A 57,671-nucleotide genomic window follows, 5' to 3' on the forward strand; every position below is an offset into this window, starting at 1 on the left:
TGAACAGGCTCATGAAGACGGACTGCGCCGGGGACAGACCGGCTGCCACGGCGGCGGTGCCGAACGCCAGGCCGGCGGCGCCCACGGCGACGCCGATCCCCACGCTGTCGCGCACCGCGGGTGTACGGAGGACGGAGAAGGATTTCACCCGCCCCACGCTAGGAAGGCCGACCGCGCGGTGTCTTGAACGTTCTTGCCGGGCCGCCGCCCACCGCTGACCGCCCGCCGGTCGCCGCGGCCCGCTCCCGTCGGTGGCCGGAAGGCGCCGGCCCGGCCGTCAGGACAGGAGAAGGGTGGCGGGGATACCGGCACCGGCCCCGTGCGAAGGGACCGTCCGGAGACGGCCCTCCCCGACTCCGCGGACGTCCCGCCACCGCCCCGCCAGCGGCTCAGGTGGAGAGCAGGGCGCGCTGGTAGGCCACCGGAGGAACCCCCAGGTGGCGCTTGAAGTGGCGGGTCAGGTGCGGCTGGTCAGCGAACCCCACCTCCACCGCGACCTCGCCCGCCCGCCGCCCGGAGGCCAGCAGCGCACGGGCCCGGTCCACCCGCAGCTGGTTGAGGTAGGCGTGCGGCGGCAGGCCGTGGACGGCGCGGAAGGCCCGCGACAGCGCGAACGGGCCGATGCCCAGTCCGGCCGCCAGCTCCTCCAGCGTCGGCGGGTCCACCAGGCGCCCGGCCAGGATCCGCCGGGCCCGCTCCACCTCGGGGCGGGCCGCGTGCCCGGCCGGTCCGGCCGCCCGTTCGCGGCCGTGGGAGCGCAGCAGCATGCCCAGGCCCTGCCGGGCCAGGGAGGAGGCGGTCAGGCGGTCGCCGTTCTCGGCGGCCACGTGCGCGGTGGCCAGCACCCGGGCGGCCTCGGGCGCGTGGATGCCGGACTCGGTGAACGCCGGGGTCCCGCGCATGCCCAGTTCGCGGGCGATGCCGGACACCACCTCGGGCAGCGGGTAGAACACGCGGTAGCTCCAGCCCTCGGGGACCCCGGCGTGGCCGGTGTGCACCTCCCCGGGGCCGACCACCGCCAGTCCGCCCGGCCCCACACGGGCACGTCCCCGCCCGTGCGTGTACTCCTCGATGCCGTCGGTGATCACCCCGATCGTGTAGGTGGGGTGGGTGTGGCGGGTGAAGGCGGTGGTGACGAAGCGAGCGGTGAGCAGTTCGGTCTCGGGCAGCCCGGAGAAGCGCCAGTAGCGCGCCCGCTCCGCGCGCGGGTCCTCGATCCGGGGGTGAACGTCTCCGGGCATGCCCATCGCTCCAGGTTAGGCAGTGCGCCGCGCGGGGCCGCCACGGACCTGCGCGGGCGCGGTCGGAAACGCCGCCACGGGTCTCGGGGAGGCGCGGGGGACGCCGCCACGGGTTTCGGAGGGAGGTGCCCGGGTGCCGCCACGGGCTTCGGTGAAGGTGCCGGGGCCGCCGCGTCACGGGCGTGCTCGGGCGCGGTCGGGAACGCCGCCACCCGCCTTCGTGGAAGCCGCCGCGGCCGAGGTCCTCGTGCCAGGCACCGGAAACGCCGCCCGGGGATTGGACGCGTACACCGGAGGCAGGACGGGCACCGGTTTCGGCGCAGGTGCGTGGAACGGCGCGGGAACCGGGAACAGCGCGGGTACCGACCGCGCCGGTCGGACGTCTCCCGGTGGCCGGGGGCGGCAACCACGATGCGTGTTTCGCCCCGTCATGGGACTAATCTGCCTGCATGACTACGACCGAGATCCGCCTGGCGCGGGACGAGCGCGACCGCGCCGCAGTGTTCGTCATCCGGGGAGCCGTGTTCGTCGCCGAGCAGCAGGTGCCCGTGGAGGAGGAGTGGGACGTGCGCGACGCCACCGCCGACCACCTCCTCGCCCTGGACGGCGGCATCCCCGTGGGCACGGTCCGCCTCGTGGACCTGGGCGGAGGCGTGGGCCTCCTCGGCCGCCTGGCCGTCCTGCCCAAGGGACGCGGCACCGGGACCGGCGCCGCGCTCGTGCGCGCGGTGGAGGAGCGGGCCCGCGAGCGCGGGCTGACCAAGGTGGAGCTGCACGCACAGACCCACGCGCTGGGCTTCTACGCGCGTCTGGGCTACGCGGCCTACGGCGAGGAGTTCCTGGACGCGGGGATTCCGCACCTGCACATGGTGCGTGAGCTGGTCTGACGCCGCCGAGCGTGCCGCCCGTCTCCGCGCCGTGTGACAGGGAGCGCACGGCCCGGCCCCGCCTCGCCGGAATACGACCGAGTAGGATTCGGTTTGACGGTGGTGCCCCCAGCCGCCCGTGCACACCCCGATCCGACGAGGAACACATGACGGTCAACACGCAGCCGGTAACCGAGCGCCCCGACCCCCGCGCCTTCGGCCTCCCGGTGGTCGAGCAGGCCCAGATCCCCGCCGAGCTGCGCTCCCTCGTGGCCCGCGTCCACGACCTCGTCGACGCCGTCGCCAACACCGAGGCCGACACCGACACCCTGGCCGAGGCCGCGGCCACCGTCGAGGGCGTCACCGGCAGGCTCAACGTCGCCCGCCGACAGATCGGCACCATGGTCCAGCGCGACCTCCAGAGCGGAGACGTCGAGTACGGCACCATCACCAACATCGTCTCGGGCGACACCAACCCCGCCGCCCCGCCGCTCCTGCTGGAGCGCACCCCCGAGGGCCTGCGCGGCGAGGTCACCCTCAACACCGTCTACCAGGGTCCGCCCGGACTCGTGCACGGCGGCTGGATCGCGGCCCTGCTCGACCAGGCCGTCGGCAGCGTCTCCGCGGTCGAGACCACACCGGGGCTCACCGCCAAGCTGGAGGTGAACTACCGCCAGCCCACGCCGCTGTTCACCCCGTTGGAGGTCACCGCGGAGGTGGACCGGGTGGAGGGCCGCAAGGTCTTCGTCTCCGGACGGATCCGCGCCCACGGCGAGGTCACCGCCGAGGCCACCGCCCTCATGGTCCAGGTCAGGATTCCCGAGACCGAGACCCAGCAGGGCTGAGCCGTCAGCCGGTCCACCCGGCCGGAGCACCGCGGGGCGGCCCGCGCCGACAGGCGGGGCCGCCCCGCGCGCGTGCGCGGCCGGTCGCCGTACAGCGCTGCGTCGACCACTGCGGCGGAGCCTCCCCACGCGCGTGCGCGACCGAAGGGGACACGGCCCGCCCGCCCCGGACGCGGGGTGACGCGGCTCCCGCAGGGGAACCGTCGCACCCCCACCGGCGGGTTCGGTAGTATCTCCCCCATGACCCGCCGCTATCACGTGTTTAGCCAGCCGACGACCTCGTCGGCCGCTCTCACGTAGGCGGAACCAGGGGTCGTCGGCAACGGAGCACCAGGGCAGCAGCCCGGTGCTCCTCCTCGTTTTCAGGCGGCCGACGCCCCAGGACACGCTCTCCACGCACCGCGCGCATCCGGCGGGGACGTACGGCCGCACCGCGACCGCGTCCGGCCCGCTGCCGGGACCGCCCCACCCGAGGGAGAACCACCGTGTCCGAGCACCGCACCACCCCGCCCACCGCCCAGGAGCAGATCCGCCAGCTGCGCGGACACATCGACCAGATGGACGCCGAACTGGCCGCCCTCCTCGAACGCCGCGCCCTCGTCGCCGCCCAGGTGCAGCGGCTCAAGCCGGTCGGCTACTTCGCCGGGCGCGACATGCGGCGCGAACGCGAACTGGTCGAGCGCATGGCCGAGCACGCCCCGCGCCTGGGCCCCGACCGGCTCGCCGCCATCATGGACAGCGTCATCAGCGCCGGGCTGGCCGCCGCACAGGAGGAGGCCGTCCGCACCGGGTGACCGCGTCCCGGCCACTGAGGGCACGGCTAGTGGCGGACCACGTCCACCCACACCATCCGGTGGTCGGAGCTGGGGAAGGGGTAGTCGCCGGTCAGCCGGAACAGCGGGTCGTCCACGGTCGGCCAGAACACCCCGGAGGACCGGGCCGGAACGGTCCGCGAGGGCAGCACGTAGTCCACGCGCAGGTTGCCCGGGCCGGGCTCGTCCGCGAAGTCGGCGCTGTCCAGCACCGGGTCGCCCCCGTGCCCGTCGTTGGCCCCGCCCTGGCGTTGGGCCGCGCCCCTGCCGCCCTGGCTGGACGGGCGCACGTCGGTGATCCCCGGGTGCTCCAGCAGCTGGGTGATGGCGTCGGGGTGGCCGTCGCCGTCGTTGGGGTCGGCGTTGAGGTCCCCGGCGATGACGAACGGGGCGCCCACGGGCAGGCCGCCGCGCCGCCCCCGGTCGTCGTAGATGTAGGAGCCCGCGCGCGGGGTCACGTAGTCGGCCCAGAAGCGGATCTCGTCGTGGTTGCGGGCCGCGTTGCGCCTCTCCGGGCCGTCGAAGGCCGGCGGGGTCGGGTGGCTGGCCAGCAGGTGGACCGGGCGGCCCCGGCCCGTGTCGATCGGCAGGTCCCAGTGGCTCTTGGAGGACAGCCGCAGCACCTCCAGGGCCTCGGGGGAGTAGTAGGACTCGCCCGTCTCGGGGTCGGTGGGCAGGAGCGCGCCGGGCATGTCCGCCCACCGGAAGGTCTGGAACGTGCGTACGTCCTCGGTGACGATCGGGTACATCGAGTACACGACCATCCCGTACTGGCCGGGGAACAGCCCGTACCCGAAGGCGTCCTCGGCGTAGGCGGGGCTGCCGGGCTCGGTCACCGCCTCGCCGTCGCCGTTGAGGTCCGCGCCCGAGGCCACGCCGGTGTTGACGGGCGCGGAGTAGACGTAGGGGTACTCGATGGCATCGGCGCCGTTCTGGCCCACGGACAGGTAGTTGTCCTGGAACCGGCGGGGTCCGTTCCCCTCCTCGTCGTAGTCGAACTCGTTGACCAGGAGGACGTCGGGGCGCACGTGCTGGATGATCTCGGCCACGTTGCGCGCCTGCTCGCTGCCGGGGGCGGCCAACTCCTCGGCGAGCACCCCCTGCCCGGGGCGTTCCAGCGCGGTGTTGAAGGTGGCGAAGCGCACCTCGTGCGGTCCCGGCGGTTGGGGGACCGACGGTGACACCTCGGCGGAGGCGGGGGCCGCCACCAGGGCGGACGCGGCCAGGACGAGGGTGGCGGTGGAGGCCACCGGTCTGACCAGCGGACGTGAACGCGGCTTCATGGAGGCATCCTCTCAGCGGGGGAGCGGGGTGGGAAAGGCCGGATCGAGCACGACCGGATCCGGGCCGGGGAGTCCCGGCGGCCCGGTCTGGCCGGTGCGGCCCCGGCCGCGGGAGGCTAGCAGTCCGCGGTGAAGCGGGGGTGGACCCGTGTTGTCCACAGAGGGCGGAGCCCCGAGGGCGTGGGCCTTCGCCTTCCCGCTCTCCTGGTCGCCCGGCCCGAGGGGGTCCCGCCCCCCCGGCCGGGACGTCGCGGGCGAGGGCCCGCGGAACCCTCCGTCACGCCGGAGGCGTCACTCCGTTTGAAACGTTTTGCTCCCCACCGCTCCGGGCTCATCTCCCTCGGACGCAGGGCGGTCGGATATCCCATGTCATCTGGGACTCAGGACCTCCGATCGGGCATAAATCGGTTTAGGAAGGGCCGTTGTCGCACCACTACTCCCCGTGTTACATTCGCGTTGTTTTCGGGAGCGCTCCCATCACATCGACGCATTCGGGCCGCCGCGACAGGCCGGCACCGGACGCGGTGAGGAGTGCCCTTCCCATGCCCCCCAACCCCCCTGCCGCCCGTCATCGGACACGGCGCGGCGCCTGCCTCGCGACCGCACTCGCCACGGGCGCCGCGCTCGCCGCCGTGGCGACCGGCCCCGCCTCCGCCGCCGCTGGCTGCGAGGTCGCCTACACCGTCCAGAACCAGTGGAACGACGGGTTCACCGCCGCCGTGTCCGTCACCAACCTCGGTGATCCCGTCGACGGCTGGACCCTGGAGTGGGACTTCATCGCGGGCGAGCGCGTCACCAGCGGCTGGAACGGCGAGTTCTCCGGCTCGGGGAACCGTGTCAGCGTGGCCGACACCGGGTGGAACGCCGCCATCGCCACCGGAGCCTCGGTCAGCTTCGGCTTCAACGGCTCCCACGGCGGCACCCCGGAAGTCCCCGACTCCTTCACGCTCAACGGCACCGTCTGCACCGGCGGCACCGAGGAACCGCCCGGTGAGGAGCCGCCCGACCCCGAGGACCCGCCCACCACCGGAGAGGGGCGCCAGGTCGAGGAGCTGGACCGCGGTCTGGTGAGCGTGCAGGGCTCGCAGGGCAACCTGGTGAGCTGGCGGCTGCTGGCCACCGACCCCGAGGACGTCGCCTTCAACGTCTACCGGGGCTCCACACGCCTGAACTCACAGCCCCTCACCGGAGCCACCTCCTACCTGGACGGCGGAGCCTCCGCCGACGCCCGCTACACGGTCCGCCCCGTGATCGACGGCCAGGAGGCGGAGGCCTCGGGGGCCTCACTGGCGCTGCGCGCCGGCTACCTGGACGTGCCCCTGGACGTCCCGTCCGGCGGCAGCGGCTACACCTACGACGCCAACGACGCCAGCGTGGGCGACCTCGACGGCGACGGCGAGTACGAGATCGTCCTGAAGTGGGAGCCCACCAACGCCAGGGACAACTCCCAGTCGGGCCGCACCGGCCCCGTACTGCTCGACGCCTACGAACTCAGCGGTGAGCGGCTCTGGCGCATCGACCTGGGACGCAACATCCGCGCCGGTGCGCACTACACCCAGTTCCAGGTCTACGACTTCGACGGAGACGGGCGGGCCGAGGTGGCCGTGAAGACGGCGGACGGCACCGTGGACGGCACCGGCGGGGTCATCGGCGGCGCCGGGGCCGACCACCGCAACGGCGACGGCTACGTCCTGAGCGGGCCGGAGTTCCTCACCATGTTCGACGGCCGCAGCGGGGCCGAACTGGACTCGGTGGACTACGTTCCCGGGCGCGGTGACGTCTGCGACTGGGGCGACTGCTACGGCAACCGGGTGGACCGGTTCCTGGCGGGCGTCGCCTACCTGGACGGCCAGCGGCCCAGCCTGGTCATGGCGCGCGGCTACTACACGCGCTCGGTGATCGCGGCCTGGGACTGGCGCGACGGGCGCTTCACCCGGCGCTGGACCTTCGACAGCGACGAGGCCGGGTCGCGGTGGGCCGGTCAGGGCAACCACCAGTTGAGCATCGCCGACGCCGACGGTGACGGCCGCGACGAGGTCATGTACGGGTCGATGGCCGTGGACGACGACGGAAGCGGGATGTGGGCCACCGGCCACGGCCACGGGGACGCCATGCACGTGGGCGACCTGCTGCCCGACCGCTCCGGCCTGGAGGTCTTCACCATCACCGAGCGCACGGGAGGCGCGGCGGGCGCCTACGTGGCCGACGCCGACACCGGCGGGGTGGTCTGGCGCAGGCCGACCGCCAGCGGTGAGGAGGGGCCGGGCCGGGGCGTGGCCGCGGACGTGTGGCCGGGCAACCCCGGCGCGGAGTTCTGGGTCACGGGCGGCGGTATCAGCGGCATGTACGACGCCGGGGGGAACCGCCTGGGCGTTCGCGCCCCCTCGTCGGCGAACTTCGTGGCCTGGTGGGACGGCGACCCGCTGCGGGAACTGCTGGACGGCACCCGTATCGACGAGTACGGGACCGGTGGCGACACCCGGCTGCTGACCGGCTCCGGGGTCGCCTCCAACAACGGCACCAAGTCCACACCGGCGCTGAGCGGGGACATCCTCGGTGACTGGCGTGAGGAGGTCGTCTGGCGCACCGCGGACAACCGGGCGCTGCGGATCTACTCCACGCCGCTGCCCACCGATCTGCGGATGCCGACGCTGATGCACGACACCCAGTACCGGGTGACCGTCGCCTGGCAGAACACCGCCTACAACCAGCCGCCGCACCCGAGCTTCTTCATCGGGGACGGCATGGAGCCCGCTCCCCGGCCGGAGGTGTACACGCCCTGATTCCCGGGCGGTGCGGGGCCTGGGCGGTCGTGCGGGTGTGCCCGTGCGACCGCTCCGCGCCCGGCGGAGTCCCCTCGGACAAGGGGCCGTCAGAGAAGGGGTCTGTCCGGCAAGGGGGCCGTCAGGGAACCAGCCGTCGGAGAACGGGCCCTCCTCCCGGTCGTGTCCTTCTCCGGGAGGAGGGCCCGTGGTTCTCCGTGCGGTCGCCGTGGGTCTCACAGGTATCTGCGGGGGAGGCCGCACGCCTGGAGCCGTGAAGGGCACAGCCCTCTGAACCCCTGACCCCTTCGAAGCGTCCCTGAAGCACCCCCGGGACGCGCCGAGCCTCCTCCCCGGACACCCGGGAAGGGGGCTCGCGCAGGCCCACAGGGCCACCCGGCTCTACAGGGTCGGCAGGTACCTGTGCAGCTCGTACGGCGTCACCTGGCGGCGGTAGTCGTGCCACTCCGCCTTCTTGTTGCGCAGGAAGAAGTCGAAGACGTGCTCGCCCAGCGTCTCGGCGACCAGTTCACTGTTCTCCATGATCCGCAGCGCCTCGTCCAGGCTCTGCGGCAGCGGCCGGATGCCCAGCGCCCGGCGCTCGGAGTCGGTCAGCGCCCAGACGTCGTCCTCCGCGCCGGGAGGAAGCTCGTAGCCCTCCTCGATGCCCTTCAGACCCGCGGCCAGGATCACCGCGTAGGCCAGGTACGGGTTGCAGGCCGTGTCCAGCGAGCGGATCTCGATCCGGCTGGAGTTGGACTTGCCCGGCTTGTACATGGGCACTCTCACCAGCGCCGAGCGGTTGTTGTGGCCCCAGCAGATGTAGGCCGGCGCCTCGCCGCCCATGCCCGCCGAAGCGGCCGGGTCGTCCCACAGGCGCTTGTAGGAGTTCACCCACTGGTTCGTGACGGCCGTGATCTCGTCGGCGTGCCGCAGCAGGCCCGCTATGAACCCGCGCCCGACCTTGGACAGCTGGAAGTCCGCCCCCGGCTCGTAGAAGGCGTTGCGGTCGCCCTCGAACAGCGACAGGTGCGTGTGCATGCCCGAGCCCGGGTACTGCGTGAACGGCTTGGGCATGAAGGTGGCGTACACGCCCTGCTCCATCGCCACCTCCTTCATCACGAGCCGGAAGGTCATGATGTTGTCGGCGGTGGTCAGCGCGTCGGCGTAGCGCAGGTCGATCTCCTGCTGCCCCGGCCCGCCCTCGTGGTGGCTGAACTCCACGGAGATGCCCATGGCCTCCAGCATGTTGATGGCGTTGCGCCGGAAGTCGTGCGCGCTGTTGTGCGGCGTGTGGTCGAAGTAGCCGCCGGAGTCGTTGGGCTCGGGCAGCTCACCCAGCTCGGGCATCTTCTTGAGCAGGTAGAACTCGATCTCGGGGTGCGTGTAGAACGTGAACCCCAGGTCGGAGGCCTTGCCCAGGGTGCGCTTGAGCACGTGGCGCGGGTCGGCCGACGACGGCGACCCGTCGGGCATGAGGATGTCGCAGTACATGCGCGCCGTGCCGTGCGGCTCGTTGCGCCAGGGCAGCACCTGGAAGGTGGAGGGGTCGGGCTGGGCCAGCATGTCGGCCTCGTAGACGCGCGCGAACCCCTCGATGGCCGAGCCGTCGAAACCGATGCCCTCGGAGAAGGCCGCCTCCAGTTCGGCGGGGGCGACCGCCACGGACTTGAGGTACCCGAGCACGTCGGTGAACCACAGCCTCACGAACCGGATGTCGCGCTCCTCCAACGTGCGGAGCACGAATTCCTGCTGTCGATTCACGATCAACCTTCCTCGATGCGGTCGGTGTCCGGGCCCTCCCGGCGTACGGCGGGGCCGGTTCGGACACGGCCTCCCAGGTCCAGTGTGCCGTGCGGATATTTCCGGGGTATTTCCGCACCCGCCGAGCAGCCTGCCCGGTCCGTCACCCGCACACGCATTATGGCCCGTGAGCGGGCGTTTCCGGTCATCCTCCCGCCGTCGGCGGCGGGCCCCGCCCGGGGCCCGCGGCCGTCCCCGGCGTGAGCGCCCCCGCGCCCCTGCCAGCCGTCTCCGGTGTGTGCGCCTTCGTACCCCGGACAGCCGTGCTCCGTGCCCGGGCACGCCGGTCCTACCGCTCCGGAAACATCCTGCGGCTAGGCTCGGGCCCGTGGCACAGCTCAGAATCGCACTGGCCCAGGTCAACCCCACCACGGGCGACCTGGACGGCAACCTGTCCCTCGTCGTCGACTCCGCGCGCAGGGCCGCCGAGGAGGGCGCCCACCTGGTCGTCCTCCCGGAGATGGTCGTCACCGGCTACCCGGTCGAGGACCTGGCGCTGCGCAACTCCTTCGTGTCGGCCTCGATCAAGGCCACCCGAGCCCTGGCCGCCGACCTGGCCCGGGAGGGTCTGGGAGAACTCCCCGTCGTGGTGGGGTACCTCTCCCGCCGCGAGGGTCCGGGCGCCCGCTACGGCCAGCCCGCCGGGGCACCGCAGAACTCCGTCGCCGTCCTGCACCGCGGCGTCGTCGTCCTCTCCTCGGCCAAGCACCACCTGCCCAACTACGGCGTGTTCGACGAGTTCCGCAACTTCGTCCCCGGCGACACCCTCTCCGTGGTCCGGGTCCGCGGCGTGGACGTCGCCCTGGCCGTCTGCGAGGACCTGTGGCAGGAGGGCGGCCCCGTCACGGCGGCCCGCGCCGCAGGGGTCGGCCTCCTGGTCTCCCTCAACGGCTCGCCCTACGAGCGCCACAAGGACGACGTGCGCCTGGAACTGTGCCAGCGCCGCGCCCGCGAGGTCGGCGCCGCCCTGGCCTACGTCAACATGGTCGGCGGCCAGGACGAGCTGGTCTTCGAGGGCGACTCCCTGATCGTGGACTCCGAGGGGGAGCTGGTGGCCCGCGCGCCCCAGTTCGCCGAGACCCTCCTGGTGGCCGACCTCGACCTGCCCGAGGCCGGACCGGCCCCGGACGGCCCGGGCGCGCGGGTGGACGGCCTGCGCGTCATGCGCCACACCGTCTCGGCCGACCCGGTCGCTCCTTACCCGCCGCGTGCGGCCACCGTCACCCCGCGGCCCGACCCGCTCTCCGACACGGGCGAGGTCTACCGCGCCCTGGTCACCGGTCTGCGCGACTACACCGTCAAGAACGGCTTCGGCTCGGTCCTGGTCGGCGTCTCGGGCGGCATCGACTCCGCGCTGGTGGCCACCATCGCGGTGGACGCCCTGGGCGCGGACCGGGTGCACGGCGTGCTCATGCCCAGCGCGCACTCCAGCGACCACTCGGTCGGCGACGCCGAGGAGCTGGCGCGCCGCCAGGGCTTCGCCACCCGCACCATCGCCATCGCCCCGGCCGTGGAGGCCTTCACCCGGTCCACTGGGGAGGCGGGCGTGCCGCTCACCGGCCTGGCCGCCGAGAACCTCCAGGCCCGCGTGCGCGGCACGCTCCTGATGGCGCTGTCCAACGAGGAGGGCCACCTGGTCCTGGCCACCGGCAACAAGAGCGAGGCGGCCACCGGCTACTCCACGCTCTACGGCGACTCCGTGGGCGGGTTCGCTCCCATCAAGGACTGCTGGAAGACCCTGGTCTGGGAGCTGGCCCGCTGGCGCAACGAGGAGGCCGTCCGGCTGGGGCAGACCCCGCCCATCCCGGAGAACTCCATCTCCAAGCCGCCCAGCGCCGAACTGCGCCCCGACCAGCTGGACACCGACTCCCTGCCCGACTACACACAGCTCGACGCCGTCCTGGACGCCTACGTCGGCACGGACAAGGGGGAGGCCGAACTGGTCTTCGCCGGATACGACCCCGAGCTGGTGCGCCGGGTCATCCGCATGGTGGACCGCGCCGAGTACAAGCGCCGCCAGTCCGCGCCGGGCACCAAGATCAGCGCGCGCAACCTCAGCCGGGACCGCCGCGTGCCCATCACCAACCGCTGGACGGTCTGAACCGCGTTTCGCCCGCCCCTCCGGTGCGCCCGCACCGGTCCCGGAGCACGACCCGCGGCGCGGAGCCGGTGAAGGCGGTGTGCCCGCGCCCTCGCCGCTCCCTGTTCCGGGTCCGGTGTGCGTGGGGCCGGGTTCGGGCGCGGAACCCGCTCCTAGGCCAGGCCCAGCTCCCGCAGCCGCACCCCGGCCGCGGCCCGGTTGGGCACGTCGAGCTTGGCCAGGATGTTGGACACGTGCACGCTCGCGGTCTTGGCCGTGATGAACAGCCGCTCGGCGATCTGGGCGTTGGTGCTGCCCACCACCAGCAGCCGCGCCACCTCCGTCTCGCGCGCCGTCAGCCCGGCGGGGACGGCGGGCGGGGCCGCGTCCTCCTCCAGACCGGAGCCCATCCTGCGCGCCAGGTCCGCGGCGGCGCCGGCCAGCGGCGCCGCTCCGCACTCCCGTGCCGTGGCGTGCGCCTGGCGCACCCACGTCACGGCCCGCTCCCGCCGCCCGACCGCCACGGCCGCCTCGGCGGCCCGCAGCCGGGCCCGGGCCAGGTGCAGCCGCATCGGCGTGGCCTCCCAGGCCGCCACCGACTCGCGCCACCGCTCCAGCAGCGCGTCCGGTCCCGCGCCGTCCGCCTCGGAGAGGTGCGCCCCGACGGACACCCGGTAGGCGTGCTGCGCCGTCCCGTGGGCGGGCATCGGCGCCACCAGCGCGGCCACCAGGTCCCGCACCCGGCGCGCCCGCTCCGCCGTCCCCTCCGGGCGGCCCGGCGCCGCGCCCCTCCGGGCGGCCTCGGCCATCGCCTCCGCCATCGGCCACGTGTACCCGTGCGCGGACTCCAGGACCAGCCGCTCCAGCGTCCGCTCGGCCAGGACGAGCGCGTCGTCCACGTCCCCCGCGACCAGGTCCGCCTCCAGCAGCGCCAGCAGGGACAGCTGCACGATGTTCATCCGGTGCGAGGCCAGCGCGTCCGCCCGCCCCGACACCCTCATGGCCCGGCGCGCCGCCTCCGGGTCCCCCTGCGCCGCCGCCGTGCGGGCCAGCACCGCGTCGACGTAGAAGCGGTGCTTGCTGGAGGGGTGGGAGCGCAGGACCGTTTCGAGGATCCCGCGGGCCTTGGCCAGGTCCCCCAGCTCGAAGTGGATCTCCGCGCGGTTCTGGTGGTTGAACGTCTTGTGGACGGCCGCCCACCCCATCGCCTCGTGCCGGGCCAGGGACTCCTCCAGGACGGCCAGGCCCTCCTCGTGGTGCCCCAGCTCACGTAGGAAGTGGCCCAGGTTGCCCGCCCCGCGCGCCTCCAGGGCGGGGTCGCGGATCTCGGCGGCGTAGCGGATGGCGGCCTCGATGAGGGGGCGTCCCCCCTCCAGGTCGCCCGCGTCCATGTGCAGGCCGCCCAGGGTGATGCGGGCGTCGGCGGCCGCGCACATGCCGCTCTGCTCGGCGGGGTCGGCGAGGGCGATGGCCTCCTCCGCCAGCGCGCGCGCCGACCTGCCGGACCTCTCCAGTTCCCGCAGCCGCTCCTGTTCCGGCGTGTGGCGCCGGTCGGCGCGGTGCACCATGCTCTCCCGGGCCAGGATGGACAGCAGCAGGCCGTACCCCGGCATGTGCGGCGGGTGCAGCTCCAAGGCCTTGACCAGGTCGGTGATCCCGCTGCCGCAGGAGTCCGCGGCGCGCGCCAACCCGCGGCGGCGCAGCAGCCCCGCCCGCACGGTCAGCGTGTGGTCGTCGACCCCGTCCTCGGGGAGGGCGGCCAGGGCCTCGTCGGCCAGTTCGAGGGCGCGCCTGGCGCGGCCCGCCTCCACGGCGGCCCCCGCCGCGAGGCTGGCCACCTCGGCCCAGGTCCGGCCCTGGACCCGCTCCCGTGCGTCGGGGACGCGGTCCCACAGGGCCAGGACCCGCTCCAGCATGTCCAGTTCCTCGCCGTAGGCCAGGGTGTCGCCCGCGCGCACCGCGGCCCACCAGGCGGCCTGGAGGGCGCTGGGCAGCTCCTGTGCGGCGTTGTAGTGGTGGGCCTGTTCGGCGGCCCTGCGGTCGAAGGGAACGGAGTCGGGGTACTCGTCGATGAGCTGGGCGAAGCGCATGTGCAGCCGCGCGTGGGCGCCGGGCAGCAGGTCGCTGTGCACGGCGTCGCGCAGCAGGGCGTGCCGGAAGCGGTACCCGGTCCGGTCGGCGCGCAGGGTGTTGGCGTCGACCAGGGTGTGCAGCGCGGTCTCCAGTTCGCGTTCGGGCAGCCCGGCCGCGTGGTAGAGCATCTCGTGCTCGATGCTGCCCGAGACCGCGCCGACCGAGGCCACGCGCAACACCGACAGGGCGGTGTCGTCGAAGCGGTGCAGCGGTTCCAGCAGCAGGTCGCGGAACTGGTCGGGCACGTCGTGGCCGCCGACGGAGGGGTCGCCGACCGCGGAGGCCAGCGACTCCACGAACAGCGGGACGCCCTCGGTGCGCCGGTACAGCTGGTCCAGTTCGTGGCCGGTGAGGTCGGCGCCCCGTATCGCGGCGGCCTGGACACCGGCCTCCTCGCGGCTGAACGGCGCCAGCTCCAGCGGCTCGACCCCGGGTGCGCGCCGCAGTTCGGGCAGCAGGCGGCGGAGCGGATGGGTGCGGTGCAGGTCGTCGCTGCGGTAGGTGGCCACGAGCTGCACGCCAGGCAGGTCGAGGTTGCGGACGAGGAAGACGAGCAGGTCGCGGGTGGCGCCGTCGGCCCAGTGCAGGTCCTCCAGCACCACGGTGACGCCGCCGTCCTCGGCGGCCTGGGTGAACAGGCGCAGGACCTGTTCGAAGAGGATGCCCCGGTTCTCCGGGCGCAGCACGGGCACCTCGCCCAGCTCGGGCAGGAGCCGGGCGAACTCGCCGGTGCCGCCGGGCGCCGCGGCCTCGAACGCCGCGCGTCCGCGCTCGCGCAGGAGTTGGCGCAGAACGGCGGTGAAGGGGGCGTAGGACAGTCCGTCCACGCCGAGCTGGAGGCAGCCGCCGACGAAGACCGTTCCCTGGGGCAGGGCCGAGACGAACTCGCCGACCAGGCGGCTCTTGCCCACGCCCGCGTCGCCGCTGACCAGTACCGTTCCGGACGCCTCGGTGTGGGAGCGTCTGGCGTGGTCCCGGAGGAGGCGGAGTTCGCGCTCGCGGCCCACGAAAACGGTACGACTCTCGGCAAGAACGGGCATAGCGCCCATTATGCCCGTCATGTGCGGCCTTTCCAGGGGGTTTTCGCCCGCCGCCCGCCTGCCCGCCGCCGCATGACGCGTGGACGAGTCGGGCCCGGTTCCGCCTCCCGGGCCGCGCCCCGACAGCGGCACCGGTCCGGTTCCGATCGCTGGCTCCCGCTGGGGCACGGGAACCGGCCCGGGGATCACGTCCTCGGCTCCGGCCGGTCCGGCTCCGAGCCCGCGGGTGCGCTCGCCGAGCGGCCGGAGCCGGTCCTGGCGGCCGAGGGGGGCGGACCGGTCCGGGGGAGGAGGGGCGTGCCCGGCACCATGCGGTTCCTCTCCCCTTCCTCCCCCCTTCCTTCCCGCGCCCTTCCGCGCACGGCCTCACGCGGCGCGGCCGTAGGAGCGCCGCTGGCGCTGGCGCTCGCGGCGTTCCTCCCTGCGCCGCGCGCGCTCCTCGGTGCGTGCCCGCAGGGCCGCACGCACGTTCTCGGCCTCGCGGACGCGCCGCTCGGTCATCTCCCGGGCGTTGGCGTTGAGCAGTTCGCTGTGGAACACGGTGTTTCCCTCTTCACTCGCACGGCGGAACCGGTGTCCCGCCGTCTGGTCTCCACGTTCTCCCTAAGACCCCGGGGCGCACATGGGGAGGAATCCCAGTCCTGGGAGGTCTGAGCACCCGCGCGCCCTAAGACCCGGCCCCCAGGGCGTGTCACATCGTGCTTCCGAGTGCTCACCCGTAGTTGTCTAGGCGGCAACGACGCACGTGGGAGGCGCGACATGACGCGGAAGTACAGGGCAAAGACGGCGGGCGCGCTCACAGCGGGCGCGCTCACGGCGGGCCTGGCGGCCGCGGGCGCGCTGGGCGCCCCCGCGCCCGCCGCCGCGGGGCCGGTGGAGGGGGAGGGGCCGGTGGGCCTGTTCCTGGAGGCGGGCGAGGCGCCGCTGCCGGGAGAGGAGTTCACGCTGCGCACCACCGTCACCGACGGACCCGTGGAGGGCGCCCTGCTGGCCCAGCACGTCCCCGGGGAGCTGGAGATCGTCGGGGTCGGGGAGGAGGGGGTGGTCCGGGACGGGATCGTGAACTGGCGGGTGACGGTGCCCGAGGGGGAGGAGGCGGTGTACACGGTGCGCGTCCGCGCGCCGGAGGCGACGGGGGAGCGCCTGACCAGCACCGCCTGCCTGCTGCTGGAACGCGACGCTGACCCGGCCGCGTGCGCCAGCGACTCGGTCCTGGTCGCGGAACAGACCGCCATGTCGCGGGTCTCGGAGTACACCGATCCCGCGAACCTGCTGCGGGCCGCGGGTGTCGCCCTGGCGGTGGGGCTGGCCTGGATGCTGTGGCGGCGCAGGAGGGCGCTGTCGCGCGGGTGAGCCCTCGCCTGGAGCCGTTGGAGGCCGGGGCGTGCGAGGGGAGGGCGCTGTCGCGCGGGTGAGAGGGTGTGCGGGTGGGGGCCGCCCAGACGGGGCGCCGGTTTTGTTACGTCAGCGTGTCATGAACCCGGCGAGGGAAAACTACAGGCCGTAGTAGTGTTTCCGGCATGGACATTCTCTACTCCGCGCTCGTCTTCCTGCACATGATCGGCCTGGCCGGGATCATCGCGGGCTTCCTCATGCAGGTCATCACCGACAACCCCAAGTCGACCAAGGTCCTGCTGCACAGCTCCCTGCTCCAGCTCGTCACCGGCCTGCTGCTGGTCGGGGTGGCCGAGATGGCCGACCTCGGGGAGCTGAACCACGTCAAGATCGCGGTCAAGCTGCTGGTCGCGCTGGCGGTCGTGGTCGTGGGCGTGCTCAACCTGCGCAAGCCCGCCAGGAACCTCGCGGTCATCGCGGGCGTGCTCGCCATCGTCAACATCGGCGTGGCCGTCTTCTGGTAGGCCCTCCCCGAGCGCGGTCCCCGCAGACCGCGCAGGCGCCACCGCCGGTGGCGGCGCGAACCGTGCCGCCACCGGTTTTTTCTGTGTGCGTTTCCGTAATCTTGCGAAATTTTTCCCAGGAACTTCGTGGACTTGCGCGGGCGTCGTCCCAGGTCACGGGGGCGTGTCCCCCGGGGTCGACCTGATGGGGGAAGGCGGCCCGAAACGCATCCCGGCAGGTGGCGGCGGAAACCGTCGCGCTGGGTGAGCGGTGTGACGTTCAGATCAAGACCCGTTCACAAGAGCGTTCCGGTCTGTTAGCTTCGTCACGCTCACGCAAACTCTTGCAAACACTGCAAGAGAACAGCGGACGGGGCAGTGCCGCCCCGCCGCGCTACCTCCCCCCAAGGAGCGCACATGAAGCCCATCCGACCCGGCGCCGCCGCCGGGGCGGTCCTGATGGGGATCGGCCTGCTGGCCGCCCCCGCGCAGGCCGCCCCCGTCCCGGCGGCCCCGACCCCGACGACACCGGTCCCGGCAGCCCCCGCCCCCGCCGAGGACGTCCGGGCCGCCGACAACGGCGAGACCATCGTCCAGCTCTTCCAGTGGAACTGGGACTCCGTCGCCACCGAGTGCGAGGAGTTCCTCGGCCCCCACGGCTTCGGCGGGGTGCAGGTCTCCCCGCCCCAGGAGCACGTGGTCATCCCCTTCGCCGAGGGCGGCGACTACCCCTGGTGGCAGGACTACCAGCCGACCTCCTACCGCATCGACAACACCCGGCGCGGCACCGCCGAGGAGTTCCAGGCGATGGTCTCCACCTGTGCCGACAACGGCGTGAGGATCTACGCCGACGCGATCATCAACCACATGACCGGCGACGGCTCGGGCACCGGCAGCGCGGGCACGGAGTGGGCCAAGTACGAGTACCCCGACCTGTTCGGCGACGGCACCGCCTCCCGCACGGGGGAGGACTTCAGCTCCTGCCGGAGGGAGATCAGCAACTGGAACGACAAGTGGGAGGTGCAGAACTGCGAGCTGGTCGGCCTGTCCGACCTCGACACGGGTGACCCCGAGGTGCGCGCGCAGATCCGCCGCTACCTCAACGGCCTGGTGGACATGGGCGTGGGGGGCTTCCGCGTGGACGCCTCCAAGCACGTCCCCGAGGCCCACGTCGACGCGATCTTCTCCGACCTGAACGAGGTCCCGGTCTTCGGCGGTCAGCCCGACGTCTTCCACGAGGTCTACGGGGACCAGACCATCCCCTACACCGCCTACACGCCCTACGGCCGCGTGACCGCCTTCGACTACCAGCGCGACATCTCCAACAAGTTCGCCGGAGGCGACATCTCCGGCCTGGCCCAGCTGCCGGACTACGGCGGGCTCACCGACGAGCAGGCCACCGTCTTCGTCGACAACCACGACACCCAGCGCTACCACCCGACCCTGACCTTCAAGGACGGCGACCGCTACCACCTGGCCGTGGCGTTCATGCTGGCCCACCCCTACGGGCGCCCCGTGGTGATGTCCAGCTACGACTTCGGCTCCAACGTCACCCAGGGCCCGCCCAGCGTCGGCGAGGCGGCGGGCAACCCGGCGGGCTGGATCACCGCCGACACCGACTGCGCCAGCGCCGAGTGGGTCTGCGAGCACCGCCACCCGACCGTCGCCGGGATGGCCGCCTTCCGCAACGCCACCGGCGACACCCCCGTCGTCCAGCGCGCCACCGACGGCTCCTCCCGGCTCGCCTTCGACCGGGGCGACCGCGGCTTCGCCGCCTTCAACGCGACCGGCGGCACCTGGAACCTGACCGCCGACACCGGCCTGCCCGACGGCAGCTACGACAACGCCGCCGGGAGCGGGACCCTCACCGTCGCCGACGGCCGGATCAGCGCCCGGGTCCCCGCGAACGGGGCCGTCGCCCTGCACGTGGGCGGCACCTGCGACGACCCGGCCGAGTGCGGGGGCGGCGGCCCCGGTGAGCCGGGCGAGCCGGGCGAGGTCAACGTCTCCGCCACCGTGGAGACCTGGTACGGCCAGGAGGTGTACGTGGTCGGCTCCACCCCCGGGCTGGGGTCCTGGAACCCCCCGAGCGGGGTGAAGCTGTCCACCGACGCGTCCACCTACCCCGTGTGGTCGGGCACCGCCCCCATCGGCGCCGACACCGAGTGGAAGCTGGTCAAGATCGACGGCGCGGGCAACGTCGAGTGGGAGTCCGGCGCCAACCGCGTCGGCCCCGCCGCCAGCGTCACCTGGCGCGACTGACCCGTGCGCGGCACCCCGGCCGGGGCGCCGCGCACGGCCCTTCCGGGACGGGCTCCCGGGAGCCGCGAGCCACCTCCACGGGCCGGCCACTCCCCGGCCCCGGCGCCCCCGCGTCCGACTCCTCCGGCGCGGGGGCGCCGCTCGGGAGGGGCCCGCCTCCACCCGGGGGTTGTCCACAGGCGCGGGCAGCCTCTGGCGCGGCCCGGGGCGTTCGCGGTTTCCTGGAAAGCGGGGGGTCCCCAGGGACCGCCGGTCTCGGCGTGCCCGCGTTCCGACCGCGCCGGTCCCCGACCGCACCGCGTCCCACAGGTCGGGAACCATCCTCAGTCGTCGTAGAAGACGCGCTCCATCACCGCACGCGCCCGACGCGTGGCGCGCAGGTAGGTCTCCGTCAACTGCTCGGCCGGGCCCTCCCGCACGGACTCCGCGCCCTCCCCGGCGCCGTCCTCCCCGTCCTCGCCGTCGCCGCCGGGGCAGCCCATCGCCCCCGCCAGAGCCGCCCGCACCCGCAGGTCCGAGGGCAGCGAGTCCCCGCCCCGGCCGCGCACCAGCATCACCATGCCCCGCACCCGCGACGCCAGCCGCCAGGCATGGCTGAGCACCTCACCGTCCTCCGCGTCCAGGAGACCGTGCGCCACGGCCGCCTCCAGCGTCTCCAGGGTGCCGGTGGTCCGCAGGTCGGGGTACTCGTGCGCGTGGCGCAGCTGGATCAGCTGGGCCACCCACTCCACGTCCGACAGCCCGCCCCGGCCCAGCTTGGTGTGCAGCGTCGGGTCGGCGCCGCGCGGCAGCCGCTCCGCCTCCATCCGCGCCTTGAGCTTGCGGATCTCCAGCACCGCCGAGGAGTCGATCCCGCCCTCCGGGTACCGGATCGGGTCGATCAGCCCCGTGAACGCCTCCCGCAGCTGCGGATCGCCCGCGACCGGCTTGGCCCGCAGCAGCGCCTGGCTCTCCCACACCTGCGACCAGCGCCCGTAGTAGGCCGCGTAGGACTCCAGCGTGCGCACCACCGGGCCGCTGCGGCCCTCCGGGCGCAGGTCGGTGTCCACCTTCAGCGGCGGCTCGGCCGCGGGCATCTCCAGCAGCCGCGCCAGCTCACGCACGACGGCCAGCGCCTGCTTGGTCGCCGCACCCGTGTCCACGCCCGGCAGGGGGTCGTGCACGTACATCACGTCCGCGTCGCTGGCGTAGGTCAGCTCACCGCCGCCGAACCGGCCCATCGCCACCACGCACACCCGCGTGAGCGGCTCGTCCCCCGACGCCGCCACCACCCGGTTCTGCGCCAGCCGCAGCGCAGCCTCTATGGTCACCGCGGCGATGTCGGTCAGCGCCGCGCCCACGTCCTGGACCGAGGCGACCTCCAGCAGGTCGGCCGCGGCCGTGCGCAGCAGCTCGCGGCGGCGCAGCGCGCGCACCGCCGACACCGACTCCTCGGCCGTGTCGTACCGGCGCCGCGCCGCCTCCGCCTCCCCGGCCAGCACCTTCGGGTCGCGGCGCACCAGGTCGCCGTCGTCGTCGAACATCGCCACCGCCTCCGGGGCGCGCAGCAGCAGCTCCGTCACGTACCGGCTCGTCCCCAGCAGCCACGCCATCCGCTCGGCCACCCGCACGTCGTCGCGCAGCAGGCGCAGGTACCACGGCGTGGTGCCCAGGGCCTCGCTCACCTGCCGGAAGCCCAGCAGGCCCGCGTCGGGGTCGGGGGCGTCGGAGAACCAGCCCAGCATCACCGGCAGCAGCGTCCGCTGGATCGCCGCCCTGCGCGAGACCCCCGAGGTCAGCGACTCCAGGTGGCGCAGCGCGCCGCCCGGATCGACGAACCCCAGCGCCTCCAGGCGGGCCCTGGCCTGCTCCGGCGACAGCCGCGCCTCCTCGCCCGGCAGCCTGGCCACCGCGTTGAGCAGCGGCCGGTAGAACAGCTTCTCGTGCAGGCGCCGCACCTCCGACGACACCCGGCGGCGCGCTTCGGTCAGCTCCCGCACCGGGTTCGCGGTCATCCCCAGCGCCCGCCCCAGACGGCGCAGCTGGTCGGGGCCCTCCTCGGCGGCCGGATCGGGCATCAGGTGCGTGCGCCGCAGCCGCTCCAGCTGCAACAGGTGTTCCAGCCGCCGCAGGAACCGGTAGGCCTCCGCCAGCCCCGCCGCGTCGCCGCGCCCCACGTACCCGTGCTCCGACAGCGCGGCCAGCGCCTCCAGGGTGTTGCCCGACCGCAGCCGCTCGTCGGTGCGCCCGTGCACCAGCTGGAGCAGCTGCACGGAGAACTCGATGTCGCGCAGCCCGCCCGGGCCCAGCTTGAGCTCGCGCTCCGCCTCGCCCGCCGGGATGTGCGCCACCACCCGGCGGCGCATCGCCTGCACGTCCTCCACGAAGTCCTTGCGGCCCGCCGCCTCCCACACCATCGGGGAGATGAGGTCCATGTAGGCCCGGCCCAGCTCCGCGTCCCCGGCGATCGGGCGGGCCTTGAGCAGGGCCTGGAACTCCCAGGTCTTGGCCCAGCGCTCGTAGTAGGCGCGGTGCCCCGACAGCGGGCGCACCAGCGGGCCGTTCCTGCCCTCGGGGCGCAGCGCCGGATCCACCTCCCACAGGGCGCCCTCGGCGTCGGTCTCGGCGGGGATGCGCATCATCGCGGTGGCCAGCCGGGTCGCCGCGCGCATCGCCGCCTGCTCGTCCACCGGCTCCCCGGAACCCGGGCCCGCGCCCGCGTCCTCGTCCGCATCCCCGGCCACGGCCGGCTCGGCCACGAACACCACGTCCACGTCGCTGACGTAGTTGAGCTCGCGGCCGCCGCACTTGCCCATGCCGATGACCGCCAGGCGGCACAGCGCGGCGTCCTCGGGGTGCTCGGCGCGGGCCACCGCCAGCGACGCGTCCAGCAGCGACGCGGCCAGGTCGGCGAGTTCCCCGGCGACCTCGTCCACCGTGCACAGCCCGGTCAGGTCGCGCCCGGCCAGGCGCAGCACCCGCCTGCGGTAGGCCACGCGCAGGACGTGCCGCAGGTCCTCCGACGAGCCGTCGCCGACCACGGCCGGATCGGCGGTCGGCGCGGGGCTGTGGGGATCGGCGCCCACGATGTGCAACAGGCCGCGGCGCACCTCCTCCGGCCCGGGGGAGCGGGCGGCGTCGGCGCCCCGCAGCTCCCGCCAGTCGCCCGGGTGGCGCACCAGGTGGTCGGCCAGGGCGGTGCTCGTGCCCAGCACCCGGCACAGCCGGGCCCGCAGCTCCCGGTCCTCGCGCAGCGCGTCCAGGAGGTCGGCGGGGTCGGGGTCGGACTCCAGGACGCGGATCAGCCCGAGGAGCGCCTGGTCGGGGTCGGGGGCGGCCGCGAGCGAGCCGATGATCTCGGTGTCGGCCCGGGCGTCGAGCCCGGCCTCCTCCACCAGGCGCAGGGCCCGGGTGCTGTCGCTGAAACCGCGCCTGGCGAGCGCGCCTGCCGTCATGTTCGTCGTTCCGTCCCTCACCACGTGTCAACGGTAACGGTCCGGCCGGTGAGCGGGCCCGGTGCCCCGAACCGGTTCGGGGCACCGGCGCCCGGGGCGAACCGTCCCGCGCACCCGGAGCCGGGTCGGGGCCGGTACCCGAACGGATACCGGCCCCGATGGGGGGAGTGCGCGGCGCGCCCTCCCGGAGCTGCCGTCTACGCCTTAGATGTCGTAGTAGAGCTCGAACTCGCGCGGGTGCGGGCGCAGGCGCAGGGAGTCGATCTCCTCGGTGCGCTTGAAGTCCACGTAGGTCTCGATGAGGTCCTTGGTGAACACGCCGCCCTCGAGCAGGAACTCGTGGTCGGCCTCCAGGGCCTCCAGGGCCTCGTCCAGCGACGCCGGGACGGTCTTGATGGCCTGGGCCTCCGCCGGGGGCAGCTCGTAGAGGTCCTTGTCCACGGGCTCCGGCGGCTCGATCTTGTTCTTGATGCCGTCGATGCCGGCCATCAGCATGGCGGAGAAGGCCAGGTACGGGTTGGCCGACGGGTCCGGCACGCGGAACTCGATGCGCTTGGCCTTGGGGTTGGAGCCGGTCAGCGGCAGGCGGATGCAGGCCGAGCGGTTGCGCTGGCTGTAGACGAGGTTGATCGGGGCCTCGTAGCCGGGCACCAGGCGGTGGAAGGAGTTCACCGTCGGGTTGGTGAAGGCCAGCAGCGCCGAGGCGTGCTTGAGCAGGCCGCCGATGTAGTAGCGGGCCGTGTCCGAGAGCTGGCCGTAGCCGGACTCGTCGAAGAACAGCGGCTCGCCGTCCTTCCACAGGCTCTGGTGGCAGTGCATGCCCGAGCCGTTGTCGCCGAAGAGCGGCTTGGGCATGAAGGTGGCAGTCTTGCCCGCCGCGTTGGCGACGTTCTTGACGATGTACTTGTACAGCTGCACCTTGTCGGCCTGCTGGAGCAGGGTGCCGAACTTGATGCCGATCTCGGCCTGGCCCGCGGTGCCGACCTCGTGGTGCTGGAGCTCGACCTCGATGCCCGACTTGATCAGCTGCTGCACCATGTCCGAGCGCAGGTCGCTGTAGTGGTCGACCGGCTCGACGGGGAAGTAGCCGCCCTTGTAGCGGGGACGGTAGCCGCGGTTGCCGCCCTCGATGGCCGAACCGGTGTTCCAGGCGCCCTCGATCGAGTCGATCTCGTAGTAGCCGGTGTTGGACCGGGTCTCGAACTTGACGTCGTCGAAGATGTAGAACTCGGCCTCGGGGCCGAAGAAGGCGGTGTCGGCCACGCCGGAGCCGCGCAGGTAGGCCTCGGCCTTGCGGGCGACGTTGCGCGGGTCGCGGCTGTAGGACTCCAGGGTCAGCGGGTCGTGGACGAAGAACGTCATGTTCAGCGTCTTGTGCTTGCGGAACGGGTCCAGCACGCCGGTGCTCAGGTCCGGCAGCAGCAGCATGTCGGACTCGTGGATGGCCTGGAAGCCGCGGATCGACGAGCCGTCGAACATCTGGCCATCGGTGAACGTCGACTCGTCGACGTTCTCGGTCGGGAGGGTAACGTGGTTCACGCCCCCGAAAAGGTCCGTGAATCGGACGTCGAGGAACTTGACGTCCTCGTCCCGGATATAGGCGAGCACCTCGTCGACGCTGCTGAACAAAACGAACCTCCGTGCAGGTGGCTGAGACGGTGGACCGGGGTCCGCCCCATCGCGGACACGTCGGATCGCGCGCCGTCTCCCGGCTTCGTCTCCGAAGCTAGGAGCGGGTGGTTTCCGCGCCATGTCTCGATTGTTTCCTGTATGTTACGGACCCGGCTGTTGTCGCAGACCACCGGGTCTGACCCGGTGATTCCGCCCTGTAGGGGCCGAAAAGGGACGCTGCGCGGCCCCGTTTGTGGCCCCCGCCACGGCCCCCGGTGTGACCTCCGCCATGATCTCCCGCGCGGGGGGTCACAGCAGCTCCGACGCCCCGGGTACGGGCCCTCCCGCCGGGTGGATACCGTGGAAACCATGAGCGACGAGAGCCGGGGCTCCGCCACCGCGGCGTCCGGGGACGACTTCCAGTACCGGGGCAACCGGCTCGGCCTGCCCGAGAGCGGACCGGGTTCGGTGCCCGGCGTGATGCGCCGCCTGGTGGGGCTCCTCCTGGACTGGATGCTGTCCCTCGCGCTCGCCTGGGGGGCCTACGGCGTCGGGCTGGTCGGCGCGGACGCCGCCAGCCAGGCGGAGGCCGTCCCGATGGTCAGCAACACCGCCCTGGTCGTCTTCGCGGTCATGAACGTCCTCCTGCTCACGCTCTTCGGCACCACCGTCGGCCGCCGCCTGGTCGGCGTGGGCATCACCGCCACCGGCGAGCGCTCCTGGCCCTGGTTCGTGTCCATGACGGTGCGCACACTCCTGCTGTGCCTGGTCATCCCCGCCGTCATCTACGACCGCGACACCCGCGGGCTGCACGACCGGGCCGCCGGGACGGTCGCCACCCGCTACTGAGGCCTCACCGGGGGTCCCCGGCACCGGGGAAGCCCGGCGCGCGCGTGGGCGCGGCCCCCGCGAGCTGCTGTTAACATCCGTTCATTACTTGGCCCGGGAACGGACCGAAACCCTGAGCGCTCGACTCCCCCGCTCCCACGGGGGTGCGTTCGCGCGCGGGAGAATCGGGTCCGGCCCCCGCGCGGGGACCCGGTCCCCGCCGCGGATCCCGTTCCCACCGGTGGGCCCCGTCCCCGTCGGGGGACCCGGCCGCCTCCCACGCACGCCGCCGCACCCGAAGGTTCGCATGGCTGGAAAACGCTCCGCCCCCCGCCCTCCGTCCGCCGCCATGCACGCCGTGCGCATGTCCCCGGGGCAGTGGGTCGCCTGCGTGGTCACCGCCCTGGCCATCATCGCCAGCCTCGGCGGCTACGGCTGGTACCAGGGCATCGTCGGCAACATCACCACCGCGCAGGTGGACACCGACGCCTGGGACCGGCCCACCAGCGTCGAGGGCGTGATGAACCTGCTCATCATCGGCTCCGACGTCCGGTCGGGGGACAACGCCAACTACGGCGAGGCCGAGGGCGAGCGCCCCGACACCATGCTCATCGCCAGCATCAACGTGGACAACGGCGCGGCCACGCTGGTCAACCTGCCCCGCGACCTGGTCGTGGACCTGCCCGGCTGCGAGGCCGTGGAGGGCTACGAGGGGATGAGCCCGCACAGCGGCATGATCAACTCGGCGATGACCTTCGGCGGGGTGGGCTGCCAGTGGCAGACCGTCGAGGAGGTCACCGACGTGCACCTGGACCACTTCGTCATGATGGACTTCACCGGGTTCAAGGACATGGTGGACGCCATCGGCGGCGTGGAGATGTGCATCCCCGCGCCGGTGGACGACCCCAAGGCGCACCTGACGCTGGACGCAGGGACGCAGACCCTCAGCGGTGAGGAGTCGCTGGGCTACGTGCGCTCCCGCTACGGCCAGGGCGACGGCAGCGACCTGTCGCGGATCGACCGCCAGCAGGAGTTCATGGGCGCCATGCTGCGCCAGGTGCTCAGCAGCGAGGTCATGACCAGCCCGGTGACCATCACCAACTTCCTCAGCGCCGTCACCGACTCGGTGACCACCGACGAGGAGCTGACCGTGGAGACGATGACCGACATCGCCATCTCCATGCGCGAGGTGGACCTGGAGCGCATCCAGTTCGTCACCGTGCCCAACGGCCAGCACCCCGCCGACGCCAACCGGCTGGCCATGAGCCAGCCCGCCGCCTCCGAGCTGTTCGCGGCGATCAACTCCGGCGCCTACCTGGAGGACGAGGAGCCGGAGGACGAGGGGGAGGAGTCGGAGGAGGGCTCCGGCGACGCGGCCCCCGCCCCCGCCGACGTCTCCGTGCAGGTCCTCAACAACACCGGTGTCACCGGCCTGGCGAACGAGGTCCAGGGCGTCCTGCTGGGGGAGGGGTACGACGTCACCGGTATCGGCGAACCCGCGGTGCGCTTCCCCGAGCTGACCACCGTCTACTACGCTCCGGGTGAGGCGGCCGCCGCCGAACTGCTGGCGGGTTCGCTGGAGAACGCGGTCACCGAGGAGGTCGCCGACCTCCCGCAGACCCTGGAACTGGTCATCGGCCAGGACTGGAACGGCTTCGCGGGCGGAGGCGGCTCGTCCGGGCCCGAGGTCTCCATCACCGAGGACCTGGGCGGCACCACCGCGGCGGGGGCTCGGGAGAGCGCCTGCTGAGGGCCGGTGACCGGAACCCGGTCGCCGGTTCCGATCTGACACGGTACGTACCCGTCCGGTACCATCCGGCCGTTACGTCCGTGTCAGCGCTCGCGCAGTACGCCCTCCCCCACCGACCGGACCAGCCCTTGTCCCATACCGAATCGCAGGTGCCCTTTGGCTCCCAGAAACGCGTCCTCAGCCCTGGCGGGGAAGATGAGTCTCGGCCAGTGGGTGGCGTGCGGGGCGACAGGCCTGCTCATCGCGGCCAGTCTCACCGTGTACGCGGGCTACCGCGACGTCCTCAGCATCGCCACCGAGGAGGTCAACACCGACGCCTGGGGTGACCGTCCGGCCCAGGCGGAGGGCATCCACAACATCCTGCTGCTGGCCACCGACCAGCGCGCGGGGGACAACGCCGAGTACAGCGTGGTCAACGGCGTGCGTCCCGACGTGCTGGTCGTGGTGAGCATCAACGTGGACGAGGGCGGGGTGACGATGGTCAACATGCCCCGCGACCTGATGGTCCCGATGCCCGACTGCCCGGCCAACGGCGAGAACCCCGGGGTGACGGCGGGCACGGTGGACCAGCTCAACCACGCCATGACCTACGGCGGGATGGACTGCCAGGGCAACACGGTGGAGACGGTCACCGACATCCACCTCGACCACATGGTGATGGTCGACTTCGCGGGCTTCCAGGAGATCGTGGACTCCATCGGCGGCGTGGAGATGTGCGTCCCCCAGCCGATCGACGACCCCAAGGCCCACATCACGCTCGACGCCGGGATGCAGACCCTCAACGGCGAGGAGGCGCTGGGCCTGGCCCGCTCCCGGGCCAGCACGGAGCAGGGCAGCGACCTGAACCGGATCGAGAACCAGCAGCGGATGATGGGCGCCATCCTGCGCAAGGTCACCAGCGGCGAGATCATGTCCAGCCCCGCCACGCTCTACGACTTCATGGGCTCGGTCACCGACAGCCTGGTGACCGACGACGGGTTCACCGTGGACCAGATGACCGAGCTGGCCATCTCGATGCGCGAGGTCGATCTGGGGCGGATGCGGATGGTCACCGCCCCCGTGGTGGACTCTCCCGTCCACAGCGGGAAGCTGGACCTCCAGCAGCCCGCCGCCGATGAGCTGTTCTCCGCGGTCGCCTCCGGTGACGCCCTGCCCGAGGAGGAGGGCGGCGACGGAGGCGGCGGCGAGGGCTCGGAGGAGGCCGAGGAGCCCGCCGTCGAACCCGCGGACGTGTCCGTGCGGGTGCTCAACGGCACGGGCATCACCGGTCTGGCGAGCCAGGTCGGGACGCTGCTCACCGAGCAGGGGTTCAACGTCACCGGTGAGGGCGACCCGGTCGAGCGGACCCCCGCCGTCACCACGATCTACCACGGCCCCGACCAGCTCGCGCAGGCCGAGGAGCTGGCCTCGGCGCTCAGCGTGGCCCAGCTGGAGGAGGTCCCCGACTTCGGTCCGGAGCTGGAGCTGGTGATGGGCGCGCAGGACTGGGACGGCCTGGCCACGAGCGGAGGGGGCTCCGGCGGCGGCGGGGGCGACGCCCTGGCAGGTCTGGGCGCCACCAGCGCCGCCGAGGACGAGGTCAGCTGCGAGTAGCCCCTTCGGAGGGCTTCGGGCCCCGTGGACGCCGTGCAGGCGCCCGCGGGGCCCTTTGCCTGTACCGGGCTGGGTCCGGCGGCGGTTCCCGCCGCACTGGGGGCCTCGCGCCGGGAGCGCCGCCGGACGAGTGGGCCGCAGGGAGGGCGGATGGGCTCCCGGCGGCGCGCGAGGAGCCTTCGCCGTCCCCGGGGCCTCTCCCCGGTGCCCCCGGAGGGACGCGTGCCGCCCCATGTGACAGATCCGGTCTTATCGTTTATCATTAATATCGAAAAGCGATAAGAGAAAGGCCGTCATGTCCCTTCGCAAGGCCCTGGACTGGTCCAGGGCGGACTCCGCTCTGCTCCGGTTCGTCCTCGTCGTCCTCCTGGGCTTCCAGGTGGTCCACGGGCTCTTCCTGCTCGCCTGGAGCACCGGACTCGTCCCCGCCGCCACCAGCGCGGGCCTCAACGTGCTCACGCGGGACCTCCCCTCCGGCACGGCGCCGCGTTCGCCGGACGTCGCCGTGCGCGGCGACGTCACCGTGGAGGGGGCGGGCGGCATGGAGATCGCCTTCCACGACCCCTCGGCGGCCGAGCGCGTCATGCTGGTCGCCCCCGCGCTGCTCACCGCCCTGGCAGTGGGACTGGTCGCCTACCTGCTGCTGCGCATGGTCCTGACCCTGGACGGGGGAGACCCCTTCGTCCCGGCGAACGTCCGTCGCATGTACGCCATCGCCCTGACGGTGGTCACCGGCGCCCTCGCGGTCCCGGCCGCGGAGGCCCTCCTCGGCGCCGTCCTGGAGCACCGGGCGCTGGGCACGGACGCCACCGTGGTGTTCTCCCTCAGCCTGGACCTCGACGGCGGTGTCCTCCCGCTGGTCGCGGTCGGCCTCGTCATCGCCGCCCTCGCCGAGGTCTTCCGCCGGGGCACCCGGCTCCGCGAGGACGTCGAGGGGCTCGTCTGATGCCGCCCGAGGAGGCCACCGGCGTCCGCGTCCACCTGGACAAGCTCCTGGCCGAGCGCGGTATGACCCTCACCCAGCTGGCCGAACGGGTCGGCGTCACCGTCGTCAACCTGTCGGTGCTCAAGAACGACCGGGCCAGGGCGATCCGCTTCTCCACCCTGGCCGCCCTGTGCCGCGAACTCCGCTGCCAGCCGGGCGACCTGATCAGCTACGACCCCGAGTGACCCGGACCCGGGCACACGCGAGGGGGCCGCCGCACCCGACGGTGCGACGGCCCCCTCGTCCGACTGCGGCCCCGGCCGGGGTCAGCCGCCCATCTGGCCGCGCATGCCCCGGGGCATCTTGGCGTTCTTGGGCATGGGCCCCTTGGGCATCTGCATCTTGGCGGGCAGCGCCTTGAGCCGGTAGTTCAGCTCGGCGGTCCCGGCCTTGTCCAGGTTGCGCGGGAGCCTGACCAGCGTGCGCTGGAGCTTGGAGACCGGCACCTGGTCCTCGCCGTTGCCCACCTTGAAGTCGTAGATGGGCGTGTCGTAGGCGACGCGGGCCACGCGCTTCTTCTCACCGGCGATCAGCGGCTTGAGGCGGCCGGGGTCGCCCTCGCCTACCAGGATCACGCCGGGGCGCCCCACCACGCGGTGCACGACGTCCATCTGCTTGTTGGCCGCCACACCCGGCTCGACCACCCAGTTGCCGCGCATGTTGTCCAGGATCGCCATACCCGCGCCCAGGCGTCCGTCCAGCATCTTGTACTGCACGCGCTGCGCGGAGCGGGTGAAGATGATGAAGCCCACCAGGAAGGCGACCGGCAGACCGGTCAGCGGCCACAGGATCCACGACCCGGTCCAGATACCGATGCCGACGAACACCGCGAGGATGACCACCGCCGCCGTGACCGCGAGCGGGATGCTGCGCGGACTCTGCTGGTGGACGACCTTGGCGACCATGCCGATCTGCTTGAGACGGCCCGGCTGCTTCTCGGCACCGTCCTTGCCTCGGGCCGTGTTCTGTGAACCCTTGGGCTTTTTCGCCATCGTGCTCTCAGGCAGCTCACGCCGACGCCGGATCGGCGGGGAAGGAGTTCCCTCGGCTGCCTTGCCTCCTCTTCGCGGTCGTCGTGGGTGCGGCGCCTCGCGGCGCCACCGACGGGCGCCTGCCCACATCAGGATATGTGCGGGTGCCCGTAACTGAGGAACGGTGGCCAGCGGGCCACCGTTCCAGCTTGGTCACGACTCGGGTGGAAAGTTCGTTACGCGTTGTTCGCCAGGGAGGCGTTCTCGGCGTCCCGCTTCTCCCGGGCCTGCTTGTACAGGCGGCCCGCCCGGTAGGAGGAGCGCACCAGCGGCCCGGACATGACACCGGCGAAGCCGATCTCCTCGGCCTCCTGGCCCAGCTCCACGAACTCCTCCGGCTTGACCCACCGGTCGATCGGGTGGTGCAGCTTGGAGGGGCGCAGGTACTGGGTGATGGTCAGCAGGTCGCACCCGGCCTCGTGCAGGTCGCGCATCGCCTCGCTGATCTCCTCACGGGTCTCGCCCATGCCCAGGATCAGGTTCGACTTGGTGACCAGGTTGTCCGCGCGCGCCTCGGTGATCACCTTGAGGGAGCGCTCGTAGCGGAAGCCCGGACGGATGCGCTTGAAGATCCGCGGCACCGTCTCGACGTTGTGCGCCAGCACCTCCGGACGCGAGCCGAACACCTCGGCCAGCTGGTCGGGGTCGGCGTTGAAGTCGGGGATGAGCAGCTCCACGCCCGTGCCCGGGTTGAGCTCGTGGATCTTGCGGACGGTCTCGGCGTACAGCCAGGCGCCGCCGTCCTTCAGGTCGTCACGGGCCACACCGGTGATGGTGGCGTAGCGCAGGCCCATGGTCTTCACGGAGTTGGCGACCTTGGTCGGCTCCATGCGGTCCAGGGCGGTGGGCTTGCCGGTGGCGATGTTGCAGAAGTCGCAGCGCCGCGTGCACTGGTCGCCGCCGATGAGGAAGGTCGCCTCGCGGTCCTCCCAGCACTCGTAGATGTTGGGGCACCCGGCCTCCTGGCAGACCGTGTGCAGGCCCTCGCTCTTGACCAGGGAGTGGAGCTCGGTGTACTCGGGCCCCATGTGCGCCTTGATCTTGATCCACGGCGGCTTCTTCTCGATGGGGGTCTCGCTGTTGCGCGCCTCCACGCGCAGCAGCCTGCGGCCCTCAGGAGCGATGGTCAACGTGAACCCGTTCCCTTCTGTGCCCCGTGCCGGGGACCCTTCCCCTCGTGGGGGCTCGGCGTCCCCGCGGGGACTGGCTCATGGTGTGGTGTGTCATCCACGCGCGGTGGCGCCGGAGAGCAGGTCCGCGCCGTCGGTGTGGCGGTACTCCCGCGCGCCGAGAAGGTCCGCCAGATGGCGTTCCATCCGGGGCCGCGCGTCGGCCACGGACACGTCGCGCCCCAGTTCGGCGGAGAGCGAGGTGACTCCGGCGTCGGTGATTCCGCACGGGACGATCCGGTCGTACCACGACATGTCATTGTTGCAGTTCAACGCGAGCCCGTGCATCCCGACCCCGCGGGCGATCCGGCAGCCGATGGCGGCCACCTTGCGTTCGATGAGGCCGCGCTCGGGGTCGGCGGCCAGCCACACCCCGGTGCGCCCCTCCACCCGCGTGCCGGTCAGGCCGTACTCCGCGATGGTGCGGATGATGGCCTCCTCCAGCATCCGGACGTAGGCGATCACGTCGACGGGGTCCGGCAGCCGGACGATGGGGTACACCGTCAGCTGACCGGGGCCGTGCCAGGTGATCTTGCCGCCCCGATCGATGTCCACCACGGGCGCCCCGGGGTCGGTGATGGGACGATCCCACCTCCCGGTGCGCTTTCCTGCGGTGTACACGGGCTCGTGTTCCAGCAACAGGACGGTGTCGGGCACCTCATCGGCGACCCGGCTCTCGTGGAGCCGCTTCTGGAGATCCCAGCCCTGGTGGTACGGGACGGGAGTGTCGCCCAGCCATGCGTAAACGAGATCACTCACACATCCAACCTTACGCCCCGGTGGACTGTGAGGGTCTGGCCAGGATGTCGGATAGCGCACTGTCCACGGTGGGCAGCGCGAAGGAATAACCGGCCTTCGTGAGGCGTTCGGGCTCGGCCCTCATGTCGATCAGCGCGGTCTCCTCGGCGAAGTCCCCCAGCACCGCGCGCATCGCCGGAGCCGGGACCGGCAGGACGGCGGGGCGCCGCAGGGCGCGGCCCAGCGCCCTGGTGAACTCGGCGTTGGTCACCGGCTCGGGCGCGCACATGTTCACCGGGCCGGTGATCTCGGGGTGCTCCAGCAGGAAGCGCACGGCCCCGATCTGGTCGCGCATGGCGATCCAGCTCATGTACTGGCGCCCCGACCCCAGACGCCCGCCCAGCCCCGCCCGGTACAGCGGCAGCAGCGTGCCCAGCATGCCGCCCGAGCGGTCGAGCACCACCGAGGTGCGCATGTGCGCCACCGACAGGCCCGCCTCCTCGGCCGGGGCGGTGGCCTCCTCCCAGTCCCGGCAGACCCCGGCCAGGAAGCCGGTGCCCGGCGGGGAGTCCTCGGTGGCCGCCCGCCCGCCGGTGTCGCCGTAGAAGTGCATCCCCGACGCGCTGAGCAGGCGGGGGGGAGGCGAGGACATCCCCGCCAGGGCCTGGCACAGGGTGCGGGTGCCGCGCACGCGGCTGCGCCGGATGAGGGTGCGCCGGTGCCGCGTCCACAGGGCCGGGCCGACCGGCGCCCCGGCCAGGTGCACCACGGCGTCGGCCTCGTGCAGGGCCACGGTGTCCACCCGTCCCTGCTCGGGGCGCCACTCCGCCTCCTCCACGTCCGGGTGGTGCCGCCCCCGCGGCAGGTGGCGCACCATGCGCACCACCGTGTGTCCGTCGCCGAGCAGGGACGCCTCCAGCGCCCTGCCGATGAGTCCCGTCGCCCCGGTGATAGCCACTCGCATGGTCCTGGGTCTACCCGAAGGAGGGCGGTCCTCGCGCGTGAAGACACACCAAACGGACGACGGAGGACACCCGCCCGGTTTTTCTTCGGCTTTTTCCTCGAAAGAGCTGCGCGAGGGGCCCTCGGTCTTCTAGTTTGAACGTGGGACAGGAACTCCGCGTCAACGCGGAGCTACTGTGGGCGACGCGCTGTCGGGCTGACTGCCGCGTCCCCGACCACAGACCTTTGATGATGGGGATCATCAGGGGATGGTGATTGGTGGGGTAGAAAGACGGGGCGGTGCCGAGAGGCGCCGCCCCGTCCACTTTCCCGCCGCGGGGCTCCGCGCCGCCCCGAGGAGGCGCGGGCCGCGTGCCTCAGGGGGCCCGCGGCTCCCTCAGCAGGTCAGCCCCCTAACCGGGGTAGGGGCGCCGCTCCCGGGCCTCCCGCAGGGCCAGCGCCCACCACGCCAGCTGGCGCAGCATCCGCTCCACGGCGGCCTCCGCGGACGACATGTCCACCACCGGGGTTCCGTCGGGGCCGAACATCGTCTGAGCGTTGTGCAGGCTGACCGTGTCGCGGATCGTGGCGGTGTGCAGCTCCGAGAAGACCGACCGCAGCTGCTCGATCGCCCGCAGGCCGCCGGACATCCCGCCGTAGGAGACGAAGCCCACCGCCTTGCCGAACCACTCACGGCGCGCGGCGTCGATGGCGCTCTTCAGCTCGCCCGGGTAGCCGTGGTTGTACTCCGGGGTCAGCACGATGTACCCGTCGGCCGCCTCCACCGTGTGCGCCGGCTCCGGGGCCATCGGGCCGCCGTGGCCGTCCTGCGGGCTGATGTCCTCCACGTCGAGGAAGTCGAACGCCACGGAGGGGTCCGGGTACTTCCGGGCCCGGTCCACGAACCAGCGGGAGACGGCGGGTCCGGTGCGGCCCCGGCGGTTTCCGCCGAGGATGACCGCGATCCGAAGGTTGTCCATGTGGGTCCTTGCTTCTTTGGTGCCGTCTCGGCCCACACGTGAGCGGGCACGTCAGGCGGGCACGCGCGGACCGGCTCAGGGAGCCGCGCGGCGCACCGTCGGTTCTTGGGTCGTGTTCCTTGGGGCGTTTCGCTGATCCGAAAGCCTCCGCGGAACACTCCCGAGGGGACAGGTCAACGCTAGGACCTCAACAGGTCTTGAGGTCAAATCGGACAACACATTCCCCAATAAAGGACGAGCCGGGCCGGGTGCCGTCGCGGCACCCGGCCCGGCGGGTGGTGTGGGGGCCTCCGGGGCCCGGGCCTACAGGCCCAGGTCGTCCTCGAAGGCGCCCTCCTCCAGACGCGCCTTCACGCTCTGGAGGAAGCGCCCGGCGTCGGCGCTGTCGATCAGGCGGTGGTCGTGGGCCAGCGACAGGTACACCATCGAGCGGACCGCGATCACCTCGTCGCCCATGGCGGTGTCCTCGACCACGACGGGGCGCTTGACGACCGCGCCGGTGCCCAGGATGGCCACCTGTGGCTGGTTGATGATCGGCGTGCCGAACAGCGCGCCGGTGCAGCCGGTCTCGGCGATGGTGAACGTGCCGCCGCCCAGCTCGTCCGGGCCCAGCTGGCCGGTGTGGGCGCGCTCGGTCAGGTCCTTGAGCCTGCGCGCCAGCTCACCCAGGCCCAGCTTGCCCGCGTCCTTGACCACGGGGGCCAGCAGACCGCGCTCGGTGTCCACCGAGACGCCGAGGTTCTCCACGTCGTGGTAGGTCACCTCCTGCTTGTCGCTGTCGATCACGGCGTTGAGCTTGGGGTGGGAGCGCAGGGCCTCCACCGCGGCCAGCGCGAAGAACGGGAAGAAGTCCAGCCGCACGTCCTCGCGCTCGGCGAAGCGCTCGGCGGAGTGCTCGCGCAGGCGGGCGATCTTGGTGACGTCCACCTCGATGACCTGCGTGGTCGTGGCCGAGACGTGCAGCGACTCCACCATCCGGTCCGCGATGGACAGGCGCAGGCGGGTGAGCTTCTCGGTACGGCCGCGCAGGGAGGTGTCGGTGGCCCCCTTGCGCGGGGCCGAGGACGGCGCGGGGGCGGCGGCGCGCGCGGCGTCGGCCTTCTGCTCCTCGGCGGCCTTGAGCACGTCCTGCTTGCGGACGCGGCCGCCCACGCCGGTGCCCTTGACACGGCTGAGGTTCACGCCGTGCTCGGAGGCGAGCTTGCGCACCAGCGGGGTCACGTACGCCTCGGTCCCGGCGTCGGTACCCGAGGCGCGGCCGGTGCCGCTGAGGGTGCCGATGTCCACGGACGGGCTCTCGCCGTCCTTGTCCCGGTCCGCGGCGGGCTCGGGCTCGGCCTCGGCCTTCGGGGCGGGCGCGGCGGGCTCGGCCTCGGCGGGCTCGGGCTCCGACACCGGTTCGGCCTTGGGCTCGGCCTCGGCCGGGGCCGCGCCCTCGGAGACGGCCGGGGGCTCGTCCCCGGTGCCGCCGATGACGGCGATCTCCGCGCCGATCTCCACGGTCTCGTCCTCGTCGACGAGGATCTTGGTGAGTACGCCCGCGACGGGTGAGGGAATCTCGGTGTCCACCTTGTCGGTGGAGACCTCCAGGAGCGGTTCGTCCACCTCGACGGTGTCGCCCACGCTCTTGAGCCACTGGGTGACGGTGCCCTCGGTGACGCTCTCACCCAGGGCGGGCATGGTCACCGACGTGGTCGGGCCCCGGTCGGAGGACGAGGCCTGCGCGCCGGACCCGGACTCGGGCTCGGGGGCGGGCTCCGGCTCGGGCTCCTCGGCGGCCCCCTCCTCGGGCTTCTCGGTCTCCTCGGGCTCCTGCGCGGACTCCTCGGCCGCGGGCTCGGCGCCGCCCTCGTCGTCGGCGCCCTCGCCCTCACCGCCGATGACGGCGATCTCCGCGCCGATCTCCACGGTCTCGTCCTCGTCGACGAGGATCTTGGTGAGTACGCCCGCGACGGGTGAGGGAATCTCGGTGTCCACCTTGTCGGTGGAGACCTCCAGGAGCGGTTCGTCCACCTCGACGGTGTCGCCCACGTTCTTCAGCCACTGGGTGACGGTGCCCTCGGTGACGCTCTCACCCAGGGCGGGCATGGAAACGGAAGTCGGCATGGGTTTCCTCGTTGGATCTGGGCGCGGTCTCTGCCCAACCCCTTGATGGGCAGCGCGGATGTGTGCGGGGGCGGGCCCTCGCGGCCCGCCCCCGGTGGTGCGGTCAGTCGTGGACGTGCAGCGGCTTGCCCGCCAGCGCGAGGTGCGCCTCGCCCAGCGCCTCGGACTGGCTCGGGTGCGGGTGGATCAGCTGGGCCACCTCGGAGGGCAGGGCCTCCCAGTTGTAGATCAGCTGCCCCTCGGCGATCAGCTCGCCGACGCGGCTGCCGACCATGTGGACGCCCAGTACGGGGCCGTCCTTCTCGGCGATGACCTTCACCGCGCCCTGCGTCTGCAGGATCTGGCTCTTGCCGTTGCCCGCGAGGCTGTAGTTCATCTCCACGACGTCGTGTCCGCGCTCCTTGGCGACCTTGGTGGTCAGGCCCACGGACGCGACTTCGGGCTCGCAGTAGGTGACGCGGGGGACGCCGTCGTAGTCGATCGCGGGCGGGTTCTGCCCGGCGATGTGCTCGGCGACGAAGATGCCCTCGGCGAAGCCGACGTGGGCGAGCTGGAGGGTGGGGATGAGGTCGCCCACGGCGTAGACGTTGCCCACGCCGGTGTGCAGGTTCTCGTCCACCTGGACGAAGCCGCGGTCCAGGGTGATGCCCTGCTCCTCGTAGCCCAGGCCCTCCGAGACCGGCCCGCGGCCGATGGCCACCAGCAGGACCTCGGCCTCCAGGGTCTTGCCCCCCTTGAGGGTGACGGTGACGCCGGAGTCGGTGGTCTTGACCGACTCGAACGGGGTGCCCAGCTCGTACTTGATCTTGCGCTTGCGGAAGGCGCGCTCCAGCAGCTTGGAGCTGGACTCCTCCTCCACCGGCACCAGGTGCGGCAGGGCCTCGACGATGGTGACGTCGGCGCCGTAGGAGCGCCACACGCTGGCGAACTCCACGCCGATCACGCCGCCGCCCAGGACGATGACCGACTCGGGCACGCGGTCCAGGTCGAGGGCCTGGTCGCTGGTCATGACCTTCTCGCCGTCGATGTCCAGCCCGAGGGTCTTGGGCTTGGAACCGGTGGCCAGCAGGATGTTGCGGCCCTTGTAGACGGCGCCGTCGACGGTGACCTCGTCCTTGCCGGTGAGCTTGCCCTCGCCCTCGACGACGGTGATCTTGCGCGACTTGACCAGGCCGGTCAGGCCCTTGAACAGGCCGCCAATCACCTTGTCCTTGTAGGTGTGCACGGCCTGGATGTCGATGCCCTCGAACGTGGCCTTGACCCCGAAGTTCTCGCTCTCCTTGGCGGAGTCGGCGACCTCGGCCGAGTGCAGCAGGGCCTTGGTGGGGATGCAGCCGCGGTGCAGGCAGGTGCCGCCGAGCTTGTCTTTCTCGATCAGGACGACGCTCATGTCCAGCTCCGCGGCGCGCAGTGCCGCCGCGTAGCCGCCGCTGCCGCCGCCAAGGACGACGAGGTCGAAGGTGCCGCCGCTCTCACTCACGGGAACGAACTCCTTGTTGTGGCTGGTGATGGGTGGTGGCCGCGGCCGGGCCCCGCGTGGGCGGAGGGAGGGTGTGCGCGGCCGCGGTGGCCGGGAGGGGCGGCGCTCCGGCTCGGGGAGGCCGCCCCCCTGGGCGGGTGCTATCCGGCGTACTCCTCGGCGATGCGGACCAGGGTGCGGGTGCCCGCGCCGGTGCCGCCCTTCGGGGTGTAGCCGTGCGGTCCGCCCTGGTTGAAGGACGGACCGGCGATGTCGAGGTGCGCCCACGTGACGCCCTCCTCGATGAACTCCTTGAGGAAGACGCCCGCGGAGAGCATGCCGCCCCAGCGCTCGCCCGCCACGTTGGCGATGTCGGCGACCGCGGAGTCCAGGCCCGCGCGCAGCTCCTCGGGCAGGGGCATCGGCCAGGAGGCCTCGCCCGCCTCGGCGGCCGCGGCGACGATCCGGTCGCGCGCCTCGTCGTCGTTGGACATGACCGCGAACACCCGGGTGCCGAGCGCGACCAGCTGGGCGCCGGTCAGGGTGGCGATGTCCACGACCAGGTCGGGCGCGTCCTCCTGCGCCCGCACGAGGGCGTCGGCCATGACCAGGCGGCCCTCGGCGTCGGTGTTGAGCACCTCGACGGTCTTGCCGCCGTAGATGGTCAGCACGTCGGAGGGGCGCTGGGCGGTGCCGCTGGGCATGTTCTCGGCCACGGCCAGGTAGCCGACGGCGTTGACGCGCAGGTTCAGGGCGGCGATGGCGCGCATGGCGGCCAGCACGGAGGCGGCGCCCGCCATGTCGGACTTCATCCAGTCCATCGAGCCCGCGGGCTTGAGGGACAGGCCGCCGGAGTCGAACGTGATGCCCTTGCCGACGAAGGCGACGGTCTTGGTGGCCTCGGGGTGGCTGTGGGCCAGGCGGACCAGGCGGGGCGGGTTGGCCGAGCCCTGGCCGACGCCGATCAGACCGCCGTACCCGCCCTCGGACAGGGCGGCCTCGTCCAGGACCTCGACGCGCAGGCCGGACTGCTGGGCGATCTCCTGGGCGGTGGTGGCCAGGTCCTCGGGCGCCAGGTCGGCCGGTGCGGTGTTGACCAGGTCGCGGGTGAGGTTGACGGCCTCGGCCAGGACGGCGGCGCGCTCGGCGGCCTCCCGGGCGTCCCCGGCGGAGCTGGCCAGGACCAGCTCGGCGGCGCGCTTGTCCTTGGCGGCGGTGCGGTACCGGTCGAAGCCGTAGGCGCCCAGGCGGGCTCCGAGGGCGACGGCGCCGGCCTCGGCGGCGGTCCCGGCGGGCAGGGCCAGGACGACGCGGCCCGCGCCCTCGGGGCGCGAGGTCAGCGAGCGCAGCGCGACGCCGGCGGCGCGGGACAGGATGTCGGGGTCGACGGGGCCCTCGGCGGGCGCCGGGCCGAGACCGACCGCGACGACGACCGGGGCCTTGACGGCTCCGAGGGAGGCAAGGGTGTGCACCTCCTCGGGGGCGCCGCTCGCTCCCAGGAGCGACAGGGTCTGGGCGAGGCCGCCGGAGAAGGCGGCATCGACGTCATGAGCGCCCGACGCGGGCTCCGGAGCGTCGCCTCCGGAGTGGTAACCGACGACAACCGCGTCGGCGTCGAGCGAACTGGGGGACTCCGTATTTACTGACAACGACGTGCTCACGTCCCCGATGCTAGTCGCCCCGCGCGCCCGGCGGGGACGCGGCGCCCCGGGTCCGCGGGGGCCCTGACGCGGCGCTGCGGGGGGTCGCGGGAGCCGGGGGTGTGCGGGGTCGGGTCCGACCCGCGCGCGCGGCGAGGGTGCCTCTGGCCGCCGGTGAAGGGTGTCGTGGGCCGTCTCCGGGGCGGTCTCCGCCTTCCCGCCTGCGAGAACCGTGAAACCTGTGTGAAAAAATGTGATGATCGCGACATCGGGCACCCCCAAGTCGATTACCAGTCGGTAGGAAACCGCCTGGTGGGACGCCCCGCGGCCCGCCGACCGGGGCCGTGAATCCCCGTGCCGGTCCTCACAGCCGGGCCGCGGCCGCCGCGGCCACGACCAGCGCCGTCGTCACCGCCGTCTCCGACAGCGCGCCCAGCACGTCGCCCGTGACGCCGCCCAGCCGACGCACCGCCCGGCGCAGCAGGAGGCCCGCCGCCAGCAGGCCCGCCGCGACGGCGAGCGCGCAGGCCAGCGCGAACCCCGGCGCGTGCGCCCAGCCCGCCAGGCACACCAGCGGCGCGGGGACGGCGGCCAGCAGCGCACCCGGAAGGCGCACGGTCCCCGCCACGAACGCCCCCAGGCCCTCGGGCCGCGCCGAGGGCACGCGCGGGGTGCACGCCAGGGCCACGGCCAGCCGCCCGGCGGCCCCGGCCGTCGCCGCGCCCGTCAGCGCCGCCTCGGCCGAGGCCTGCGCCAGCTGGCCCAGGGCCAGGGTCTGCGCGGCGAGCACGATCACCAGGGTGACCACGCCGAACGGACCGATGTCGGACCGGCGCATCACCTCCAGGGCGCCCTCGGCGGGACGCGCGCTGCCCAGCCCGTCGGCCAGGTCGGCCAGGCCGTCCAGGTGCAGCCCCCGCGTCAGCAGCGCGCCCAGCCCGACGGCCAGCAGCGCGGCCAGCGCGGCGGACAGGCCGACCGCCGTCCCGAGCACGGCCGCCGCGCCGGTGAGGCCGCCCAGGAGCGCGCCCAGCACGGGCGCCCACACCATCGCCCACCCGGCCACGCGGCGGTCCAGCCGCCCCGCGCGCACCGGGAACACGGTGAACGTGCCCAGCGCCATCCGGGCTCCCGCGACCGCGTCCGCGGCCCGGGAGGGAACGGAGGGGGAGCCGCCCGGGACGGGCCCGTCCGAAGACGAGCCCTCCGGGGGAGGCCCGTCCGGCGCGGGGTCACGTGGAGGGGGGCCGGCGGCACCGCTCACGGCAGCTCCAGGACGCGGCCCGCTGCCACCAGCACCACGTCCTCGGACTCGGCGCCGACCCACTGGTTCAACCGGCCCAGGTGGTCGCGGAACAGCCCCCCGGCACGGGTCGCGGGCACCACACCCGACCCCACCTCGTTGGTGACCGCCACGACGTAGGCCTGGGTGGAACGCCAGGCGTCCAGCAGCCCGTGGACCGCCGCCTCCACCTCCTCCTCCGCGTCGGGCGGCGGGCTGTCCTCCCACAGCCCCGCCCCGTCCATCACCCGGGTCAGCCAGGTGCCCAGGCAGTCCACCAGGACCGCGCCCCGGGCGCCCTTGAGCAGCGCGGCCAGGTCGGTGGTCTGCTCGGTGCGCCACCACCAGGGGCGGCGCCGCACGTGCCGGGCCACCCGGTCGGCCCAGTCGGGGTCCGCGTCCGGGTCGGGCTCCGGACCGGTCGCCGCGTACAGCACCTTCGGCTCCGACATCAGGCGCAGCTCCGCCTCGGTGGACTTGCCCGAGCGCGCGCCCCCGGTCACCAGGGTCCGGTGCGGCCCGCGCGGCCGCGACTCCGGCCACACCGCCGGAGGGCACGACAGGACCTGCCCGTCGCCCGGCACCAGGGCGCCCCACAGCCGGGCCCGGCGGGCGAACTCCTCGGGTGAGCGGACGCGGTGGTCGCCGCCGACCGCGACGACGGCCGTGGTCACCCCGATCACCCCCGAGCGGCGCAGCTCGCCGATGACCTCCGGGCGCTGCGCGGCGTCCACGATGACCATGTCCACCTGCTGGTCGGGGCGGGCGGAGGAGTAGCCGGAGGAGCCCTCGGCGCGCGCCTCCGCCGGGGGGACGCCGGGCAGGGGCCCCGGGCCCGTGCGCGCGTACATCAGCCTGCCCCCGTCGGGGCCCTCGACCAGGACGCCGTCGGGGGTCGGGCTCACCGAGTACCCCGGCGGCACCGGGCCGACCACCCCCGCCTCACGGACGCGGAAACGGTCGTCCACCGTCACGCGCAGGGGCAGGCGGCGCTCGGAGAGGGCCTTGTTGCAGGAGGCACAGGTGCACTGGGGGGCGGGCCACCCCGAGTGCCCGGCAGTCCCGAGAAATCGGATACGCACCGAAAAAGTAAACAGCATCCTCCGCCAAGGCTTGGTTAAGCTCGGGCCAGGATCACGGTGACCGGCGCTGTGACCTCCGTGACGAAGGGGCGGTCGAACATGGCGTGGACCTGGCGGTACTTCGAGGCCGACGGAGCCGACCCGCTGGGGCAGGACCTGCCCTCGGAGTCGTTCACCTCGCGCGGCGACGCGGAGAGCTGGCTGGGGGAGAACTGGCAGGAGCTCGCCGAGGGCGGCGTGGGACGCGTCGCCCTGCTCGACGGAGACACGGAGGTCTACGCGATGTCCCTGGAGCCCGTCGAGTAGCGCCCGTCCGCCCGGGGGCCGCGAAGGCCTCCGGCGGCGGGTCAGCCGGTGCCGGTGAGGGAGCGGCCCTGCCACGGCCAGCGGTTCTCCACCTCCAGGGAGAAGCTGAGGAAGGTCCGGATGAGGACGATCCCGGCGAGCACCCCCACGCTGGCGAAGGTGGGCGACACCGCGACCGTGCGGATGATGTCCCCGGCGACGAGGAATCCAGGCCCAGCAGGATCGCCCGGCCCAGCCCCTGCCGGTAGGGCCGGTAGGCCGCGTCCAGCCCGTGCCCGCTCACCCACCGGTACAGGAACAGCGCGGTCGCGCCCAGGGCCCCGACGACGATGACGCCGACCCCGGCGACGTCGACCGCGGTGCCCACCGCCTCGATGACGTGCGCGATGTCCATGGAGCCCCCTCCGTGCCGCGTGCGTGCGGACCGGCAGCTACCCAGGTCGGGCGGGGGCGACACCGGGGGCCGCGCGGAGGGGTGCCCGGAACACGGAAGGGCCCGGCCGTCCTGGGGACGGCCGGGCCCTCGGCGCCGAACACCGCCCGGGCGCGGCTAGCCGCGGATGTTCTCGGGGCTCCTGGTCAGCGCCGGGTCGCGCTGGACGCTGTCGCCCAGGACCTCGTCGATCCGCGCCATCAGCTCGGCGTCCAGCCTGACCCCCGCGGCCTTGACGTTGCCCTCCACCTGCTCGGGGCGGGAGGCGCCGATGATCGCGGCCGACACGTTCGGGTTCTGGAGCACCCAGGCCACGGCCAGCTGCGCCAGCGTCAGACCCGCCTCGGCGGCCAGCGGCTCCAGCCGCTGCACGCGCTCCAGCATGACCTGGTCCTTCATCTGGTCGCTCAGGAAGCGGCCGCCGCCGGGGTCGGCGGCGCGCGAACCGGCGGGCAGCTCCTGTCCGGGCTTGTACTTGCCGCTCAGGACGCCGCCCTCGATCGGCGACCACACGATCTGGCCGACGCCCTCGCGCTCGGAGAGCGGAACGACCTCGGTCTCGATGACCCGCCACAGCATGTTGTACTTCGGCTGGTTGGAGACGATGCGGTCGAAGCCCATCTCGTCGGCGATCTTGAGCGCCTGCTCGATCTCCTCGGCGCGCCACTCGGAGACGCCGACGTAGAGGACCTTGCCCTGGCGGACCAGGTCCTCGAAGGCCCGCACGGTCTCCTCCAGCGGGGTGGAGTAGTCGAACCGGTGGGCCTGGTACAGGTCCAGGTAGTCGGTCCCCAGGCGGCGCAGGGAGTCCTCCACGCTGCGGACGATGTGCTTGCGGGACAGACCCCGGTCGTTCTTGCCCTCACCCGTGGGCCAGAAGACCTTGGAGAAGATCTCCAGCCCGTCCCGGCGCTCGCCCTTCAGCGCGCGGCCGAGCACCTCCTCCGCCCTGCCCCCGGCGTAGCCGTCGGCGGTGTCGAACGTGGTGATACCCGCGTCCAGCGCCGCGCGGACACAGGCCCTGGCCGTGTCCTCCTCCACCTGGGATCCGTGCGTGATCCAGTTCCCGTAGGCGATCTCGCTGACCATGAGACCGCTGTTGCCCAGATGCCGAAATTCCATGTCGAGCACTCTAGTAGGGGATTGTGCCCGTTCGCGAGGTTCTACGCCGTGCGGGTGGAAGCGCTCCCAACCGGAGGGGAGCGGGGGCTCGGCGGGGAGTGAGGGGCCGGTGCTGGGACCGGCCCGGGCTCACGTCGTCGGGGGAGGCGGTGATGGGAGCCGTCAGTGCGCGCGGCGGGGCGTGGGGTCCTCGCGGACCTTGAGCCGCGGCTTGGGCAGGCGCAGGCGGCGGAACTGGAGCTGGCGCATGGCCGCGTACATTCCGATGCCCTTGACGGCGGGGTCGTCGGGGAAGTACTCGGCGGCGCGCCTCTTGACCGTGCGGCCCACCATGACGCCCTCGGCGATGATGGTGACCATCATCAGCGGCCACAGGACGTAGGCCACGCCGATCTGGAACATCGGGATGTTGATGAACAGCAGCGCGATGATCAGGATCGAGAACGGCAGGAAGAACTCGCTGGCGCTGCGGCGCGAGTCGACGAAGTCGCGGGCGAACGCCCGGGCCTCGCCGAGGTCCTGCTGCCGGTAGTAGCGGGCCTCGTCCTTGGGCACGCCCTTGATCGCGGAACTCGCGGTGCCCCTGCCGCGTTGGCGGTCAAGACGGTCCCGGTAGGCCTGGTAGGCCTCCTTGCGCGTCTCGGGCGCCTTGAGCGGTCGGCGGGGGTTGGGCTCGGATTCCCTGCGCTTTGGGGTGGGAACACCCTTCTTGGGCGTGTATCCCTTAGGTTGGGTGGACTCAGTGGCCTCAGGGCTGGCGGATTCGGCGGAGGCCGGATCCGTGGCTGCGGAAGCGGAGCGACGTCGGAACACACCCACAGGGTAGCCGGTCATAGCTTTATGGCGACCGCGGGCCAGAGCGCGTAGGGTTGGGCAAAGCGCCCGCTGGGAACAGCCGATGTACGCACCGAGAAGGGGACGGCCACGCCGATGAGCGTGTTTCAGCGACTTTCGATGATCTTCAGGTCCAAGGCCAACAAGGCCTTGGACTCGGTCGAGGACCCAAGGGAAACGCTCGACTACTCGTACCAGAAGCAGCTCGAGCTTCTACAGAAGGTGCGGCGCGGTGTGGCCGACGTCGCGACCTCCCGCAAGCGCGTCGAGCTCCAGATCCAGCAGCTGGAGCAGCAGTCCGGCAAGCTGGAGAACCAGAGCCGCGCCGCCCTGACGCAGGGGCGCGAGGACCTCGCCCGCGAGGCCCTGACCCGCCGCTCCGGCCTGTCCCAGCAGATCGAGGACCTGCGCGGGCAGCACGCCAACCTCCAGGGCGAGGAACAGAAGCTCACCATGGCGGCCCAGCGCCTCCAGACCAAGGTGGACGCCTTCCGCACGCGCAAGGAGACCATCAAGGCCAACTACACCGCCGCCCAGGCCCAGACGCAGATCAGCGAGGCCTTCTCGGGCATCTCCGAGGAGATGGGCGACGTCGGCATGGCCGTCCAGCGCGCCGAGGACAAGACCGCCGAGATGCAGGCCCGCGCGGGCGCCGTGGACGAGCTGCTCGCCTCCGGCGCGCTCGACGACGTCACCGGCACCGCCAGGGACGACATCCAGAGCGAGCTGGACCGCATGGCCAGCACCACCGGCGTCGAGGCCGAGCTGGAGCGCATGAAGATGGAGCTCGGCCAGGGCAGCGGCGGTTCCACCCCCCAGATCGAGGGCGGCAACGGCGCCGGTAACACCGGCGGCACCGGTAACCGGGAGGGCGCGTGATCGTCCGCATCATGGGTGAGGGTCAGCTCGACCTCACCGACGCCGACCTGGAGCTGCTCAACTCCTTCGACTCCGCGCTGGAGTCGGCGATCGAGTCGGGCGACGAGGCCACGTTCCGCCGTGCCCTGCACGACCTCCTGGAGAGGGTCCGCGAGGACGGTCGGCCGCTGCCGCCCGACGCGCTGGAGCCCTCGCAGTTCATCCTCCCCCACGCCGACGCCACCATGGAAGAGGTGCGGGAGATGCTCCAGGACGACGGTCTCATCCCCGGCTAGGACCGGGTCCTCCGTCCGGCGCACCGCCTCCGTCCAGGTGTGCCCGGACCGGTGAGTGCGCACGGCGGGCCGGATCCCGGTCGGCCGTTGCGGCGCTCGGTGCCTGCGCGCGCGTTTCCAGGCCGCCGTGACCACGTGTCACGGCGGCTTTCGCGTGCCCGGGGGCGTACGCGCCCGCCCGGAGCGCAGGTCCGGGGCGTACGCGGCAGGCCTGCGGCAGGCCTCGTGTGGCGTGCGTCGCCCCCGGTCCAGGAACCTCGGCGGGACCCCCGCCCGTTGGACGTGGTGGAGGGGAAAGGGAGAACACGGGGACCCGCGGTGCGCGTGGGGGACGGTCCGCCGAGGCGGCCGCGCCGGCGGGGCCGGGAGCGGGCGGGGCGGGGCCGGTGAACACGCGGCGGTCGGACCACCTCATACCCTTTCCCACCTGGGCGAACTACACTCCGAGACAGTCGACGCGTCGGCGGAGGGGACTGCGGCATGGCCGGATCCAAGTTCAGACCTGACCGGGGGCTGACCACCCGCATGGTGACGACCATGGGCCTGCTCGTCCTCGTCTACGCGGCCTTCGTCGTCGGGCTGGTCCTCGTGGGCCTCAACGTGTGGCTGGTGCTGCTCATCGTCGCCGGGTTCGCGCTGTTCAGCTACTTCGCCTCCGACAGGATCGCCATGTTCGCCATGGGCGCCAAGGAGGTCTCCCCGGAGCAGGCTCCCGAGCTGCACGCCCTCATCGACCGGCTGTGCGCCATGGCGGACATGTCCAAGCCCCGCGTGGGGATCGCCGACACCGACGTGCCCAACGCCTTCGCCACCGGGCACAACGAGAAGTCCGCGGTCGTGTGCGTGACCACCGGCCTCATGCGCCGCCTCGACGGCCCCGAGCTGGAGGCGGTCCTGGCGCACGAGCTGTCCCACATCGCCCACCGCGACGTCATGGTGATGACCGTCGCCGGGTTCCTCGGCATCGTGGCCGGGTTCCTCACCCAGGCCGGGCTGCGCTTCGCGATGTTCGCCGGGGCGACGCGCGGCAACAACAACAACGGGCCCGCACCGGCCGTGGTCGCCCTGCTCGTCGTGGCCGTCAGCGCCGTGGCCTGGGCGCTCAGCTTCCTGCTCACCCGGGCGCTGTCGCGCTACCGGGAGCTGTCGGCCGACCGCGCCGCCGCCTACCTCACCGGGCGCCCGTCCGTGCTGGGCAGCGCCCTGACCAAGATCACCGGGGACATGTCCCGCATCCCCACCCGCGACCTGCGCCAGGCTGAGCCGTTCAACGCCTTCTTCTTCGCCCCGGCCTCCTCCCGCGAGGGGTTCAGCTTCAGCCAGCTGGTCGCCACCCACCCGCCGGTGCAGCAGCGGCTGGAGCAGCTGTCCGACATCTCGCGCCAGCTCGGGCAGGGGCGCTGACCCCGTCCGGGGAGGCCGCAGGAGGGGACGGCCGCGCCGGGCCGTCGCCCCGGGAGGGGGGCGGCGGCCGCACCGATCCGCCCTGGCGGACACGGCGTCGATCCGGTCCGCGCGCAATCGACACGACCACGAGAGAGGACCGGCCACGATGAGCTTCTGGCGAGCGCTGTTCGGGCGCTCCGAACCGGCCCAGCCCGACCTCGACGCCCTGTTCGGCCTGCCCTCGGCGTCGGTCACCCTGCGGGCCGCCGCGGGCTTCACGCCCACCGGCACCGGTTCCGTCGCCTTCAGACCCACCGAGGGCGCCGCCTTCGCCGACCTGGAACGCGACGTCACCGAGCTGCTCGACGCCGACGGGGGGACGCCCGTCGAACAGGTCACCGACGACTACGGCTACACCTGGCTGGTGGTCCGTGCGGCCGACCCGGCCCGGGGCCCGGACGGGTCCGCCGACCCCGACATCACCGGCCTGGTGACCGACCTGCACGCCGTCAACTCCACCCTGGAGGCCAACGGCTACGGGCCCTCCCTCCTGTGCTCCCTGGTCGGCTTCACCGACGGCACGCGCTCGCTGGGGCTGGTCTACCTCTACAAGCGCGGCACCTTCTACCCCTTCGCCCCGGTCGGCGACGGCGGCCGCAGGGACAACGCCCTGGAACTCCAGGCCGAGGCCGCCATCGGCCGCGACCTGCCCCTGGAGGAGGACCGCTCCCGCTGGTTCCCCGTCTACGGGGCGCCCGGCCTCTGACCAGCGGGGGGTACCCCGCGCCGGGAGAAATGTGGCCTGGCACACTGGTCCGGTGCGTATCCTCATCGCTCCTGACAAGTTCGCCGGTACCCTCTCCGCCCTCGAAGCCGCGCAGGCGGTCGCCGACGGCTGGCACCGGACCGATCCCTCCGCCACGACGGACCTGCTGCCGCTCTCCGACGGCGGCCCCGGTTTCGTCGAGGTCCTGCACACGGCCCTCGGCGGCGAGGTGCACCGGACCGAGGTGACCGGCCCCCTCGGCGCGCCCGTGACCGCGGAGTACCTCCTGGACGGCGACACCGCCTACGTGGAGAGCGCCCAGGCCTGCGGCCTGCACCTGGTGCCCTCCGGTGACCGCGACCCCGGCCGAACCACCACCCGCGGCGTCGGCGAGCTGGTCGCCCACGCGGTCCGCTCCGGCGCCCGCACCGTCGTCGTCGGACTCGGCGGCAGCTCCACCAACGACGCCGGAGCCGGTCTCCTGGCCGCCCTGGGCGCCACCCCCGCCGACCGCCTGAGCCACGGCGGCGGCCCCCTGGCCGACCCCGGGGACGTCGACCTCGACGCGGCCCGCCGGGCCGTGGCCGGGGTCCGTATCGTCGCCGCCACCGACGTCGACAACCCCCTGCTGGGCATCCACGGGGCCAGCGCCGTCTTCGGGCCCCAGAAGGGCGCCGACCCCGACCAGGTGCAGCGCCTGGACGCCGCCCTCAACGCCTTCGCCGACCGCGTCGACCCCGGGGGCGAGGTCCGCGACACCCCCGGTGCCGGAGCCGCGGGCGGCCTGGGCTTCGCCCTGCTCCTGCTCGGCGGCACCGTCGAGTCGGGCATCAGCCGCGTCCTGGACTCCGTGCGCCTGGCCGAGCGCCTCTCGGAGGCCGACCTGGTCATCACCGGCGAGGGCTCCTTCGACTCCCAGTCCCTGCGCGGCAAGCTGCCCCACGGCGTCGCCCAGGCCGCCAACAAGCACGGCGTCCCCTGCGTGGTGACCGCGGGCGCGGTCAAGGTCGGCCGCGCCGAGGCGGCCGCCGCCGGGATCACCGAGACCTACTCCCTCGTGGAGTCCTCGGGCTCGGTCGAGGCCGCCATGACCCGCTCCGCGGACGAACTGCGCGCCCTGGCCGCCGACATCGCCCGCCGCTGGACCCGCTGAACCCCCGGTGACGCCGGGCCCCGGCCGGGACCGGAGCCCGTCGGACACGGAGGGGGCGGGTCGCCCCCCGCCCCCTCCCAGGTCCCCCCGCTCGTCCCGCGCCCCTGTGCCGCGGGGCGCGCACACGCGAAGCGGCGCCCCGGGAGAACCCGCTCCCGGGGCGCCGCTTCGCGTGTGTCGTCAGGGACCGGGCCGTGTGCGGCGGGGCCGCCACGAGCCGTTGCCGCTACTCCTCCAGGGAGTGCTCCTCGTAGGCCAGGATCTCGTGGCCGTCCTCCCCGTAGTGGAAGATCTCGAAGGTGGCGGCGGTCGGGTCGCCGTTGTCGTTGAAGTCGATGTTGCCGCTGACGCCCTGGTAGTTGATCTCCTCACCGTCGGCCAGCAGGTCGCGGCACTCCTCGAAGGTGCCGCACTCGGTGCCCTCGGGACGGCTGACGTTGGGCAGCTCGGCGACGTACTCGGACGGGTTCACGCTGCCCGCGGCCTCGGCGGCCAGGGCGATCACGGTGACGCAGTCGTAGACCTGCGGGGCGAACTGGAAGACCTCCAGCTCCTCGTTGAAGCTGGTCAGGCCCTCGGTGAACTCGGGGTTGTCCGCGCTCGGGGCGATACCGGTGATGCCGGTGACGCTCTCGGGGCTGTCGGCGCTGACGGTCTCGCCCAGGTTCGGGTCGTTGAGGCCGTCGGTGACGTAGAGCTGCTCGCCCTCGGTGCCGCCCTCCAGGAGCTGGGCGATGACCTGCGCGCCCTCCTCGAAGGCGATGAGCGCGACGGCGTCCGGCTCCTCGGTGGTGACGCTGTTGACGACCGAGTCGAAGGTGGTGGCCAGCGGGTCGTAGGTCTCGTTGACCACGACCTGGGCGCCCAGGTTCTCCAGCTCCGTCTGGAGGGCGCCCGCGTAGCCGCCGCCGTAGTCGTCGGCGCGCGCGACGATGGCGATGTTCTGGTTGCCGTTCTCGACCATCGTGCGGGCCATCACGACCGCGGAGAGCAGGTCGCTCGGCGCGGTGCGGAAGTAGTAGCCGTTGTCCTCGATCTCGCTCAGCTCGGCGGCGGTGTTGGAGCCCGAGCACTGGACGATCTCGGCACCGGTGATGGTGTCGTAGGTCGCCTGGGTCATGCCGGAGGCCGCGGCGCCGATGACGGCGTTCACCTGGTCGGAGACGAGGTTGTTGGCGGCCTCGTTGGCCTGGGCGTTGTCGCCCGCCTCGTCGCCCTCGACGATGGCGGGGACCTCGGTGCCGAGGATGCCGCCCGCGGCGTTGATCTCGGAGATCGCGTACTCGGCGGCCGTGATCTGGGGCGGGCCGAGGAAGGCGAGGTTGCCGGTCTGCGGGTAGAGGATGCCGTAGGTGAACTCTTCACCGCCCTCACCGCCGCCGCCTCCCTCTCCCCCGTCGCTGCCACACGCGGTCAGGCCGAGGACGAGGGCCGCGGTTGCGGCAGTGAGGCCTAGGACCTTCTTGCTAGCCATGATCGTGGTCACTCCGTTCAACCGGCGAAGCACGTGCTGCGCGGGGCAGCCGTGCCATGAGCATGCGCGTCCTGAATGTCCGTGATGTGTGGCATGACTTAATCAGGAGCGTTAGCGGAGCTTAATCATGAAAGTTCTGGCGCGGAAAGGACGGAAGGGGCGTTGGTGCCGACTCGCCGTCAGGCTGTTATGGCTCTGTAGTCATCATTGACATCCGGCGTTTCGTCTCTGTACAGATCACAGCTTTCCGTGCTCGGGGGGTAGCGAAGTGTCGCGGTGATCAGGCATGACGCGGCCCGGCCGTCAAGGGCGGCGGCCGGGCCGGAGGAAAGCCACAGGCGTACTACACGCGGGTGTGAAGCGGTCCTTCCTTAAAACGAGAAAACCCTTGACCGCTATACGCCGAGCAGAAGGGACGGCCACCCCTGAGGGACCCGCCCGCAGTGCCCGCCCCGGAACCGCCGTCAGCGGCTCCGGGACACGACCGCGGACGCGCCGGAGCACTCCCCGGAGGCCGGACCCGCTACTACGCCCCCGGCAGTTCGCGCAGCATGCACGTGAGCCGGGAGGTGCACACCTTCCGGCCCCCGTCGTCGGTGATGGTGATGTCCCACGTGGCCAGCGTCCGGCCCAGGTGCACGGGCGTGGCCACACCGGTCACGTGCCCCTCGGTGGCCGAGCGGTGGTGCGTGGCGTTGATCTCGATACCGACCGCGACCTTGCCGAACCGGGAGGCGTGGGCCGTGGCGCCGATCGACCCCAGGGTCTCGGCCAGCACGCACGACGCGCCGCCGTGCAGCAGCCCGAACGGCTGGACGTTGCCCTCCACCGGCATCCGGCCCACCACGCGCTCGGCGGACGCCTCCGTCACCTCGATGCCCATGCGCTCGCCCAGGCCGCCCGCGAGCGCGCCCGTGCCGAGCATCCGCCGCATCGCCTCGGAGTCCGTCGTCATGTGCCCTCCGCCTCCTCGGGGCCCCGCCGCGGCCGGGCCCGGGCCGCGCCGGACCGGGGCGGAGTCCACGCCGTCGTGTCACTGCCCTCGCGGTATGGCCGCGAAGTGTCTCCGTCGCATCCTAGGATTCACCTGTGGTGACCAAGCGAGAGACCCCCGACCAGACAACCCGGAGCGGCGACGGCGGCAGGCGCCCCCGGCTCCTCCTCCTGGACGGCCACTCGATGGCCTTCCGCGCGTTCTTCGCGCTCCCGGTGGACAAGTTCGGCACGAGTACCGGGCAGTCGACCAACGCCGTGTACGGCTTCGCGTCGATGCTGGTCAAGCTGCTGCGCGACGAGGAGCCCACCCACGTCGCGGTGGCCTGGGACCTGTCCGGCCCCACCTTCCGGCACGAGGAGTACGCCGAGTACAAGGACGGCCGCTCCGACACCCCGCCGGAGTTCCCCTCCCAGGTGCCGCTCACCCAGGACCTGATGCGGCTGATCGGCGTCGCCAACCTGTCCGCCCCGGGGTTCGAGGCCGACGACGTCATCGCCACCCTGGCCCACCAGGGCGGCGAGGCCGGGATGGAGGTGCTCATCGCCTCCGGCGACCGCGACGCCTTCCAGCTGGTCACCGACTCCTGCACGGTCCTGTACCCGGGCAAGAGCCTGTCGGACCTGCGGCGGATGGACCCCGCGGCGGTCGAGGACAAGTACGGGGTCACCCCCGAGCGCTACCGCGACCTGGCCGCGCTGGTGGGGGAGAAGGCCGACAACCTGCCCGGTGTGCCGGGCGTGGGCCCCAAGACCGCCGCCAAGTGGATCACCAAGTACGGGTCCCTGGACGAGCTGGTCGCCCACGCCGACGAGCTCACCGGCAAGGCGGGGCAGAGCTTCCGCGACCACCTGGACGACGTCCTGCGCAACCAGCGGCTCAACCGGTTGGCCACGGACGTGGAGCTGGACGCGGAGGTCACCGCCCTGGCCCTGGGCGAGGCCGACCGCACCGGGATCGACGCGCTCTTCGACAACCTGGAGTTCGCCTCCAACCTGCGCGAGCGCCTCTACGCCGTCGTCCGCCTGCCCGAGGACGGCTCCGGGGAGACGGGGACCGAGGCGGTCGAGGGCTTCCGCGTCGAACTGACCGTGGCCGGGACCGGCGAGCTGGCCCCCTGGCTGGCCGCGCACGCCGCCCCCGACGACGCGGCCTCCGACACCCTCACGCCCACCGCCCCCGCCGGACTGGCCCTGGACGGCGCCTGGGGACAGGGCACCGGCCGGGTGGACGCGCTGGCGATCAGCGTGCCCTCCGGCGACGCCGTGTTCGTCGACCCCACCGCCCTGGACCCCGCCGACACCGAGGCGCTGGCGGACTTCCTGGCTGACCCCCGCCGCCCCAAGGCCGTGCACGAGTACAAGGGCGCCCTGCTGGCCCTGGGCGCGCACGGGTGGGAGCTGGGCGGGGTGGTCAGCGACACCGCCCTGGCCGCCTACCTGGTCCAGCCGGGGCAGCGCCGCTTCGACCTGGCCGACCTGTGCCGCAAGTACCTGGGCCGGGAGCTGGAGGAGGACTCCTCCGGCGACCAGCTCACCCTGGACCTGGGCGGCGAGGACGGGGCGGGCTCGGGCCGCCAGCACCTGCTGGCCGTGCGCGCGAGCGCCACCCGCGACCTGGCCGGGGTGCTCTCCGCCGAACTCGACAAGCGCGGCGGCACCCACCTGCTGCACGAGGTCGAGCTGCCGCTGGTGGACGTGCTGGCGCGCCTGGAACGCGCGGGGATCGCCGTCGACCGCCCCTACCTGGAGGAGCTCCAGGGCGAGTTCGCCGCGGCGGGCCGGGTCGCGGTGGAGCGCGCGCACGAGATCGTGGGCCGCGAGTTCAACCTCGGCTCGCCCAAGCAGCTCCAGCAGGTGCTGTTCGAGGACCTGGGCCTGCCCAGGACCAAGAAGATCAAGACGGGCTACACCACCGACGCCGACGCGCTGGCGTGGCTGGCCTCCCAGACCGACAACGAGCTGCCCGCGGTCCTTCTCCACCACCGCGACCAGACCAAGCTGCGCACCACGGTCGAGGGGCTGATCAAGACCGTCGCCGACGACGGCCGCATCCACACCACCTTCAACCAGACGGTGGCGGCGACCGGGCGCCTGAGCTCCACCGACCCCAACCTCCAGAACATCCCCGTGCGCACCGACGTGGGGCGGCGCATCCGCCGCGCGTTCGTCGTGGGGGAGGGCTACGAGGAGCTGCTCACCGCCGACTACAGCCAGATCGAGCTGCGCATCATGGCGCACCTGTCGGGCGAGCAGGCGCTGATCGACGCCTTCAACAGCGGCTACGACTTCCACGCGCAGATGGCCGCGCAGATCTTCGACGTCGAGGTCGAGCAGGTGGACGGCGAGGCGCGGTCCAGGATCAAGGCCATGAGCTACGGCCTGGCCTACGGGCTGAGCGCCTACGGCCTCTCCCAGCAGCTGGGGATCACGCCGGAGGAGTCCAAGCGCCTCATGGAGGACTACTTCGCCGAGTTCGGCGGGGTGCGCGACTACCTCAACGCCGTGGTCGAGGAGGCCCGCCGGGTCGGCTACACCGAGACCATCCTGGGGCGGCGCCGCTACCTGCCCGACCTGACCAGCGACAACCGCCAGCGCCGGGAGATGGCCGAGCGGATGGCGCTCAACGCGCCGATCCAGGGGTCGGCCGCCGACATCATCAAGGTGGCCATGCTCCGGGTGGACGCGGCCCTCACCGAGGGCGGGCTCACCTCGCGGGTCCTGCTCCAGGTGCACGACGAACTCGTGGTGGAGGTCGCTCCCGGCGAGCGCGCGGAGGTCGAAAACATCGTGGCGCGCGAGATGAGCTCCGCCTATGATCTGCGTGTGCCGCTGGCCGTCTCGGTCGGCAGCGGCCAGAACTGGCACGACGCCGCGCACTGAACAGGGGCCGCGCGCGGCCCGCGCACGACGGAAGGGTGGGGGACGGTGACGACACGGAGCACGGCCGACGAGGGGCTGAGCGCGGGTCCGGTCACCGTCCCCGCCGACGCCCTCACGTGGCGCTTCTCACGCTCCTCGGGGCCCGGCGGCCAGCACGTCAACACCTCCGACACCCGGGTGTCGCTGTCGTTGGACGTGGCGGCCTGCCCCGGCCTCGGCGGCACGCGGCGCCAGCGCGCGCTGGAGCGGCTCCGGGGGCGCCTGGTCGGGGACGTGCTCACGGTCACGGTGCAGACCCACCGCTCGCAGGCGCGCAACCGGGCCGAGGCCCGGGAGCGGATGGCCGCCCTGCTGGAGGAGGCGATCGCGCCGCCCGCCCGCGAGCGCCGCGCGACCCGTCCGAGCCGCAGGGCCAAGCAGCGCCGCCTGGACGCCAAGAAGCAACGGAGCGCCATCAAACGGTCACGCTCCAAACCTCCCACGGACTGACCGTAACCGGCCCTTCGCACTTTTTCCTCCGGGGTTCGCTCCGGTGCCCCCGACTGCCGGCGCGACCGTCCCACGGGGACGAAACCCCCGTTCGGACGTGGGTCTACCCCCCAGTTGATCTTGACCGCCATGCTCGGGTAAATTGCCGCCATTGCGACCTACGCCGGGTTGGCTGCCCTGGGTTCCGATTGACCAGGACGCCCTTGTCTCATATTCTGGCGGGAGCGTTGTGGGTTCCTGCGTGCGTCCGCTGTCTCCGGTGAGGGTCGGCGCGACCGCGCCGCTCCGGTCGACACCCTGCACCTGGCGATTGGTGTCCAGGCGGTTCATCGCCGCCTCGGCTCCGCTCCTCGGACGACGGATCGACGGGTTCGAACCCGCGATGTGACCATCTTTCTGAATCTGTCCGTATCCGGAGTCCACCCACACATGACGAGCAGCACCGAGGCCACCTCGACACCCCAGGTAGCGGTCAACGACATCGGGTCCGAGGAAGCCTTCCTCGCGGCGATCGACGAGACCATCAAGTACTTCAACGACGGTGACATTGTCGAGGGCACCATCGTGAAGGTCGATCGAGACGAGGTCTTGCTCGACATCGGCTACAAGACCGAGGGTGTGATTCCCTCACGGGAACTCTCGATCAAGCACGACGTCGACCCCGGCGAGGTCGTTGCCGTCGGTGACCAGGTCGAGGCCCTCGTCCTCCAGAAGGAGGACAAGGAAGGCCGCCTGATCCTGTCCAAGAAGCGCGCCCAGTACGAGCGCGCCTGGGGCACGATCGAGAAGATCAAGGAGGAGGACGGCGTCGTCACCGGCACCGTCATCGAGGTCGTCAAGGGCGGCCTCATCCTCGACATCGGTCTGCGCGGCTTCCTGCCCGCCTCCCTGGTCGAGATGCGCCGTGTGCGCGACCTGCAGCCCTACGTCGGCCGCGAGCTCGAGGCGAAGATCATCGAGCTGGACAAGAACCGCAACAACGTGGTCCTGTCCCGCCGCGCCTGGCTGGAGCAGACCCAGTCCGAGGTCCGCCAGACCTTCCTCAACACCCTCCAGAAGGGCCAGATCCGCAAGGGTGTGGTCTCCTCGATCGTCAACTTCGGTGCGTTCGTGGACCTGGGCGGCGTCGACGGTCTGGTGCACGTCTCCGAGCTGTCCTGGAAGCACATCGACCACCCGAGCGAGGTCGTCGAGGTCGGCCAGGAGGTCACCGTCGAGGTTCTCGACGTGGACATGGAGCGCGAGCGCGTCTCCCTGTCGCTCAAGGCGACCCAGGAAGACCCGTGGCAGCAGTTCGCCCGGACCCACCAGATCGGCCAGGTCGTCCCCGGCAAGGTCACCAAGCTGGTTCCGTTCGGTGCGTTCGTGCGTGTCGAGGAGGGCATCGAGGGCCTGGTCCACATCTCCGAGCTGGCCGAGCGCCACGTCGAGGTGCCCGAGCAGGTCGTCCAGGTCGGCACCGAGATCTTCGTCAAGATCATCGACATCGACCTCGACCGCCGCCGCATCAGCCTCTCGCTGAAGCAGGCCAACGAGAGCGTCTCGCCGGACCAGGTGGACTTCGACCCCACCCTCTACGGCATGGCCGCGGAGTACGACGAGCAGGGCAACTACAAGTACCCCGAGGGCTTCGACGCGGACAGCGGCGAGTGGCTCGAGGGCTTCGAGGCCCAGCGCGACGAGTGGGAGCGCAGCTACGCCGAGGCCCAGGCCCGGTTCGAGGCGCACCGCAAGCAGGTCGAGGAGGCGCGCGCGGCCGAGGCCGACGCCGCCAACGCTCCTGCCCCGGCGGAGGAGGACGACTACACCGGTGGCGGACAGAGCAGCAGCTCGTCCGGTTCGGAGTCCTCCAGCGGCGCCCTGGCCTCCGACGAGGCCCTGGCCGCCCTGCGCGAGAAGCTCGCGGGTGGCGAGGCCTAAACAGCCTCCGAGGACACGCTGAGAAGCTGTTCGGGCCGTCCCCTCTCCGGAGGGGGCGGCCCTTCGCCGTGCCCGGCCCCGGCCGGGTTTCGCGGCACCGGCGGGGCCGGGGGCTAGGCTCGTGGCGTGCCCCCCGACGGAGGGGCCTCTCAGGAGGAGACGTGTTCGACATCCACCCGGCCGCCCCCGCCGACGCGGGCGAGGTCTTCACCCTCCAGCGCGCGGCGTTCGTCGACGAGGCCCAGGCCTTCGGCGACCCGTTCGTGCTGGCCCTCACCGAGAGCCTGGAGAGGGTGGAGAGACTTCTGGGGCAGGAGGACACCCTCATGCTCAAGGCGGTCGCCGGAACCCGACTGGTCGGCTCGGTGCGGGCGCGGGTGATGGGCACCAGCGCGGTGGTCTCCCGCCTGGCGGTCGTGCCCGACCTGCGCCGCCGGGGGATCGCGCGGGCGCTGCTCGCCGACCTGGAGGGCCGCCTGCGCGAGCGCCACCCCGACCTGGCCGCGCTCACCCTGTCCGCGGGGGCCCAGGACACCGGCCAGCAGCGGCTCTACCGCGGCCTGGGGTACGCCGAGACCTCCCGCGAGCGCGTCGCCGAGCACCTGGTCATGGTGCACATGCGCAAGGAGCTCACCCCGGCCGGAGCGCGCGCGGACGGCGCCGCCCGGGCCGCGCGGTAGGCGGGGGCGCCATGACGCGGACGCGGGCGGCCGTCTAGGGTTTCCCACATGCTCACAGTGGGACTCACCGGCGGGATCGGCTCGGGCAAGAGCGCGGTCGCGGCCGAACTGGCCGCCTACGGCGCCACCGTGGTCGACGCCGACGCCATCGCCCGGGAGGTCGTCGAACCCGGCACACCGGGCCTGGAGGCCGTCGTCGCCGAGTTCGGCGATCGGGTGCTCACCCCCGACGGTCGGCTGGACCGGCCCCGGCTCGGGGAGATCGTCTTCGCCGACGAGGCCAGCCTGACCAGGCTCAACGCCATCGTGCACCCCCTGGTGGGCGAGCGCAGCGCCCAGCTCATGGAGGAGGCCGTGGCCTCCGGCGTGGAGGTGGTGGTCTACGACGTCCCGCTGCTGGTGGAGAACGGCCTGGGACCGCTCTACGACCTGGTGGTCGTGGTGGACGCCCCCGACGCGGTGCGGGTGGAGCGGGTCACGGCC

The 57,671-nt window shown here is 72.6% G+C and carries 47 protein-coding genes (2 of these 47 only partly in view); 24 read left to right on the forward strand and 23 right to left on the reverse strand.

Annotation, left to right across the window (positions count from 1 at the left end):
• A protein-coding gene (locus UIS43_RS26355) for an AzlC family ABC transporter permease (RefSeq protein WP_370011990.1) crosses the window boundary here: on the reverse strand, positions 1 to 148 show its 5' end (the start). It extends 605 nt beyond the left edge of the window; 148 of the gene's 753 nt are visible here — the first part of the coding sequence; it begins with the start codon at positions 146 to 148; the stop codon falls past the left edge of the window.
• Between the two features lie 241 nt (positions 149 to 389).
• Positions 390 to 1,241, reverse strand: a complete 852-nt coding sequence (locus tag UIS43_RS26360; RefSeq protein WP_013151969.1) for an AraC family transcriptional regulator — start codon at positions 1,239 to 1,241, stop codon at positions 390 to 392.
• A gap of 449 nt (positions 1,242 to 1,690) precedes the next feature.
• On the opposite strand from UIS43_RS26360, the gene UIS43_RS26365 reads away from it, so the two are divergent.
• From UIS43_RS26365 to UIS43_RS26375, 3 genes are all read left to right on the forward strand, one after another.
• Entirely contained in the window at positions 1,691 to 2,128 is a 438-nt protein-coding gene (locus tag UIS43_RS26365; protein ID WP_013151970.1) for a GNAT family N-acetyltransferase, read from the forward strand.
• Between the two features lie 146 nt (positions 2,129 to 2,274).
• Positions 2,275 to 2,952: a PaaI family thioesterase gene (locus UIS43_RS26370; RefSeq protein WP_117198828.1), complete on the forward strand. Its 678-nt coding sequence runs from the start codon at positions 2,275 to 2,277 to the stop codon at positions 2,950 to 2,952.
• 485 nt (positions 2,953 to 3,437) lie between these two features.
• Positions 3,438 to 3,746 (forward strand): chorismate mutase, encoded by a 309-nt coding sequence (locus tag UIS43_RS26375; RefSeq protein ID WP_013151972.1) that lies wholly within the window; start codon positions 3,438 to 3,440, stop codon positions 3,744 to 3,746.
• A 26-nt stretch (positions 3,747 to 3,772) separates the two neighbouring features.
• Here the strand turns inward: UIS43_RS26375 and UIS43_RS26380 are convergent, their stop codons facing one another.
• On the reverse strand, positions 3,773 to 5,047 hold the full coding sequence (locus UIS43_RS26380; protein WP_013151973.1) for an endonuclease/exonuclease/phosphatase family protein: 1,275 nt from the start codon (positions 5,045 to 5,047) through the stop codon (positions 3,773 to 3,775).
• Positions 5,048 to 5,589: 542 nt separating this feature from the next.
• Between UIS43_RS26380 and UIS43_RS26385 the strand changes: the two genes are divergently transcribed.
• On the forward strand, positions 5,590 to 7,830 hold the full coding sequence (locus UIS43_RS26385) for a cellulose binding domain-containing protein (protein WP_370011992.1): 2,241 nt from the start codon (positions 5,590 to 5,592) through the stop codon (positions 7,828 to 7,830).
• A gap of 381 nt (positions 7,831 to 8,211) precedes the next feature.
• Here UIS43_RS26385 and UIS43_RS26390 read toward each other — a convergent pair whose 3' ends face one another.
• Positions 8,212 to 9,573: a glutamine synthetase family protein gene (locus tag UIS43_RS26390; protein WP_013151975.1), complete on the reverse strand. Its 1,362-nt coding sequence runs from the start codon at positions 9,571 to 9,573 to the stop codon at positions 8,212 to 8,214.
• Positions 9,574 to 9,940: 367 nt separating this feature from the next.
• Between UIS43_RS26390 and UIS43_RS26395 the strand changes: the two genes are divergently transcribed.
• A complete protein-coding gene (locus UIS43_RS26395; protein WP_370011995.1) occupies positions 9,941 to 11,713 on the forward strand; it encodes an NAD+ synthase in 1,773 nt (590 codons plus the stop codon).
• A gap of 152 nt (positions 11,714 to 11,865) precedes the next feature.
• Here UIS43_RS26395 and UIS43_RS26400 read toward each other — a convergent pair whose 3' ends face one another.
• Both UIS43_RS26400 and UIS43_RS26405 read right to left on the reverse strand, forming a co-directional pair.
• A complete protein-coding gene (locus UIS43_RS26400) occupies positions 11,866 to 14,865 on the reverse strand; it encodes an AAA family ATPase (RefSeq protein WP_370011996.1) in 3,000 nt (999 codons plus the stop codon).
• Between the two features lie 366 nt (positions 14,866 to 15,231).
• Positions 15,232 to 15,405: a hypothetical protein gene (locus UIS43_RS26405; RefSeq protein WP_013151978.1), complete on the reverse strand. Its 174-nt coding sequence runs from the start codon at positions 15,403 to 15,405 to the stop codon at positions 15,232 to 15,234.
• Between the two features lie 219 nt (positions 15,406 to 15,624).
• Between UIS43_RS26405 and UIS43_RS26410 the strand changes: the two genes are divergently transcribed.
• The 3 genes from UIS43_RS26410 (at position 15,625) to UIS43_RS26420 (ending at position 18,965) form a co-directional block, all read left to right on the forward strand.
• On the forward strand, positions 15,625 to 16,218 hold the full coding sequence (locus UIS43_RS26410) for a hypothetical protein (protein ID WP_013151979.1): 594 nt from the start codon (positions 15,625 to 15,627) through the stop codon (positions 16,216 to 16,218).
• A 167-nt stretch (positions 16,219 to 16,385) separates the two neighbouring features.
• Positions 16,386 to 16,724: a hypothetical protein gene (locus tag UIS43_RS26415; RefSeq protein WP_013151980.1), complete on the forward strand. Its 339-nt coding sequence runs from the start codon at positions 16,386 to 16,388 to the stop codon at positions 16,722 to 16,724.
• A gap of 396 nt (positions 16,725 to 17,120) precedes the next feature.
• Positions 17,121 to 18,965, forward strand: a complete 1,845-nt coding sequence (locus UIS43_RS26420) for a carbohydrate-binding module family 20 domain-containing protein (RefSeq protein WP_013151981.1) — start codon at positions 17,121 to 17,123, stop codon at positions 18,963 to 18,965.
• A 323-nt stretch (positions 18,966 to 19,288) separates the two neighbouring features.
• On the opposite strand, the gene UIS43_RS26425 is transcribed toward UIS43_RS26420, so the two are convergent.
• Positions 19,289 to 22,399 carry a bifunctional [glutamine synthetase] adenylyltransferase/[glutamine synthetase]-adenylyl-L-tyrosine phosphorylase gene (locus UIS43_RS26425; RefSeq protein WP_370011998.1) on the reverse strand — a complete coding sequence of 1,037 codons (3,111 nt, stop codon included), beginning with the start codon at positions 22,397 to 22,399 and terminating at the stop codon, positions 19,289 to 19,291.
• A gap of 204 nt (positions 22,400 to 22,603) precedes the next feature.
• The gene (gene glnA, locus UIS43_RS26430) at positions 22,604 to 24,028 is read right to left on the reverse strand and encodes a type I glutamate--ammonia ligase (protein WP_013151983.1); all 1,425 of its coding nucleotides are present in this window, start codon (positions 24,026 to 24,028) and stop codon (positions 22,604 to 22,606) included.
• A 351-nt stretch (positions 24,029 to 24,379) separates the two neighbouring features.
• Here glnA and UIS43_RS26435 point away from each other — a divergent pair, with 351 nt between their 5' ends.
• From UIS43_RS26435 to UIS43_RS26455, 5 genes are all read left to right on the forward strand, one after another.
• Positions 24,380 to 24,859, forward strand: a complete 480-nt coding sequence (locus UIS43_RS26435; protein WP_013151984.1) for an RDD family protein — start codon at positions 24,380 to 24,382, stop codon at positions 24,857 to 24,859.
• Positions 24,860 to 25,145: 286 nt separating this feature from the next.
• Entirely contained in the window at positions 25,146 to 26,588 is a 1,443-nt protein-coding gene (locus tag UIS43_RS26440) for an LCP family protein (RefSeq protein ID WP_117199456.1), read from the forward strand.
• A gap of 195 nt (positions 26,589 to 26,783) precedes the next feature.
• Positions 26,784 to 28,181, forward strand: coding sequence for an LCP family protein (locus tag UIS43_RS26445; protein ID WP_013151986.1), 1,398 nt, complete (start codon positions 26,784 to 26,786; stop codon positions 28,179 to 28,181).
• A 295-nt stretch (positions 28,182 to 28,476) separates the two neighbouring features.
• Positions 28,477 to 29,127 (forward strand): DUF2975 domain-containing protein, encoded by a 651-nt coding sequence (locus tag UIS43_RS26450; RefSeq protein WP_013151987.1) that lies wholly within the window; start codon positions 28,477 to 28,479, stop codon positions 29,125 to 29,127.
• Positions 29,127 to 29,351, forward strand: coding sequence for a helix-turn-helix transcriptional regulator (locus UIS43_RS26455; RefSeq protein ID WP_013151988.1), 225 nt, complete (start codon positions 29,127 to 29,129; stop codon positions 29,349 to 29,351). Before UIS43_RS26450 ends, UIS43_RS26455 begins: the two co-directional genes overlap by 1 nt.
• Positions 29,352 to 29,432: 81 nt before the next feature.
• Here UIS43_RS26455 and UIS43_RS26460 read toward each other — a convergent pair whose 3' ends face one another.
• The 10 genes from UIS43_RS26460 to UIS43_RS26505 all read right to left on the reverse strand — a co-directional run bounded on the left by UIS43_RS26460 (position 29,433) and on the right by UIS43_RS26505 (position 41,487).
• Positions 29,433 to 30,158 carry a DUF4191 domain-containing protein gene (locus UIS43_RS26460; RefSeq protein ID WP_013151989.1) on the reverse strand — a complete coding sequence of 242 codons (726 nt, stop codon included), beginning with the start codon at positions 30,156 to 30,158 and terminating at the stop codon, positions 29,433 to 29,435.
• 215 nt (positions 30,159 to 30,373) lie between these two features.
• Positions 30,374 to 31,327 carry a lipoyl synthase gene (gene lipA / locus UIS43_RS26465; protein WP_370012001.1) on the reverse strand — a complete coding sequence of 318 codons (954 nt, stop codon included), beginning with the start codon at positions 31,325 to 31,327 and terminating at the stop codon, positions 30,374 to 30,376.
• A 93-nt stretch (positions 31,328 to 31,420) separates the two neighbouring features.
• On the reverse strand, positions 31,421 to 32,125 hold the full coding sequence (gene lipB / locus UIS43_RS26470) for a lipoyl(octanoyl) transferase LipB (RefSeq protein ID WP_013151991.1): 705 nt from the start codon (positions 32,123 to 32,125) through the stop codon (positions 31,421 to 31,423).
• Between the two features lie 10 nt (positions 32,126 to 32,135).
• Positions 32,136 to 33,062: a TIGR01777 family oxidoreductase gene (locus UIS43_RS26475; RefSeq protein ID WP_370013279.1), complete on the reverse strand. Its 927-nt coding sequence runs from the start codon at positions 33,060 to 33,062 to the stop codon at positions 32,136 to 32,138.
• Between the two features lie 397 nt (positions 33,063 to 33,459).
• A complete protein-coding gene (locus UIS43_RS26480) occupies positions 33,460 to 34,026 on the reverse strand; it encodes an NADPH-dependent FMN reductase (RefSeq protein WP_370012002.1) in 567 nt (188 codons plus the stop codon).
• Positions 34,027 to 34,329: 303 nt separating this feature from the next.
• The gene (gene sucB, locus UIS43_RS26485) at positions 34,330 to 36,132 is read right to left on the reverse strand and encodes a 2-oxoglutarate dehydrogenase, E2 component, dihydrolipoamide succinyltransferase (RefSeq protein ID WP_071621633.1); all 1,803 of its coding nucleotides are present in this window, start codon (positions 36,130 to 36,132) and stop codon (positions 34,330 to 34,332) included.
• Positions 36,133 to 36,235: 103 nt separating this feature from the next.
• A complete protein-coding gene (lpdA, locus tag UIS43_RS26490; protein ID WP_013151995.1) occupies positions 36,236 to 37,612 on the reverse strand; it encodes a dihydrolipoyl dehydrogenase in 1,377 nt (458 codons plus the stop codon).
• A 140-nt stretch (positions 37,613 to 37,752) separates the two neighbouring features.
• Entirely contained in the window at positions 37,753 to 39,252 is a 1,500-nt protein-coding gene (locus UIS43_RS26495) for a leucyl aminopeptidase (RefSeq protein WP_071621634.1), read from the reverse strand.
• A gap of 343 nt (positions 39,253 to 39,595) precedes the next feature.
• Positions 39,596 to 40,354 carry an adenosylcobinamide-GDP ribazoletransferase gene (locus UIS43_RS26500; protein WP_013151997.1) on the reverse strand — a complete coding sequence of 253 codons (759 nt, stop codon included), beginning with the start codon at positions 40,352 to 40,354 and terminating at the stop codon, positions 39,596 to 39,598.
• Between the two features lie 137 nt (positions 40,355 to 40,491).
• A complete protein-coding gene (locus UIS43_RS26505; RefSeq protein WP_041552374.1) occupies positions 40,492 to 41,487 on the reverse strand; it encodes a bifunctional adenosylcobinamide kinase/adenosylcobinamide-phosphate guanylyltransferase in 996 nt (331 codons plus the stop codon).
• A gap of 207 nt (positions 41,488 to 41,694) precedes the next feature.
• On the opposite strand from UIS43_RS26505, the gene UIS43_RS26510 reads away from it, so the two are divergent.
• Positions 41,695 to 41,901 carry a hypothetical protein gene (locus tag UIS43_RS26510; protein WP_013151999.1) on the forward strand — a complete coding sequence of 69 codons (207 nt, stop codon included), beginning with the start codon at positions 41,695 to 41,697 and terminating at the stop codon, positions 41,899 to 41,901.
• Positions 41,902 to 41,942: 41 nt separating this feature from the next.
• On the opposite strand, the gene UIS43_RS26515 is transcribed toward UIS43_RS26510, so the two are convergent.
• The 3 genes from UIS43_RS26515 to UIS43_RS26525 form a co-directional block, all read right to left on the reverse strand.
• Complete coding sequence (locus UIS43_RS26515) at positions 41,943 to 42,071, reverse strand: DUF1622 domain-containing protein (protein ID WP_232238632.1); 129 nt, start codon at positions 42,069 to 42,071, stop codon at positions 41,943 to 41,945.
• A gap of 380 nt (positions 42,072 to 42,451) precedes the next feature.
• The gene (locus UIS43_RS26520) at positions 42,452 to 43,456 is read right to left on the reverse strand and encodes an aldo/keto reductase family protein (RefSeq protein ID WP_013152001.1); all 1,005 of its coding nucleotides are present in this window, start codon (positions 43,454 to 43,456) and stop codon (positions 42,452 to 42,454) included.
• Between the two features lie 162 nt (positions 43,457 to 43,618).
• A complete protein-coding gene (locus UIS43_RS26525; protein WP_013152002.1) occupies positions 43,619 to 44,290 on the reverse strand; it encodes a DUF3043 domain-containing protein in 672 nt (223 codons plus the stop codon).
• A 96-nt stretch (positions 44,291 to 44,386) separates the two neighbouring features.
• On the opposite strand from UIS43_RS26525, the gene UIS43_RS26530 reads away from it, so the two are divergent.
• The 5 genes from UIS43_RS26530 to UIS43_RS26550 all read left to right on the forward strand — a co-directional run bounded on the left by UIS43_RS26530 (position 44,387) and on the right by UIS43_RS26550 (position 48,749).
• Entirely contained in the window at positions 44,387 to 45,169 is a 783-nt protein-coding gene (locus tag UIS43_RS26530) for a PspA/IM30 family protein (protein ID WP_013152003.1), read from the forward strand.
• Positions 45,166 to 45,444 carry a hypothetical protein gene (locus UIS43_RS26535; protein ID WP_013152004.1) on the forward strand — a complete coding sequence of 93 codons (279 nt, stop codon included), beginning with the start codon at positions 45,166 to 45,168 and terminating at the stop codon, positions 45,442 to 45,444. Before UIS43_RS26530 ends, UIS43_RS26535 begins: the two co-directional genes overlap by 4 nt.
• Before the next feature lie 480 nt (positions 45,445 to 45,924).
• Complete coding sequence (gene htpX / locus UIS43_RS26540; RefSeq protein ID WP_071621636.1) at positions 45,925 to 46,848, forward strand: zinc metalloprotease HtpX; 924 nt, start codon at positions 45,925 to 45,927, stop codon at positions 46,846 to 46,848.
• Between the two features lie 148 nt (positions 46,849 to 46,996).
• Positions 46,997 to 47,596: a hypothetical protein gene (locus UIS43_RS26545; RefSeq protein ID WP_013152006.1), complete on the forward strand. Its 600-nt coding sequence runs from the start codon at positions 46,997 to 46,999 to the stop codon at positions 47,594 to 47,596.
• 52 nt (positions 47,597 to 47,648) lie between these two features.
• Entirely contained in the window at positions 47,649 to 48,749 is a 1,101-nt protein-coding gene (locus tag UIS43_RS26550; protein ID WP_041552378.1) for a glycerate kinase, read from the forward strand.
• Positions 48,750 to 48,975: 226 nt separating this feature from the next.
• Here the strand turns inward: UIS43_RS26550 and UIS43_RS26555 are convergent, their stop codons facing one another.
• Positions 48,976 to 50,223, reverse strand: coding sequence for an ABC transporter substrate-binding protein (locus tag UIS43_RS26555; RefSeq protein ID WP_013152008.1), 1,248 nt, complete (start codon positions 50,221 to 50,223; stop codon positions 48,976 to 48,978).
• A gap of 526 nt (positions 50,224 to 50,749) precedes the next feature.
• Positions 50,750 to 51,178 (reverse strand): hotdog fold thioesterase, encoded by a 429-nt coding sequence (locus tag UIS43_RS26560; RefSeq protein WP_013152009.1) that lies wholly within the window; start codon positions 51,176 to 51,178, stop codon positions 50,750 to 50,752.
• Positions 51,179 to 51,312: 134 nt separating this feature from the next.
• Here UIS43_RS26560 and polA point away from each other — a divergent pair, with 134 nt between their 5' ends.
• The 5 genes from polA to coaE all read left to right on the forward strand — a co-directional run.
• Positions 51,313 to 54,099: a DNA polymerase I gene (gene polA, locus UIS43_RS26565; protein WP_370012004.1), complete on the forward strand. Its 2,787-nt coding sequence runs from the start codon at positions 51,313 to 51,315 to the stop codon at positions 54,097 to 54,099.
• Between the two features lie 45 nt (positions 54,100 to 54,144).
• Positions 54,145 to 54,588 (forward strand): alternative ribosome rescue aminoacyl-tRNA hydrolase ArfB, encoded by a 444-nt coding sequence (arfB, locus tag UIS43_RS26570; RefSeq protein WP_019610210.1) that lies wholly within the window; start codon positions 54,145 to 54,147, stop codon positions 54,586 to 54,588.
• A gap of 429 nt (positions 54,589 to 55,017) precedes the next feature.
• Positions 55,018 to 56,508 carry a 30S ribosomal protein S1 gene (rpsA, locus tag UIS43_RS26575; RefSeq protein ID WP_013152012.1) on the forward strand — a complete coding sequence of 497 codons (1,491 nt, stop codon included), beginning with the start codon at positions 55,018 to 55,020 and terminating at the stop codon, positions 56,506 to 56,508.
• 161 nt (positions 56,509 to 56,669) lie between these two features.
• On the forward strand, positions 56,670 to 57,188 hold the full coding sequence (locus tag UIS43_RS26580) for a GNAT family N-acetyltransferase (RefSeq protein ID WP_013152013.1): 519 nt from the start codon (positions 56,670 to 56,672) through the stop codon (positions 57,186 to 57,188).
• Positions 57,189 to 57,236: 48 nt separating this feature from the next.
• On the forward strand, positions 57,237 to 57,671 hold the 5' portion of the coding sequence (gene coaE / locus UIS43_RS26585) for a dephospho-CoA kinase (RefSeq protein WP_013152014.1). The gene runs 168 nt beyond the window's last position; only the first 435 of its 603 coding nucleotides appear in the window; it begins with the start codon at positions 57,237 to 57,239; the stop codon falls past the right edge of the window.

Origin of the sequence: Nocardiopsis sp. LDBS0036, from assembly GCF_041228755.1 — a bacterium.
In the GTDB taxonomy this organism is placed as follows: Bacteria; Actinomycetota; Actinomycetes; order Streptosporangiales; family Streptosporangiaceae; genus Nocardiopsis; species Nocardiopsis dassonvillei.

What these genes read in the sequence shown, in the direction of transcription:
- UIS43_RS26360 (WP_013151969.1), bottom strand. Translation starts at nt 1,241, where the DNA reads ATGCCCGGAGACGTTCACCCCCGGATCGAGGACCCGCGCGCGGAGCGG.
- UIS43_RS26365 (WP_013151970.1), top strand. Translation starts at nt 1,691, where the DNA reads ATGACTACGACCGAGATCCGCCTGGCGCGGGACGAGCGCGACCGCGCC.
- UIS43_RS26370 (WP_117198828.1), top strand. Translation starts at nt 2,275, where the DNA reads ATGACGGTCAACACGCAGCCGGTAACCGAGCGCCCCGACCCCCGCGCC.
- UIS43_RS26380 (WP_013151973.1), bottom strand. Translation starts at nt 5,047, where the DNA reads ATGAAGCCGCGTTCACGTCCGCTGGTCAGACCGGTGGCCTCCACCGCC.
- UIS43_RS26385 (WP_370011992.1), top strand. Translation starts at nt 5,590, where the DNA reads ATGCCCCCCAACCCCCCTGCCGCCCGTCATCGGACACGGCGCGGCGCC.
- UIS43_RS26400 (WP_370011996.1), bottom strand. Translation starts at nt 14,865, where the DNA reads ATGCCCGTTCTTGCCGAGAGTCGTACCGTTTTCGTGGGCCGCGAGCGC.
- UIS43_RS26410 (WP_013151979.1), top strand. Translation starts at nt 15,625, where the DNA reads ATGACGCGGAAGTACAGGGCAAAGACGGCGGGCGCGCTCACAGCGGGC.
- UIS43_RS26415 (WP_013151980.1), top strand. Translation starts at nt 16,386, where the DNA reads ATGGACATTCTCTACTCCGCGCTCGTCTTCCTGCACATGATCGGCCTG.
- UIS43_RS26420 (WP_013151981.1), top strand. Translation starts at nt 17,121, where the DNA reads ATGAAGCCCATCCGACCCGGCGCCGCCGCCGGGGCGGTCCTGATGGGG.
- UIS43_RS26425 (WP_370011998.1), bottom strand. Translation starts at nt 22,399, where the DNA reads ATGACGGCAGGCGCGCTCGCCAGGCGCGGTTTCAGCGACAGCACCCGG.
- UIS43_RS26435 (WP_013151984.1), top strand. Translation starts at nt 24,380, where the DNA reads ATGAGCGACGAGAGCCGGGGCTCCGCCACCGCGGCGTCCGGGGACGAC.
- UIS43_RS26440 (WP_117199456.1), top strand. Translation starts at nt 25,146, where the DNA reads ATGGCTGGAAAACGCTCCGCCCCCCGCCCTCCGTCCGCCGCCATGCAC.
- UIS43_RS26445 (WP_013151986.1), top strand. Translation starts at nt 26,784, where the DNA reads ATGAGTCTCGGCCAGTGGGTGGCGTGCGGGGCGACAGGCCTGCTCATC.
- UIS43_RS26450 (WP_013151987.1), top strand. Translation starts at nt 28,477, where the DNA reads ATGTCCCTTCGCAAGGCCCTGGACTGGTCCAGGGCGGACTCCGCTCTG.
- UIS43_RS26455 (WP_013151988.1), top strand. Translation starts at nt 29,127, where the DNA reads ATGCCGCCCGAGGAGGCCACCGGCGTCCGCGTCCACCTGGACAAGCTC.
- UIS43_RS26460 (WP_013151989.1), bottom strand. Translation starts at nt 30,158, where the DNA reads ATGGCGAAAAAGCCCAAGGGTTCACAGAACACGGCCCGAGGCAAGGAC.
- UIS43_RS26480 (WP_370012002.1), bottom strand. Translation starts at nt 34,026, where the DNA reads ATGGACAACCTTCGGATCGCGGTCATCCTCGGCGGAAACCGCCGGGGC.
- sucB (WP_071621633.1), bottom strand. Translation starts at nt 36,132, where the DNA reads ATGCCGACTTCCGTTTCCATGCCCGCCCTGGGTGAGAGCGTCACCGAG.
- UIS43_RS26500 (WP_013151997.1), bottom strand. Translation starts at nt 40,354, where the DNA reads ATGGCGCTGGGCACGTTCACCGTGTTCCCGGTGCGCGCGGGGCGGCTG.
- UIS43_RS26510 (WP_013151999.1), top strand. Translation starts at nt 41,695, where the DNA reads ATGGCGTGGACCTGGCGGTACTTCGAGGCCGACGGAGCCGACCCGCTG.
- UIS43_RS26520 (WP_013152001.1), bottom strand. Translation starts at nt 43,456, where the DNA reads ATGGAATTTCGGCATCTGGGCAACAGCGGTCTCATGGTCAGCGAGATC.
- UIS43_RS26525 (WP_013152002.1), bottom strand. Translation starts at nt 44,290, where the DNA reads ATGACCGGCTACCCTGTGGGTGTGTTCCGACGTCGCTCCGCTTCCGCA.
- UIS43_RS26530 (WP_013152003.1), top strand. Translation starts at nt 44,387, where the DNA reads ATGAGCGTGTTTCAGCGACTTTCGATGATCTTCAGGTCCAAGGCCAAC.
- htpX (WP_071621636.1), top strand. Translation starts at nt 45,925, where the DNA reads ATGGCCGGATCCAAGTTCAGACCTGACCGGGGGCTGACCACCCGCATG.
- UIS43_RS26545 (WP_013152006.1), top strand. Translation starts at nt 46,997, where the DNA reads ATGAGCTTCTGGCGAGCGCTGTTCGGGCGCTCCGAACCGGCCCAGCCC.
- UIS43_RS26555 (WP_013152008.1), bottom strand. Translation starts at nt 50,223, where the DNA reads ATGGCTAGCAAGAAGGTCCTAGGCCTCACTGCCGCAACCGCGGCCCTC.
- UIS43_RS26560 (WP_013152009.1), bottom strand. Translation starts at nt 51,178, where the DNA reads ATGACGACGGACTCCGAGGCGATGCGGCGGATGCTCGGCACGGGCGCG.
- rpsA (WP_013152012.1), top strand. Translation starts at nt 55,018, where the DNA reads ATGACGAGCAGCACCGAGGCCACCTCGACACCCCAGGTAGCGGTCAAC.